Genomic DNA, 54,883 nt, shown 5'->3' on the forward strand with positions numbered 1-54,883 from the left:
AGAGCGAGGACCTCTCGTTCTACGGACCCGGGATGCTCGATCAGATCGCCGCCGAGCTCAACGCCCGTCCTCGCAAGACACTGAAGTGGCGCACCCCCGCGGAGGAACTCGACGCACTACTGTCGGGCGAGTCAGATCCACCTGTTGCGACGACAGGCTGAATCCACCCCGCGTGGGACCTGCAGAACGTCACGGACTATCCGGGGGCGCCGGGGGATGAGGGCCAGGGATCAGGCGCGGCGGACGGCGCGGAGGATCGCGTCGTGCCAGGTGACCTGCTCGCCGGAGCCGTCGCGGGCGGGCGCGGTGCGGGCGCGGGTCTCGGCGTGGACGTCCCATGCGGCTGGGTCGAGCGCCGGCACGAGCTGCTCGGCGGTGTGCGTGTAGCGGCCGGGGCCGCGGCCGGCGGGCATGTCCACCGGGTGGTGGCCGACGACCAGCAGCGTGCCGCCGGGGGCCACGGCCGCGGCCAGGCGTCGGGTCACGTCGAGCATGCCGCCGTCCGGGAGGTGCACGAAGAAGCTGGTGACCAGGTCCCACCGCTCCTCGCCGGCCTCGAAGGTGCGGACGTCGACGTCGCGCCAGTGGGTGCGCTCGGTGAGGCCGCGGGCCGCGGCGGCCTCGGCCGCGCGCGCCCGGCCGGTGGCCGAGAACTCGAACCCGGTGACGTCCCAGCCCTGCTGCGCCAGCCAGATCGCGTCGCCGCCCTCGCCGGAGCCGACGTCCAGCGCGCGGCCGGGCCTCAGGTGCTCGACCTCCTGCTGGAGGGCCGCGTTGACCCGCCCGCTCCACATGTGGTCTTCGCCGCCGTAGCGCTCGTCCCAGGCCGGCCGCTCGAAGATCTGCGCGCGGGTCGCCGCGACGGCCTTGTCGGCGTCCTCGGTGACCAGCTCCATGTTCACCTGGGCGCCCGCCCACGTGCCCTCGGCCATCGCCGTCACGACCTGCGCCTGCAGGTTGGTCACGTTGCCCGCCGCGTAGACGCCCGGCACGGAGGTGGCGCCGGTGGGCGTGGTCTCGACGCGGGTGCCGAAGACGTGGCCGCCCATCTCGAGGGGGACGACGGCGGCGCCCAGCTGCTCGAGCACCTCGCTGCGGGCGGCCATCGGGGCGCCGACCACCACGAAGTCGCAGGGCAGCACCTCGCCCCCGGTCGTGCGGACGCCGGTGACGCGGTCGCCCTCCACCACCACCTCGGCCGCGGTGCCGGCGACGGTCTCCACTCCGCGTGCGTCGAGCCGCTCGGCCTCGGGCCCGGCGATCTCGACGGCCGGGTCGAGCAGCACCGTCACCTCTGCGGACCACTGCCGCCACAGCAGGCCGGCGTGCCCGGCCATCGGGTTCGTGCCGAGCACGACCACGCGGCCGTCGCGCGCCTCGTAGCCGTGGCAGTAGGGGCAGTGCACGACGCCGCGGCCCCACTGCTCGGCCAGGCCGGGCAGGGCGGGCAGGTCGTCGACGAGGCCCGAGGTGACGAGCAGGCGCCGCGCCAGCACGGTGCGGGTGCCGCCGTCCGGGCTCTCGACGGTGACGGCGAAGCCGGTGCCCTCGTGGCTCCACGGGGTGGCGCCGGCGACCCGGCCCTGCTCCACGACGGCGCCGAAGCGGGTGACCTCCTCGCGGCCGAGCCGGGCGAGCTCGGCGGGCGGGGTGCCGTCGCGGGTGAGCAGGTTGTGCACCGCGCCGGCGGGCAGGTTGCGCTGCTCGCCGGCGTCCACGACCAGCACCGAGCGCCGGGCCCGGGCCACCGAGAGCGCGCCGGCCAGGCCCGCGGCGCCGCCGCCCACGACGAGGACGTCGACGTCCTCGGGACCCGCGGGCACCTCGACGGCCGGCACCTGCGGCTGGTGCCCGTGCCCGTGGCCGTGCTGGTGGCCGTGGCCGTGGTCCTCGTGCGGCTGGGGCTGGGACTGGGGGGACTGCTGCTCGCTCATGGCACGAGCGTGACCCGCCCCGGAGAGAAGCGCAAACATTCTTGCCGAAATAGCAATTCGGGGTGCACGATCGTGCCGTGGACGCTCCCGACGAGACCCGACAGACCCAGCAGGCGCTCGAGCAGGTCGGCCCCCGGCTGCGCCAGCTGCGCCTGGAGCGGGAGGCGACCCTGGCGGACCTGGCCGCCGAGACCGGCATCTCGGTCAGCACGCTGAGTCGGCTGGAGTCCGGCCAGCGCAAGCCGACCCTGGAGCTCCTGCTGCCGCTGGCGCGGGCCCACCGCGTGGCGCTGGACGAGCTCGTCGACGCGCCCGAGACCGGCGACCCGCGGGTGCGGCTGACCCCGCTCAAGCGCCACGGGCGCACCTACCTGCCGCTGACGCGGCGCCCCGGTGGCGTCCAGGCGTTCAAGATGGTGATGCCGCCGCGGCCCGGCGCGGAGCCCGACGAGCTGCGCACCCACGACGGCTACGAGTGGATGTACGTGCTGTCCGGGCGCGTGCGGCTCGTGCTCGGCACCCGGGACCTCGTGCTCGGCCCCGGTGAGGTGGTGGAGTTCGACACCCGCACGCCGCACTGGGTGGAGAACCCCGGCCCGCACCCCGCCGAGGTGCTCGCGCTGTACGGGCCGCAGGGCGAGCGGATGCACGTCCGCTCCTGAGCGGGCTCAGCCCTGGTAGGCGCGGACGACCGTGCCGGTCTCGTCGTGCTCGAGGTTCGCGCGGTCGGTGCGGTGGTCCATCGTCGCCATCGCGCCGGGGCCGAGCACGCGCACGCGCCAGCCGGCGTCGGTGGCGCGGCGCTCCGCCTCGTCCACGGGGAGGCCGACGAGGGTGGGGAGGATCGTGTCGTCGGGCGTCATGCGTCGAGCCTGCCACGTGCGGCTGTGAGTGGTCTGTGGCGCACCGGATGAGATATTCCTTGACGGGAATATGTCGCTGGTCCTAGCGTCGAGCCCGTGACCGCCGCCGCTCTCGCCGCCCCGACGTTCGCGGCGCTGGGCGAGCCCAGCCGCCTGCGGATCGTGGAGCTGCTGCGCGCCGGCCCGCGGGCCGTCGGCGACATCGCCGACGCGCTGGGCCTGCGCCAGCCGCAGGTCTCCAAGCACCTGCGGGTGCTGGGGGAGGCAGGCCTCGTGCGGGTCGAGCCCGTCGCCCGGCGGCGGGTCTACCGCCTCGAGCAGCAGCGGTTCGCCGAGATCGGCGACTGGCTGGAGTCCTTCGAGACCCTCTGGGAGACCCGTCTCGACGCGCTCGGCGCCCTGCTGGAGTCCGGCGCCGCCGACGCGCCGGCCCACCCCGTCCCGCCCACCCGTCCCACCCAGGAGTCCTGACGTGCCCGTGCTCAAGAAGCAGAAGACGTTCACCCTCGAGCGCACCTACGGCGCCGCGCCCGCCGCGGTCTGGCGGGCGTGGACCGAGCCCGACCTGCTCGCGCGGTGGTGGGGCCCGGAGAAGACCCTCGTGCCCGAGTGCCGCGTCGACTGCCGCGTCGGGGGCGAGATCGCGATCGTGATGGAGGCCGGACCGGGCATGGGCAAGTACGCCGGCACCCGCTGGCCGATGGTCGGCACCTTCACCGAGGTGGACGAGCCGCAGCGCCTCGTCTGGAGCGCCGAGTCGTGGACCGACGGCACTCGTGAGGACACCCTGATCGAGCACGTGAACACCGTGACGATGACCGAGCAGGACGGCGGCACGCACGTGCGGCTCGACGTGGTGATCTCCAGCATCGGGCCGAAGGCGCGGATGGCGGCATTCGGCATGAAGTGGGGCTACAAGTCCCAGCTCGGCCGGCTCGAGGGCGTGCTGGCCCCGGCCGCCGCGGGCTGACCCCTCGCTCGCTCTCTCGCCCCGACCGCTCGGCGCGCCGCGGGGCCCGTTCGGCGCACTTCTCGACGCATGTCGATGCAACGCTTGATCCGCGCTCGGAGCGGGACTTGCGTCGGAGGTGACCACTTCACCGAGCGGCCGACGCCCCGGACCCGGGTCGTCGGCAGAGGAGCTGAGACGCATGCGCGCAGCGCGCTACTACGACCGGGGCGACATCCGCATCGAGGAGGTCGACGAGCCCGCCGTCACGCCGGGCACCGTCGGCATCGACGTGGCCTGGTGCGGCATCTGCGGCACCGACCTGCACGAGTACACCGAGGGTCCGATCTTCGTGCCGCCGCACGGCCACCCGCACCCGATCAGCGGCGAGTCCGCCCCGGTCACGCTGGGCCACGAGATGTCCGGCGTCGTGTACGCGGTCGGCGGGGGCGTCAGCGACCTCGAGGTCGGGCAGCACGTCGTCGTGGAGCCCTACATCATCCGCGACGAGGTCGAGACCGGCCCCGCGTCGACCGACTACCACCTCTCCGACGACATGAACTTCATCGGCCTGGGCGGTGGCGGTGGTGGACTCGGCGAGAAGATCGTCGTCAAGCGCCGCTGGGTGCACCCCGTCAGCAACGACGTGCCGCTCGACCAGGCCGCGCTCATCGAGCCGCTCTCCGTCGGCTACCACGCCGCCCAGCGCTCCGGCGCGAAGGCCGGCGACGTCGCCCTCGTGGTCGGCGCCGGCCCGATCGGGCTGCTGACCTCCGCCGTCCTCACCGCCCTCGGCGTCGAGGTGATCGTCTCCGAGATGAGCCCGCTGCGCCGCCAGAAGGCCGCGGAGACCGGGGTCGCCAAGCACGTCCTCGACCCCGCCTCCCAGGACGTCGTCGCCGAGGTCCGGGCGCTGACCGGCGGCAAGGGCGCGGACGTCGGCTTCGAGTGCACCTCGGTGCAGGCGGCCGTCGACACCCTCGTCGACGCGCTGCGCCCGACCGGCGTGCTCACCGTCGTCTCGATCTGGGGCAGGCCCGCCCAGTTCGACATGCAGAAGATCGTGCTCAAGGAGCTCGACGTGCGCGGCACCATCGCCTACGTGAACTCCCACCCGGCCACCATCGAGCTGGTGGAGAGCGGCAAGATCGACCTGGCCCCCTTCATCACCGGGCGGATCGGCCTCGACGGCCTGGTCACTGAGGGCTTCGACACCTTGATCCACCGCAACGAGACCGCCGTGAAGATCCTCGTCTCCCCGTCGGGCCGGGGCCTCTGAGCCCGGTCGACGACGCAGGAACGCCGAAGGCCCCCACCGCACGCGGTGGGGGCCTTCGCTCGCGAGTCAGAGCCTCGCGGTGCTCGTGGGCAGGGGCGGGGTCGAACCGCCGACCTATCACTTTTCAGGCGATCGCTCGTACCAACTGAGCTACCTGCCCGAGCGGGGACGACTCTAACCCAGCCGTGCGGTCGCTCACGAATCGGGTGACGTCAGGACGACGGGGGCGCGGTGCTCGTGCGGACCACCAGCGAGGTGGGCAGCACCCGGTGCAGCGGCTCCCCGTCCGCGGGCTCCGGGACGACGGCCTCGCGGTGCGCCTCGATCGCGTCGACCAGCAGCCGCACCGCCAGGCTGCCCTTCTCGCTGATCGGCTGGGCCACGGTGGTGAGCCCGAGGGCCTCGGCGACCGGGCTGTCGTCGAACCCGACGACCGAGACGTCGCCGGGCACCGCCAGCCCGAGCGACTCCGCGGCTCGCACGGCCTGCCCGGCCATCGAGTCGGAGAAGCAGAGCAGCGCGGTGGGCCGGTCGGGCCGGTCGAGCATCTGGCGGGCGACCTCGAAGGTGCGCTCGTGCGGGGTGGCGGCCGACAGCCGCACCTCGACCGGCTCGAGACCGGCGGCGGCCAGCGCGTCCTGCCAGCCGAGCATCCGCTCGTGCGCCGGTGGGTTGTGGATCTCCTGGGCGCGAGCGGGGGACTCGGTCTCCTCGTGCAGCGGCGCGACCTGGAGGATGCTGACGCGTCGGTGCCCCAGGTCGAGCAGGTGCTGGGCCACGGCCCGGGCCCCGCTGCGGTCGTCGACGTTGATCGCCGGCACGTCGCTCAGCGTCAGCTGGTCGATCGTGACCAGCGGCAGGTCGCGCTTGCGCAGCCAGGCCACGTCCGCGGAGTCGGGCTCGCAGATGTAGACCAGCGCACCGTCCATGGGCACGTCGCGCGCCGGCACGACCTCCTCCCCGGCCAGCCCCGCGGGGATCAGCGTGAGCGCGAGGCCGCGCTCGGCCAGGGCGTCGCCGACCGCCACGAGCATGGCCATGCTGACGGCGTCGGCGGCGTTCTCGCCGAGCCAGCCGGTCATCAGCAGGCCGACGGTGCCGGTGCGGCCGCGGGCCAGGGCGCGGGCGGCGGGGTCGGGGCCCACGTAGCCCATCTCCTCGGCGGTGGCGAGGATCTTGGTGCGCAGCTCCGCGGAGAGCTTCTGGGGTCGGGAGAAGGCGTTCGAGACCGTCATGCGGCTGACGCCGACGGCGTCGGCGATCGACTGCAGGGTCACCTTGCCCACGCTGCTGTCCTCCTCGCCCCGGCCTGCCCGGGCCTCCAGCCTGCCACGCCGGGCTGGTGCGGGTGTGGAGCGCGGCACCGTTCACCGTAGACTCCTCCCCGCCTGGCCCCCATCGTCTAGCGGCCCAGGACCCCGCCCTTTCACGGCGGTAGCACGGGTTCGAATCCCGTTGGGGGTGCCACGTTCCTTGCGGGACGATGGGAGCCATCGTCCCGCGGGCGGGTGTCCGAGGACCCCGCCCTTTCACGGCGGTAGCACGGGTTCGAATCCCGTTGGGGGTGCTCCTGGCTCCGGTCAGGTCCGGTCGGTACGTCCGTGCAGGTCAGCGGCTCACAGTCGCGGGGGACGCCGACGAATTGGGAGCCGTGAGGACTCTGGGTTAGAGTTCTCACGCTTCACCGGCACGGCCGGGAGAGTCACCTGGCCCCGTAGCGCAGTTGGTTAGCGCGCCGCCCTGTCACGGCGGAGGCCGCGGGTTCGAGTCCCGTCGGGGTCGCCACACCACAGGCCCGGATCTCACCGAGATCCGGGCCTGCGTGCGTCCGGAGGCGGTTGCGCCCACCTGGCACGATGTCCGCGTGCCGATGGACCTCGACGCCGCCGCCTTCGACGCGCTGGTCGACGACGCGCTCGACGGCATCCCGGCCGAGATCGCGGCGCTGGTGGAGAACCTGGTCGTCCTCGTCGAGGACGAGCCGCCGGCCGACGAGCCGGACGACCTGCTCGGTCTCTACGACGGGGTCGCGCTCACCGAGCGGACGGACTTCGACGCCCCGCCGCGGCTGCCCGACCGGATCTTCCTGTTCCGCGGGCCCCTGCTGGACTTCTGCGACACCCCGGAGCAGCTCGCGGAGGAGGTGCGGATCACCGTCGTGCACGAGATCGCGCACCACTTCGGGATGCCGGAGTCCCGGCTGCACGAGCTCGGCTACGGCTGAGCCGGCGTGCGGGTGGCGAGCGGGTCGCGAGCGCTCAGGCCAGGGCCGTGCCCGCCACGAACCCCAGGCTGCACAGGGCCAGTGCCGGCACGAGCGTGACCAGCGCGTAGGTCGCGCCCCGCACGATGCCGGCGCCGTCGCGCGGGCTGGTCGGGTGGGAGTGGGTCTGCACCGCGAACGAGGAGTACGTCGAGAGCGCGCCGCAGAACCCGGTGCCGAGCAGGGCCGTGACCGTCCCCGAGAGGGCGAGACCGGTGAAGAGCCCGAGCAGCGTCGAGGCCACCAGGTTGGCCACGAGGGTGCCCCGGTGCAGCCCCGGGCGGTCGAAGACCTGGCCGAGCCAGTAGCGCAGCGGCGCGCCCGCGGCGGCGCCCAGCGCGACGAGCAGCACGTCCGGCATCACTCGTCCCCGCCCTCGGCCTCGACACGGGCCTGCTGCGCCCGGGTCGAGAGCCGGTCGGCCACCGCGACCGCGGCCACGGCCGCGAGCAGCGTCCCCACGACGTAGACCAGGCCGAGGAGCACCTGGCCGGAGGCCAGCAGCACGCGCGCCTGCTCCGAGGCGGTGGACAGGGTGGTGAAGCCACCGAGCACCCCGGTGCCGATCCCGGCCGTGAGAAGCGGCCGGCGCCGCACGGCGGCGACCGCCGGCAGCAGGCCGAGCCCGAACGCCCCGCCCACGTTGATCGCGAAGGTGGTGCCGGGGAAGCCGGCACCGTCCGGGGCGACCTCGCCCAGCCACCAGCGCAGCACCGCGCCCAGTGCTCCACCCACGGCGACGGCGAGCATCGCGGACGGACGGGGAGCACTCACCCGACGATCCTAGGAACCACGGACGACGGCGGGGTGCTCACCCCGCGACCTGGTCGCCCTCCAGCGTGGCTCTCGCCACGGAGCCGGGCAGCAGGGACGGCTCGGCACCGGAGCCTTGGGCGGCCATCTCGGCCAGCAGCCAGGACTGGAAGTCGCGCAGCCGCGCGTCCCGCGCGATCGTCAGCAGCCGCTGCTGGCGGCAGAAATCGTCGGCGAGGTCGAGAAGCGAGACCAGCCGACGCAGGTCGTCCACGGTGTCGACGCGGACGTCGACTGGAGGTCGAGCAGGCCGGCGTGCTGGTCGACCACGACCCGCTCGGGGTCGGTGAGGAGGGGGCGCAGCGTCTGGTCCAGGACGGCCAGCACCTGGTCCAGCTCGTGGATCGCGGGGTAGGTGTCGCCGTGGGCCAGGGACAGCAGTCGCACCTCGCGGCGCAGGGCGCCCTGCTGCACGCCGAGCGCGCGGAACAGGTCCGCGGGCAGGCCGCGCAGGTGCACGGGGCGGGTGGCGGCCTCCGGGTCGGTGACCGTGCCGGCGTCCACGCCCGTGACGACGCCCCGCGGACCTTCGTGGTCCGCGACCTCGGGGGCGGGCGAGAACCACACGACCTTGCCGCGGGAGTCCAGGTCGACGTCCGCGCCCCAGGCCTCCGAGCAGCGGGCGACGATGTCGAGGCCCCGGCCGAAGGTCGCCAGCAGGTCGGCCTCCACGACGTCGACGGACGGCTCGGTCGGGGCGGCCGGGGAGGTCTCGTGCGGCAGGATCGGCGGCTCCGGCGAGCCGTCGTGCACCTCGACGCGAGGGTGCTGGCGGGTGCCGCGGACCCGGACCGAGATCGGCTCGAGGGAGTGGAGGACGGCGTTGGTGACCAGCTCGCTGACCGCGAGCTCCGCGGTCTCCAGGAGGTCGTCGCGCTCGATGTCGCGCAGCGTCTGCACGATCCAGCGACGCGCCTCGGCGACCGCCTGCGGGCCGGGCATCAGCCGACGAGCGGGCCTGTTCAACGGCACGGGTGCTGCCTCCGACTGTTCCTCAGGCCGCGGTCCTGATCGCCGCGTGCCTCGTGACTCCATCCTCTGCTTGCCCTGCCGATGGGGAACACAAACCCCCCTCTAGACCTTTGTGAACTACGAGTGTCGCGCAACTCTGGTCGGGGGGTGGCCATTACCCGACGAAGGGACTCACCGCGACCCCGACGCGCAGCCGTGGCTGCGACCCGCGTCACATGCCCGGCCCTCCATGCCCGGGGGGTAGTGCCGAACGGCCCGGGGACGAGCGAAACTGGCATGGGGTAGACCTGCGAACCGGCCCGTCGAGGGCCAGATGTGAAGGAGCAAAGCCGATGACGTCTGAGCAGCAGGCGCAGAACAAGACCACCCGACCCCTGAACGACTCCGGCAAGCACCGGGTGGTCGTCATCGGTTCCGGCTTCGGCGGCCTCTTCGGCACCAAGGAGCTGAAGCGGGCCGACGTCGAGATCACGATGATCGCCAAGACCTCGCACCACCTGTTCCAGCCGCTGCTCTACCAGGTGGCGACCGGCATCCTCTCCGAGGGCGAGATCGCGCCCTCGACCCGCGAGATCCTCTCCGACCAGAAGAACGCGCGCGTGCTCCTGGGCGAGGTCACCCACATCGACGTGGAGAACCGCACCGTCACTTCCGAGGTCCTCGGCCGCAAGACCGTCACCCCGTACGACTCCCTCCTCGTCGCCGCCGGCGCGGGCCAGTCCTACTTCGGCAACGACCACTTCGCCGAGTACGCCCCCGGCATGAAGTCCATCGACGACGCCCTCGAGCTGCGCGGCCGGATCTTCGGCGCCTTCGAGATGGCCGAGATCGGCGCGAGCCGTGGCGAGAACGTCGACCACCTGCTGACCTTCGTGGTCGTCGGCGCCGGCCCGACCGGCGTGGAGATGGCCGGCCAGATCGCCGAGCTCGCACACCGCACCCTGAAGAAGGACTTCCGGGCGATCAACACCAAGACCGCCCGCGTCGTCCTGCTCGACGCCGCCCCGCAGGTGCTCCCGCCGTTCGGCGAGCAGCTCGGCGACAAGGCCAAGCGTGAGCTGGAGAAGCGTGGTGTCGAGGTCAAGCTCGGCGCCATGGTGACCGACGTCGACGAGCGCGGCGTGGAGATGAAGTACAAGGACGGCACCGTCGAGCGCATCGACTCCGTCGCCAAGATCTGGTCCGCCGGCGTCGCCGCCAGCCCGCTGGGCAAGATGCTCGGCGAGCAGACCGGCGCCGAGGTCGACCGCGCCGGCCGCATCTCCGTGAATCCCGACCTCACGCTGCCGGGCCACCCCGAGATCTTCGTGGTCGGCGACATGATGAGCCTGAACCGGCTGCCTGGCGTCGCCCAGGTCGCGATCCAGGGCGCGAAGTTCGCGGCCAAGGAGATCCAGGGCCGTCTCGAGGGCAAGCCGTCGCAGGGCTCGTTCCAGTACTTCGACAAGGGCTCGATGGCCACCATCAGCCGCTTCAGCGCCGTGGCGCTGATCGGCAAGCTGAAGCTCACCGGCTTCATCGCGTGGGCCATGTGGCTGGTCGTCCACCTCTTCTACATCACCGGCTTCAAGAACCGCGTCACCGCCGTGATGCACTGGTTCGTCTCCTTCCTCGGCCGCGGCCGCTCGGAGCGGACCACCACCGAGCAGCAGGTCTTCGGACGCTCCGCGCTGAAGCGGCTCGACCGCGGAGCGACGGACCTCATCTCCGACCCGGGCGTCTTCGACTCCCGGCGGGCCGAGCTGGAGAAGCAGGCCGCCGAGGAGGCCGCGCTGGCCGACGCCGGCCGTCGCGGTGCCGAGGTCAACGCCTCCTGACGCAGGCCCCCCTGCCGGCCCCCGCCGGCCCCGCACGCGACCGCCGTCCCTCCCCGGGTCGGCGGTCGCGGCGTTCCGGAGGGAGTCGGGCTCACTCCAGGCCGAGCGCCTGGCGCAGGGCCGGGAGCAGTGCGGCAGGGTCCTGTCCGGAGCGCAGGACGACGACGGTGCTGCCGTCGCCCGCCCCGCCACCTGTCCCGCCACCTGTCCCGCCACCCGCCCCGTCGGCCGGGCCGGCGACGAGCCCGGAGGCGACCGTGGCCATGGCCGCCGCGAAGTCCCGCCGGGCGCGTGCGTCCACCTCGGGGCCGGTCTCCTCGCTGCGCAGCCAGGCGCGCAGGATGTGGTTGTGCCCGGCCACCACGGCCCCCGCCAGCAGCTCCGCCCGTAGGTCGCTGCCGGCCTCCTCGCCGGTCCAGCCCCGCAGCGCGTCGCGGAAGACCCGCTGGTAGCGCACGGTGCTGGCGGCCTCGCGGTCGCGGAGCGAGGAGACCTGGCGGATGAGCCGGTACCGCGCCCGGGCGAGGTCGCCCTCGGCCAGGTAGTGCCCGAGCACCAGGCCCGTGGCCTCGGTGACGTCGGTGAGGGTGACCCGGTCCAGCGCCGCGTCCAGGCGCGCGTTCACGCGCGCCAGCACCTCGTCGTGGTCGGGGAAGACCACGTCCTCCTTGGTGCCGAACGCGCGGAAGAACGTCGTGCGGCCGACGCCGGCCGCGGCGGCGATCTCGCCGGTCGTCGTGGCCTCGAACCCCTGCTCCTCGAAGAGCCGGAACGCCGCGGCGCGCAGGCGGTCCCGGGCGGAGGCCGACGAGCTGGTCGACGAGCTGGTCGACGGGGCGGTGGAGGCGCTGGGGGAGGTCGTCTCGCTCACGGTTGCTGGTCCTCTCGGGTGCTGCCGGGCCGGGGGCGGGCCCACGATGATGATCCACGCTCGACCAGCGGACGCCGACGCCCGATATTCAGGTAGCCGAATCTCTTGGTGATACGCAGTTCCAGGAGTACGGTACTCCGTACCAAGGAAAGGGGAGTGACGTGGGACACGTCGAGAAGGTCGGGGTCGTCGGGTGCGGCCTCATGGGAGCGGGCATCGCCGAGGTGTCCGCCCGGTCGGGGCTGGAGGTGCTGGTCGTCGAGTCCTCCCGGGCTGCGGCGGACGCGGGCCTGTCCCGGTTGGAGACCTCCCTCAAGCGGGCGGAGACGCGCGGCAAGATCGAGTCGGCCGCCGACGTCCTGGGCCGGATCTCCGTCGCCACCGACCTCGAGGCCCTCGCCGACCGAGACCTGGTGGTCGAGGCGATCGTCGAGGACGAGACCGCGAAGGTCGACCTCTTCCGCACCCTCGACCGGGTCGTCGCCTCCGAGGACGCGATCCTCGCGTCGAACACCTCCTCGATCCCGATCATGAAGCTCGGCACCGTCACGGGTCGCCCCGAGCAGGTCATCGGCATCCACTTCTTCAACCCGGTCCCCGTGCTGGCGCTAGTCGAGCTGGTGCCCAGCCTGCTGACCGGCGACGACACCACCGCCCGGGCCCGGGCCTTCGCCGCCGACCAGCTCGGCAAGCACCCGATCCTCAGCCAGGACCGGGCCGGCTTCGTCGTCAACCAGCTGCTCGTGCCGTTCATCCTCTCGGCGATCCGGATGCTCGAGTCCGGCTTCGCCTCTGCGGAGGACATCGACCAGGGCCTCGTCCTCGGCGCCGCGCACCCCCAGGGGCCGCTGGCGCTCGCGGACCTCATCGGCCTGGACACCACCAAGGCCGTCGCGGAGTCGCTGTACGAGGAGTTCAAGGAGCCCCTGTACGCCCCGCCGCCGCTGCTGGCCCGGATGGTCGACGCCGGCCTCCTGGGCCGCAAGACCGGCCGGGGCTTCTACACCTACTGACCCACACGCACCAGGCCCGCCGCGCGGGCCAGGAGGAGACAGCACCACCATGTCCGACTTCCCCATGTACGGCCTCTCCGAGGAGCAGCAGGCGGTCCGCGAGGCCGTCCGCGAGCTGGCCGACGCGAAGATCGCGCCGCACGCCGCCGAGGTGGACGAGCAGGCGCGCTACCCGCACGAGGCGGCCGCGGCCCTCCAGGCGTCCGACTTCCACGCACCGCACGTGCCCGAGGAGTTCGGCGGCGCCGGCGCGGACGCGCTCTCCACCGTCATCGTGATCGAGGAGGTGGCGCGGGCCTGCGCCTCGTCCTCGCTGATCCCCGCGGTCAACAAGCTGGGCTCGCTGCCGCTGATGATCGCCGGCTCCGAGGAGCTCAAGAAGCACTACCTCGGCGCGCTCGCCCGCGGCGAGGGTGGCTTCTCCTACTGCCTCTCCGAGCCCGACGCCGGCTCCGACGCCGTGGCCATGAAGACCCGCGCGGTGCGCGACGGCGACCACTGGGTGCTCAACGGCACCAAGCGCTGGATCACCAACGCGGGTGAGTCCGAGTTCTACACGGTCATGGCCGTCACCGACCCCGACGCCCGCTCCAAGGGCATCTCCGCCTTCGTGGTGGAGAAGTCGGACGAGGGCGTCTCCTTCGGGGCGCCGGAGAAGAAGCTCGGCATCAAGGGCTCGCCCACTCGCGAGGTCTACCTCGACAACGTGCGCATCCCCGCCGACCGGATGATCGGCGCCGAGGGCACCGGCTTCGCCACCGCGATGAAGACGCTCGACCACACCCGCGTCACCATCGCCGCGCAGGCCGTCGGCATCGCCCAGGGCGCGCTGGACTACGCGCTCGGCTACGCCAAGGAGCGCCAGCAGTTCGGCAAGCCCATCGCCGACTTCCAGGGGCTGCAGTTCATGCTCGCCGACATGGGCATGAAGGTGGAGGCCGCCCGTCAGATGACCTACGCCGCCGCCGGACGCTCCGAGCGCGGTGACGCCGACCTGACGTTCTTCGGCGCGGCCGCCAAGGCGTTCGCCTCCGACACCGCCATGGCTGTCACCACCGACGCCGTCCAGGTGCTCGGCGGGTACGGCTTCACCCGCGACTACCCGGTCGAGCGGATGATGCGCGACGCGAAGATCACCCAGATCTACGAGGGCACCAACCAGGTGCAGCGCATCGTCATGGCCCGTCAGCTGCTCGCCGGCGTCCAGTCGGAGCTCTGAGCCCGGTCATGGCCGAGAAGATCCTGCTCGTCGACGGGGCACGCACGCCGGTCGGCTCGTTCGGCGGCGCGCTCAAGGACGTCCCCGCCCACGAGCTGGGGGCGGCCGCCGCCACCGCGGCGCTCGAGCGCTCCGGTGTGGCCCCGGAGGCCGTGCAGGAGGTCGTCATGGGCTGCATCGGCCAGGTCGGCCCGGACGCCTACAACGCCCGCCGGGTCGCGATCACGGCCGGGATGCCGAAGAGCACCCCGGCCTACACCGTCAACCGGCTCTGCGGCTCCGGGCTCCAGGCGCTGTGGTCGGCCGCGATGGAGATGCGGTGGAACGGCCTCGACCTCACCGTCGCCGGTGGCGACGAGTCGATGTCGCGGATGCCGTTCTACGACTTCGGCGCCCGCAACGGCTACCGGCTCGGCGACCGTGCGCTCGTCGACGGCACCGTGATGATGCTGACCGACCCGTTCGGCGGCATCCACATGGGCGTCACCGCCGAGAACGTGGCCGAGAAGTACGGCGTCAGCCGCGAGGAGCAGGACGCCTTCGCGCTGCTCTCCCAGCAGCGGGCCGCCGCCGACGCCGCGCAGGCCGCCTTCGCCGAGGAGATCGTGCCGGTCTCCTCGGGCGGACGCCGGCCCGTGAGCGTCGAGCGCGACGAGCACCCCAAGCCGGGCACCACCCTCGAGACGCTGGCCGGCCTGCGGCCCGCGTTCACGAAGGGCGGCTCGGTCACCGCCGGCAACGCCTCCGGCATCAACGACGGCGCTGCCGCCGTCGTCCTGGCTTCGGAGAGGGCCGTGTCCGAGCGCGGCCTGACCCCGATGGTGGAGCTGGTGGCCGTGGCCACCGGCGCCATGGAGCCCGAGCTCATGGGGTACGCCCCGGTGCTCGCGCTGCAGACCCTGTTCGAGAAGACGGGCACCAGCCCCTCGGACATCGGCACGATCGAGCTCAACGAGGCCTTCGCCTCCCAGGCGCTCGCGGTCATCCGCGACGCGAAGCTCGACCCCGAGCGGGTCAACCCCTACGGCGGAGCCATCGCGCTCGGTCACCCCGTGGGCGCCACCGGCGCGATCCTCTCCCTGAGGGCCGCGAAGGACATGGTGCGCCGCGATCTCGAGCTCGGCATCGTCACGATGTGCATCGGCGGCGGCCAGGCCCTGGCCGCCCTCTTCCGGAGGGTCTGAACATGACTGTCACCACCGTCCCCAGCGTTCCCACCACCCGCCTGCGGGCGCGGACGACGGCAGCGCCGGTGCGCCGCCCGTCGACCGGTGCCGCGGCGGCCCCCACCGCCCCGGCCGCCCCCGGTGCCGAGCGTCCGCGCCGGCTCCCGGCCTGGTTCGTCACCGGCCCGATGATCGAGTTCACCGTGCACGGCGACCCGGTCTCCTCCGGGCTCGTGCACGCCAAGAAGCTGGGCACCACCGTCACGGCCTGCGGCATGCCGGCCCTGACCTGGGAGAAGGCCTACGAGCGGGCCTTCCCGCTCCCCGGTGCCCCCGCCTGCCGCGCCTGCCACGACGTGGTCGCCGCCCAGCTCGAGCGTCAGCGCCGCGGCTTGCGCTGAGCGTCGTCCGCGAGCGGGGCTGACGGATACGACCCACCACATTCGTGGTTCCCGCATCGGGAAACCACGAATGTGGTGGGTCGTACCCCGGTTCCCGACGCCGGTCATCCCTGCCACCAGGGGTGACCGGCGTCTCGCGCCCGGAGTGGAATCGCGAAGCGGAGGAGTGGGTTCCGTTTAAGTGTAGGGCAGTCCTCCGCTTCACTCAGGAACCTCTCAAGGAGCACCCGTGACCCAGGCACCGGAGGCGGCACCGCCCGCCGCAGCGCCCGGCGCGGACCGCCGCTGGCTGATCCTGGCCGTGCTCGGCCTCGCCCAGCTGGTCGTCGTCCTCGACGCCACCATCGTCAACATCGCCCTCCCCGACGCCCAGACCGACCTGGGCTTCGACGACGCCGCCCGCCAGTGGATCGTCACCGGCTACTCGCTGGCGTTCGGCTCGCTGCTGCTGCTCGGCGGCCGGCTCACGGGCATCCTCGGCCGCCGCAACACGCTGATGATCGGCGCGATCGGCTTCGCGCTCGCCAGCGCCGTGGGTGGCGCGGCCCCGTCCTTCGAGGTGCTCGTCGCCGCCCGCGTCGCGCAGGGCGTCTTCGGTGCGCTGCTCGCCCCGTCGGTGCTGTCGCTGATGACGGTGACGTTCGCCGGCAGCAAGGACCGCGACAAGGCCTTCGCCGTCTTCGGCTCCATCGCCGGTGGTGGCGGTGGCATCGGCCTGCTGCTCGGTGGCGCGCTGACGTCCTGGGTCTCGTGGCGCTGGTGCATGTACGTCAACCTCGTGATGGTCGCGATCGTCGTCATCGGTGCGCTGGTCTTCATCCCGAAGCAGCCGCGCGACCCGGGTGGCAACCACCTCGACCTGCGCGGCGCGGTGCTCTCCGTGCTCGGCGTCTTCGCGCTCGTGCTCGGCTTCGCCCAGTCCGAGACCGACGGCTGGGCCTCGGTCACCTCGTGGGGCCCGCTGGCCGCCGGCGTCGTCCTGCTCGCGCTGTTCGTGTGGGCCGAGAACCGCAGCGAGCACCCGCTGCTGCCGATGCGCGTCCTGCTCGACCGCACCCGCGCCGCCTCCTACCTGACCGTGCTCCTCGCCGCGGTCTCGATGTTCGGCGTCTTCCTGTTCCTCACCTACTACCTGCAGTCGACGCTCGGGTGCTCGGCGATCCGCTCCGGCGTCGCGTTCCTGCCGATGATCGGCTCGATCCTCGTCACCGCCCCCGTCATCGGCAGCGTGCTGCGCCCCCGCGTCGGCCCGCGCCCGCTGGTACCGACCGGCGCCGTGATCGCCGCGATCGGCATGCTCTGGCTCAGCCGGATCGGCGTCGACACCTCGTATGCCACCCACGTCCTGCCGGGCCTGATCCTCTTCGGCGTCGGCATGGGCTTCGTGTTCTCGAACGCCATGAGCTCGGCCACGGACAACGTCCGGCGCGAGGACGCCGGCGTGGCCAGCGCCGTGGTCAACACCTCCCAGCAGGTCGGCGGCTCCATCGGCACCTCGCTGCTCTCCAGCGTGGCGGCCTCGGCGGCCACCGCCTACGCGGCCGACCACGGGGGTGCGGCGGACGTCGCGGCGGCCGCGGCCGTGCACAGCTACGGCGTCGCGTTCCTGTTCTCGGCCGGGTTCTTCCTGGTGGCCGCCGTGATCGCCGCCGTCCTCTACCCCTCGGGCAGGCCGGCCGGCGACCGCACGCCTGACGAGGTCGGACCGCACGGCGGCAAGCACGAGCGCGTGCCCGAGCACGTGGCCTGACCCGCGGTGCTCCTGAGTAGGGTCCCGGCATGGCTCTGAGGGCGGACGCGGCGGCGAACCGGGAGCGGCTCCTGGTGGCCGCGCGCGAGGTGTTCGCCGAGCGCGGCCTGGAGTCGACGATGACCGAGGTGGCCCGCCGGGCCGGCGTGGGGGTGGGGACCCTCTACCGGAGGTTCCCCACCCGCGCCGACCTGGTGCTCGCGGTGGCCGGCGAGCGACTCGTGGGGCTCCTGGCCACCGCCGAGGAGGCCCTCGCGCTCGAGGACGGCTGGGAGGGCTTCCTGCTGCTCCTGCGCACCATGGTGGACGCCTTCGGCGAGGACCGGGCGCTGCGCGAGCTGGTCATGCAGACCAAGGCCGACGGCCTGCCGGCGGAGCTCGCGGCGCAGGCGCGGGAGAGCGCCGACCGGCTCCGGGTGGCCTTCGCCGCCGTCGTCGACCGGGCCCACGCCGAGGGCGGGCTGAACCCGCGCTTCACCGCCGCCGACATGCCGGTGCTCGTCTCGGCGCTGCTGGCGGCCCGGGAGTTCGGTGCCGGCGTCCGCGACGACCTGGACCGGCGCCTGGTCGGCCTCATGGTCGAGGGGCTGCGCCCCGACGCGCCGGCGCACGGCAGCGCGGAGCGCTTCACGGAGGTGCCGCCGCTCGGTGAGGGCGACCTGCGGGCGTTGCTGCGGCGCCGGCACCTGGAGGCCTGAGCCTCAGCGGCCGAAGGACTCCTCCAGCCGGCCCAGCAGGTGCTCGAACCACGCCTGCGGGTCGAGCACGGCGTTGTTGAAGTGGCCGAACAGCTCCAGCGAGACGGCGCCGACCAGCGCCGACCAGGTGCCGAGCCCGTCGGCGGTCCGGCCCGGCAGCAGGGGTGGCTGCACCGCGTGCGACACCGGCGCCAGCGAGGCGGCCAGGTCGTCGTCGAGGGCCGGCGGGACGGCGGCGTCCGGCCGCGCCTGGGCGGCGGCGAGGGTCTCCAGGAACGGGGCGACGACGCGGGTGGCGGGGCCGACCGTGTCGGCCGGCGCGACGTACCCGGGCACGGGGCTGCCGTAGAGCAGGGCCCACCGGTGCGGCTGCGCGTGCGCCCAGTCGCGCAGCGCGCGGCCCAGCGCGCGGAACCTGCCGCTGACGTCGTCCTCGGCCAGCGGCTCCTGGCTGGCCTCGAGCGCGGCGGCGAGGTCCTCGTACCCCTCGACCAGCAGCAGCGTGAGCAGTGCGTCGCGGGATTCCACGTAGCGGTAGACGGCGCTGGAGGCCATGCCCAGGTCGCGCGCGACGGCCCGCAGCGACAGCGCGGCCGGGCCGACCTCGACCAGCTGGCGACCGGCGCTGGCGAGGATCTCGCGGGTCAGCTCGACCCGGGCGCGCTCACGGGCCGTGCGGGGCGCAGGGGTGGGCTCGGACATGGGCTCATCGTCCCGGACCAGAGCACTGGACGCAAACAAGAGCGGTGCTCTTGCTTTTGTCCGACCGGCGGCGCATGCTCGAGAAGTGAGAGCACTGCTCTCGACCATGAGCACTGATCTGGAGGAAGCGATGAGCACGTACGTGGTGGTGGGGGCCGGCCCGGTGGGTCGGGCGACGGCGAGGCTGCTGGCCGAGCGCGGCGACGAGGTGCTGCTGGCCAGCCGCAGCGGCCGGGGCGAGGACGTGCCGGGTGTGCGGCGGGTCGCCGTCGACGCCGCGGACGCCGACGCGCTGAGCGCCCTGGTGCAGGGGGCGACGGCGTTCTACAACTGCGTGAACCCCGGCGACTACACGCAGTGGGACGAGGCGTGGCCCCCGGTCGCGGCCGCGCTGCTGACCGCGGCCGAGCGCAGCGGCGCGCTGCTCGCGGTGACCGGCAACCTCTACCCCTACGGCCCGGTCGACGGGCCGATGCACGAGGGCCTGCCCGACCGGCCGAACGGGCACAAGTCCGCGCTGCGCGCCCGGATGAGCGCCGACGCGTTCGCCGCTCACGAGGCGGGCCGGGCCCGGGTCGTCGAGGTCCGGGCGTCCGACTACACCGGCGTCGGGGTCGGCGACAACGGCCACCTCACCCTCGCCGGCCGCATGGCGCTCGGTGGCCGCACCGCGTGGATGCTCGGCGACCCCGGGACCCGCCACTCCTGGACCGACGTCCGCGACGTCGCCCGCGCCCTCGTCGCCGTCACCGACCACCCCTCGACGTGGGGTCGGGTCTGGCACGCGCCCACCCACGAGGCGGTCTCCGGCCGGGACGCGGTGGCGGACCTGTGCCGCGCCGCCGGACTGCCCGTGAAGCCGGTGCGGGGCTTCCCGCCCGGCACCCTGGCGGTGGGTGGCCTGGTGGTGCCCCTGCTGCGCGAGCTGCGGGAGACGGCCTACCAGTTCCGCCGCGACTACGTGCTGGACAGCAGCGCGATCACCCGCGAGCTCGGCCTCGAGCCGACCCCGTGGGAGGAGTCGTGCCGGGCCACCGCTGCCTCGCTGCTCGGCACGCCGGAGCCGGCCCTGCGCTGACCTGCTCGACCACCGACGGTCGGCTCAGACGTAGCGCTCGAGGATCGTCGACTCCGCGAGCCGGGAGAGGCCCTCACGGACGCTGCGGGCCCGCAGCTCGCCCACGCCCTCGACGGCCTGGAGGTCGTCGATGCCGGCGGCGAGCAGCTTCTGCAGGCTGCCGAAGTGGTCGACCAGGCGGTCCACCACGGCGCCCGGCAGGCGCGGCACCTTGGCCAGCAGCCGGTACCCGCGCGGGGTCACGGCGCCGTCGAGGTGCTCCCCGTTGCCGAGACCGAGGATGCGGGCCGCGGCGGCGGGGTCGACCAGCTCGGTGCCCGAGAGGGCGGCCATGGCGGCCAGCGGGCCGTCGGGGGACTCCTCGCGACGGTCGGCGGGCAGGTAGTCGCGGACGATCAGCTCGCGCTCGGCGTCGACACCGGTCACCAGCTCCTCCAGCTGGAGGGTGAGCAGGCGGCCGTCGGTGCCCAGCTCGAGCACGTAGTCCTCGATCTCGCGGGCGATCCGGGTGACCATCTCGAGCCGTTGGGCCACGACGGCCACGTCGCGGACCGTGGCGAGGTCCTCGATCTCCAGCGCGGAGAGCGTGCTGGTCACCTCGTCCAGGCGCATCTTGTAGCGCTCGAGCGTGGCCAGGGCCTGGTTGGCGCGGGAGAGGATCTGCCCGGAGTCCTCCAGGACGTGCCGGGTCTCGCCCACGTAGGCGGCGATGATCTGCATCGACTGCGACACCGAGATCACCGGGTGCCCGGTCTGGCGCGCCACCCGGTCCGCGGTGCGGTGGCGGGTGCCGGTCTCGCTGGAGGGCAGTGTGTGGTCGGGCATGAGGTGCACGGCCGCGCGCAGGATGCGCGTGAGGTCGGCGTTCACGATGATCGCGCCGTCCATCTTGGCCAGCTCGCGCAGCCCGGTGGCGGTGAAGGGGACGTCGAGGGTGAACCCGCCGGTGGCGATGCCCTCGACGACGCGGTCGTGCCCCAGGACGACGAGCGCGCCGGTCCGACCGCGCAGGATGCGCTCGAGCCCGTCGCGCAGCGGGGTGCCCGGGGCGATCTTGGCGAGCGTGCTCCGCAGACGAAGCACGTCGTCCGAGCGTTCGGTGGTGGGCACGGTCCTCCTCGGAGGCGAGCATCAGCGGGGGGTGACCGCGGGGCGGGTGCCGCCCGGGGTCGATGAGGGAAGTGTACGGCGCGCCGCTGGACGGATCCTGGCAGGAACCTGCGCCCGGACGGCCCCGGACAACCGGTGGCCGGCAGGCGATCTGCTCAGGTCTCGCGCTGGAGGTTCAGTCCCACGAGGGCCAGGGCCTGGCGCACCGACGGCGCCTCCGCCACCGCCATGCCCTCGACCTCGCGTCGGCGTGGCCCCTTGCTCCCCGGCTCGGGCGGCACGATGGCCATCGAGAAGCCCAGGCGGGCCGCCTCGGCCAGCCGCTGGGGCAGGTCGCGGACCCGGCGCAGCTCCCCGGAGAGGCCGATCTCGCCGATCGCCACCAGCCCCGAGCCGGGGGTCTCCCCGCGCAGCGACGAGGTCAGTGCCAGCGCCACCGCCAGGTCGCTGGCCGGCTCGTGCAGCCGCGCGCCGCCGACCGTGGAGGCGAAGACGTCCTGCTTGTGCATCCGCATGCCGCAGTGCTTCTCCAGCACCGCCACCACCATCGCGACGCGGGCGGAGTCCAGCCCCGAGAACGTGCGCCGCGGCTTCTCCAGCGGGGAGTCGGAGACCAGCGCCTGCACCTCGGCCAGGAGCGGACGCCGCCCCTCCATCGTCACGGCCACGCAGGTGCCCGGCACCGGAGCGTGGTGCTGCTCCACGAACAGGCCGGTGGGGTCGGTGACCGCGAGGATGCCGGACTGGGCGAGCTCGAAGCAGCCCACCTCGTCCACCGGGCCGAAGCGGTTCTTCATCGCCCGCACCATGCGGAAGCGGGAGTTGCGGTCGCCCTCGAAGTGCAGCACCACGTCGACCAGGTGCTCCAGCACCCGCGGCCCCGCGATCGAGCCGTCCTTGGTGACGTGGCCGACCAGCACGGTGGTGATGTTGCGGGTCTTGGCGACCCGGATCAGGGCCGCGGCGACCTCCTTGACCTGCGTGACGCCGCCGGGCACCCCGTCGACGCCCGCGGCGCCGATCGTCTGCACGGAGTCGACGACGAGCAGCTCGGGCCGGGTCTCCTCGATGTGGGTCAGGAGCGCGCCGAGGTCGGTCTCGGCGGCCAGGAAGAGCTCGTCCTGCACGGAGCCCGTGCGGTCGGCGCGCAGGCGCACCTGGGAGGCCGACTCCTCGCCGGTCACGTAGAGGGTGCGGCGGCGGTACCGGGCCGTCTGGGCCGCGACCTCGAGCAGCAGCGTCGACTTGCCGACGCCGGGCTCGCCCGCCAGCAGGATCGCGGCGCCGGGCACCAGCCCGCCGCCGAGCACCCTGTCCAGCTCCGGCACGCCCGAGGACCGGAACGCGGACTCCTCGACGGAGACCTGGCCGATCGGCACCGCCGGCCTGGCGACGGGGGCCGCCTCGGTGCGCGGGGTGGGGGAGGTCGCGGCCTCGGCCACCGAGCCCCAGGCCTGGCACTCGCCGCAGCGCCCCACCCACTTCACCGTCTCCCAGCCGCACTCGGAGCAGCGGTAGGCCGGGCGGGAGCGGGAGGTGGAGCGAGCCATGCCGCACACGGTAGGGGTGGGCGCCGACAACGCCGTGCACGGCACGGCCACGCAGGAGGGGGGAGGGGGAGCAGGGGCCGCGGTCCGGGCGCTCCTGCGGCGCAGGTCACGCCGCGGACGCCGGTGCGCCGATATGCTCCCGCGACAGAGGAGTGACCCGGCGCACAGCAGCGCGGTCGCACAGCAGCGGGACGGCCCGGCAGGGTGGACCACCAGGGAGGGAGGCCGCGTGGCGCGCTCGGGCTCTCGGCCGTCGTCCGGACCGCCCACGCTGGCGGACGTCGCGGAGCGCGCGGGGGTCTCGCGGCAGACGGTCTCCAACGCGGTCAACAACCCCGACCTGCTGCGCGCCGACACCCTGGCGCGGGTGCAGACCGCCATCACCGAGCTCGGCTACCTGCCCAACCGCGCGGCGCGGAGCCTGCGCACCCGCACCTCCCACCTGATCGGGCTGCGCATCCAGCCCGCGCAGGAGGGCACGGCGAACGCCACGATGGACCGCTTCGTCCACTCGCTCGTGGAGACCTCCAAGGAGGCCGGGTACCACGTGCTGCTGTTCACCGGCGACCCCGCGGACCCGTTGGCCGGGTACGACGACCTGCTCCGCTCGACCGCGGTCGACGCCTTCGTCGTCACCGACACCTACCTCGGCAACCCGCAGGCCGGCTGGCTCGACCAGCGCCGCGCGCCCTTCGTCGCGTTCGGCCGCCCGTGGGAGGCCACCCACGGAGCGCACGCCTGGGTGGACGTCGACGGGGCCGCCGGGGTCGCGCTGGCCACCCAGCACCTCCTCGACAAGGGTCACACCCGGGTCGCGTGGATCGGCTGGCGCAAGGACTCGCCCATCGGCGAGGACCGGCGCTCCGGCTGGGTGCGCGCCATGCACGAGCGCGGCCTGCCCACCACCGGCCTGGCCTCCCGCGTCGAGGACACGGTGGTCTCCGGCCGCAGCGCCGCCGAGGTCCTCCTGGACGAGGCGGAGCCGACCGCGTTCGTGTGCGCCTCCGACACCCTCGCAGTGGGCGTGCTGCACGCCCTGCACGAGCGGGGCCTGCGCGCGGGGGACGACGTGGCGGTGGTCGGCTTCGACGACAGCCAGGTCGCCCAGGTCGTCCGCCCCGGCCTGTCCTCGGTGCGCCAGCCGCTGGAGCAGGTGGCGGTCGAGATCGTCGCGACGCTGGAGGGGCTGCTCTCCCACCCGCCCGTGCCGCAGGCGCACGGGGTGCTCCTGGAGCCGACGCTGGAGGTGCGGGACTCCTCCGGCCCGGTCCGGGGCTGAGGTCGGCGGTCGGGTGGTCTCGACGCGCGCTCGTCGCCGGGGCTCCTCGCTGCTCGACCACCGGGACGGCGCGACCACCCGGAGGTGACCACTCAGTACGTGCGGGAGAAGACGTTCACCGCGTAGTCCACGCTGAGCGTGCCGGTGGCCCGCTGCTCCGCCAGCGCCTCGTCCGCGACGGTGCCGGGCAGCTCGATGCGCACCACGGCCTCGAGGTCCTCCCAGGCGTCGAACTCCCACCGCACCATCACGGGCTCGCGGTGGAAGCCCTGGTCGGCCCAGAACCGCTCGACCACGTGGGCGGCGGAGAACTCGGGGTAGCCGCGGCGGAACCACGAGCCGAAGGTGGAGCGGGTGGGGTCGTTGTCGATGACGAACGCCGTGCCGCCGGGTCGCACGACCCGCGCCAGCTCGGCCAGCCCGGGCTCGCAGCCGGGGCCGAAGAAGTAGGCCCAGCGGGCGTGCACGACGTCGACGGAGGCGTCCGGCAGCCCGGTGGCCTGGGCGGTGCCCTCGAGGACGCGGACGGTGCGCAGCGCCCGCAGCCGCCGGGTGCGGCGGGCGGCGATGGCGCGCAGGTCGGGGTGCGGCTCGACGCCGGTGACGGTGCGCGCGGCGCGGGCGAACCGGGGCAGGTGGAACCCGCTGCCGCAGCCGAGGTCGAGGACGTCGGCGCCGGCCCAGTCGTGCACGGCCCGCATCGCGGCCTCGATCAGGCCCTCGGGGTCGACGGCCCGGTTCTCGATCTCGTAGACGTCGGTGTGGTGCCAGATGTTCGGGCTCGGCACCGCCCCGTCGGGGAGCCGCTCACGCAGCTCCTCGGGCACCCCGGTCCACAGCTGCTGGCCGGGGCCGGAGCCGTCCTGCCCGGTCAGAGGCGGACGAGGCCGTGCGGGGTCTGGACCTGCACGGCGACGATGCCGGGGGTGCCGTGCGGGGCGACCCACTCGACCTTGACGTCCTCGAGCGGCTTCTCGACGGGCTCGCCCATCCAGTCGCTCACGCGCTGCGGGTCGCCGGCGATCTCGAGGCACTCCAGCGAGAAGCGCTCGTCGGCGCCGACGGAGGGGTGCAGGTCGGGCTCGATCTCCCAGTGCACGAAGAACGGCAGCTGGGGGTCGGCGGCCGTGCTGGTCAGACCCATCTGCTTCCAGCGCAGCTCGATGCCGTCGGGACGGTGCCGGCTGCCCTGGTAGGCCTTGCGCCCCAGACGCTCCTCGATGGTCGGCAGGTCGGTGACGGCCACGGCCCAGCCGAGCCAGCCGCCGCCGAGGCTGGAGCGCGCGCGCACCGCCTGGCCGAACGAGGCCTTCTGCGAGGCCGGGTGGTCGAGGACCTCCACGACCTCCAGGTACGTGCGGCCGGCCAGCGGCAGCACCATGTTGCGGGTGCCGAAGCGCGGGTGGACGCCACCGTCGACGAAGTCGGCGCCCAGCAGGGTCCCGATCCGCTTCGCGGTGCCCTCGAGGCCGTCGGGTCCTGCGGCGTAGGAAAGGTGGTCCAGGCGCATGCCAGCATTGTGAGCACTGGCCCGGCCGCAGGTCACATCGGGGTCGCCATCTCTCGACGTCGAGATTCTTTACCCGTCGGCGGGCTTCATCGGCGTGCCGCGGTTGACATCCCGGCGGGGGGAGCGCCAAGCGCAGCGCCCGTGCGGTGCCTGCGCGGGATCAGGGCAGGGTCAGTGGTGGGTCAGTGCTGCGGGTCGGCCGGGTGCACCATGAGCGGCAGCCGCCGCCGCTCGTGCGCCTCGCAGTGCCGCACGAGCTCGTCGTAGGCACCCTGACCCATCAGCTCGACCAGCTCGGCGGCGTTGGACCGGTAGACGGGCTCGGAGCCCACGTGCGCCTCCGTGGCACCGGAGCAGTACCAGTCCAGGTCGTGCCCGCCGGGGCCCCAGCCGCGCCGGTCGTACTCCCCGATGCCGACCTCGGTGTAGGAGGTGCCGTCGGGTCGCTCGACCTCGCGGAAGGTGCGCCGCACGGGCAGCTGCCAGCAGACCTCGGGCTTGGTGGTCAGCGGCTCCGCCCCGTCCGCCAGGGCCAGGCCGTGCAGGGCGCACCCGGCGCCGGCGGCGAAGCCGGGGCGGTTCTGGAAGACGCAGGCGGTCTGGCCGTCCACCTCGACGGTGCGGGTGACCCGGGCGCCCTCGTCGTCGGTGACGACCCAGTCGTCCCGCGTCACCTTCCTCCGGCGCGGCCGCAGCTGCCAGGTGTCGGGGTCGAGCCGGTCGACGAACGCGGCCACGCGGTCCTCGTCCTCGGCGTCGGTGAAGTGCGCGCCCAGCGTGCAGCAGCCCATGTCCGGGCTGTCGGCGTTGATGCCCTGGCACCCCCGCCCGAAGATGCAGGTCCACGTCGACGTCAACCACGTCAGGTCGCAGCGCAGCACCTCGGAGGCGTCCTCGGGGTTGAGGAACTCCACCCAGGTGCGCGCGAAGTCCAGGTCCACCTCGGGCACGCGCCCCACCCTATGTGGCACCCCCTCGCCGTCGTGGCGAGTAGCCTCGGGCACATGCGCCTGGGCGTCCTCGACATCGGTTCCAACACCGGCCACCTGCTGGTGGTCGACGCGCACGGCGGCGCCCGCCCGCTGCCGGCGTACTCCTACAAGGAGCCGCTGCGGCTCGCCGAGCACCTCGTGCTGGAGGGCGACGACGCCGGCGCGGTCTCCGCCAAGGGGGTCAAGGCGCTGACGACGTTCGTCGCCGACGCCCTCGTGGTCGCCGAGGACAAGGGCTGCTCCGACATCCTCGCGTTCGCCACCTCCGCGGTGCGCGACGCCACCAACACCGACGCGGTGCTCGACCACGTCTTCGAGACCACGGGCGTGCGGATCGGCATCCTCTCCGGCGAGGACGAGGCGCGCCTGACGTTCCTCGCGGTGCGCCGCTGGTTCGGCTGGTCGGCCGGTCGGCTCGCCGTCTTCGACATCGGCGGCGGCTCGCTGGAGATCGCCGGCGGCGAGGACGAGGCGCCCGAGGTGGCCTGGTCGCTGCCGCTCGGCGCCGCCCGGCTGGCCCGTGAGCACCTCGACGGCGACGTGGACGAGGACGTGATCCGAGCGCTGCGCCGCCGCATCCGCGCCGACATCGCCGCCGACGCGGGCCACCTGCTGCGCGCCGGTGCGCCCGACCGCTCGGTCGCGACCTCGAAGACGTTCCGCTCCCTGGCCCGCATCTGCGGGGCCGCGCCCTACTCGGAGGGCTCGCTGGTCAAGCGGACCATCCCCAAGAAGACGCTGGCGGAGTGGATCCCCAAGCTGGCCGGCATGAGCACCGCCGAGCTGGCGAGCCTGCCGGGCGTCTCGGCCAGCCGCGCCCACCAGATCCTGCCCGGCGCGCTGGTCGCCGAGGCAGCCATGGACATCTTCGACCTCACCGAGCTCGAGGTCTGCCCGTGGGCACTGCGCGAGGGGATCATCCTCGAGCGGCTCGACCAGCTGCCCTTCCGCAGCCGCTGAGGCGGCGAGGAAAGCCACCCGCCCACCCCCGTCCAGGAAAGCGATCTCGTGCCCACCCGCATCGGACTGTCCACCTCCTCGGTCTACCCCGAGTCGACCGCGCACGGCTTCGCCTACGCCGCGCGGCTGGGGTACGACGCGGTGGAGGTGATGGTCGGCATCGACGCGCTCAGCCAGCAGACCTCGGCGGTCAAGCAGCTGAGCGAGCACCACGAGATCCCGATCTGCGCCGTGCACGCCCCGACCCTGCTGTTCACGCAGCGGGTCTGGGGGCTGGAGCCGTGGGGCAAGCTCCAGCGCTCCGCGGAGATGGCGCACGAGGTGGGCGCCGGCACCGTCGTCGTCCACCCGCCGTTCCGCTGGCAGAAGGAGTACGCCAGCGGGTTCGCGGAGGGGATCGCGGCGCTGGAGGCCTCGACCGGGCTGACGTTCGCGGTGGAGAACATGTACCCCTGGCGGGCCACCCAGAAGCGCGGCATGGAGATGTACCTGCCGCACTGGGACCCCACGCACCAGCCCTACGAGCACACCACGATCGACCTCTCGCACGCCTCGATCGCCCGCGACGACGTGGTGGACATGGCCACCGCCCAGGGCGCGCGCCTCAGCCACGTGCACCTCACCGACGGCACCGGCTCGGCCAAGGACGAGCACCTCGTGCCCGGGCGCGGGTCGATGCGCGCCGCCGAGTTCCTGCGGCACATCGCCACCACGGGGTTCACCGGCGACATCGTGCTGGAGATCAACACCCGCCGCTGCGACTCCCGCGAGGAGCGCGAGGCCGACCTCGCCGAGTCGCTGGCGTTCGCCCGCGAGCACTTCGTCCCTGCCGCCGAGCGCGCCGGCGGGTGAGAATGGCGCCATGAGCGCCGAGACCCCGGTCGTCACCGTCTCCGGGCTGGTGGTGCGCCGCGGGCGGCGCACGGTGCTCGACGGCCTCGACCTCACCATCGGCCCCGGCGTGACCGGCCTGCTCGGGCCGTCCGGGTGCGGCAAGTCCACGCTCATGCGGGCGCTCGTGGGCGTCCAGCGCACCCAGGGCGGTGCCGTCGACGTGCTCGGGCTGCCCGCCGGCAGCCGCGCCCTGCGCGAGCGGATCGGGTACGTGACGCAGGCGGCCTCGGTCTACGACGACCTCACCGTCACCGAGAACCTCCGCTTCTTCGCCCGGGTGCTCGGCCTCGGCCGTGCCGAGGTCGGTGCGGCGGTGGCGCGGGTGCTGGACGAGGTGGACCTGGCCGAGCACCGCGACGCGCTCGTGGGGCGGCTCTCGGGCGGGCAGCGCTCCCGGGTCAGCCTCGCCGTCGCCCTGCTGCGCCGGCCCGACCTCCTCGTCCTCGACGAGCCGACCGTCGGGCTGGACCCGGTGCTCCGCGTCGACCTGTGGGGCCTCTTCCACCGCCTCGCCGACGGCGGCACCGCCGTGCTCGTCTCCTCCCACGTCATGGACGAGGCCGAGCGCTGCGACCGGCTCCTGCTGATGCGCGAGGGGGCGGTGATCGCCGACGAGACCCCCGCGGCGATCAAGGACGCTGCGGGGGCCGCGACGGTCGAGGAGGCCTTCCTCAGCCTCGTGGGAGGTGCGCGATGAGCCGGTTCGTCTCGCTGCCGGTCACGCTGGCCGTGGCGCTGCGGGTGCTCGCGCAGCTGCGGCGCGACCGGCGCACCGTGGCCATGCTGCTGGTGCTGCCGACGGCGTTGATGTCGCTGCTGTGGTGGGTGTTCTCCGACGTGCCCGGCGACTCCTTCGACGGGGTCGGGCCGGCGCTGCTGGCGATCTTCCCGTTCACCGTGATGTTCCTGGTGACCAGCGTGACCACGCTGCGCGAGCGCTCCAGCGGCACCCTCGAGCGGCTGCTGGCGATGCCCATGGGACGCGGCGACTTCCTGCTCGGCTACGCGCTGGCCTTCGCACTGACGGCGCTCGCGCAGTCGGTGCTCGCGGTCGGGGTCTCCACCTGGCTGCTGGGGCTGGAGGTGCCCGGGCCGCTGTGGCAGCTCACGCTCGTGGCGGTGGTCGTGGCGGTGCTCGGCACCGCCCTCGGCCTGCTGGTCTCCGCCTTCGCCTCCACCGAGTTCCAGGCCGTGCAGTTCATGCCGGCCGTGGTCATCCCGCAGCTGCTGGTGTGCGGCCTCTTCGTGCCGCGCGAGGCGCTGCCCGGGGTGCTCGGCGCGATCTCCGACGTCCTGCCGCTCTCCTACGCGGTGGACGCGATGACGGCCCTGACGACCGCCGACGCGGTGGACGGGGCGTTCGGGGAGGCGCTCGCCGACCTCGCAGTCGTCGCGGGGTTCGCGGTGGGCGCGCTCGCGCTCGGCGCCGCGACGCTGCGCCGCCGCACGCCGTAACCTGGGTCACATGCCGCTGCTCCGCGCCCCGCTGCTGATGCTCGCCCGCAACGAGCGCGCGCGGGTCGCGCTCACCTCCATGCCGGCCACGGCGCAGCTGGTCAGCCGCTACGTGCCCGGCCCGTGGCTGGAGGACGCGCTGGACGCGGCCAGGGCCCTGGAGGCCGACGGCCTGACCGTCTCGCTGGACCACCTCGGCGAGGACGTCACCGACCCCGCCGACGCCGAGGAGGTCGTCGAGGCCTACCGGCAGCTGCTCGCCGGCCTGGTCGAGCGGAGGCTGACCCCCGGCGCCGAGGTCTCGCTCAAGCTCTCGGCGCTCGGCCAGGGCCTGCCCGACGGTCAGCGGACCAGCCTCGAGCACGCCCGCACCATCTGCCGGGCCGCCCGGAACGCCGGCACGGCCGTCACGCTCGACATGGAGGACCACACCACCACCGACGCGACGCTCCAGACGCTGCGCGAGCTGCGCAAGGACTTCCCCGAGACCGGCGTCGCCGTGCAGGCCCAGCTGCACCGCACCGAGGGCGACGTCCGCCTGCTCACCGGCGAGGGCTCGCGGGTGCGGCTGTGCAAGGGCGCGTACGCCGCGCCGGCGTCCGTGGCCTTCACCGACCCGCTCGACGTCTCCCGCTCCTTCGTGCGCTGCCTCAAGGTGCTGATGGCCGGCGCCGGCTACCCGATGATCGCCACCCACGACCCGCGCCTGCTCGGCGTCGCCCTCGCCCTGGCCGCGCGGCACGGCCGGGAGCCGGGCTCGTACGAGCTGCAGATGCTCTACGGCATCCGCGAGACCGAGCAGCGCCGCCTCGTCGCCGCCGGCGAGACCGTCCGCGTGTACCTGCCCTACGGCGCGCGCTGGTGGGGCTACCTGGTGCGCCGGCTCGCCGAGCGCCCCGCCAGCCTCCGGCTGCTGCTCACCAGCCTGGTGCGCCGCACCTGACTCGCTGCACCTGAGTCGCTGCCCGGCGCGTCCCAGCAGGTGACCCCGGGGTGGGGACGCCGGCGGGCAGCCGCGACAGTAGGACCATGAGCGAGCAGACCGCCGTCATCGGGGCCGGCGTGATGGGGGAGACCCTCATCTCCGGCCTGGTCCGATCCGGGCACGCCCCGTCCTCGCTGCTGGTGGGCGAGCGGCGGGCGGAGCGCGCCGCCGAGCTGGAGGAGCGCTACGGCGTCCGGGTCGTCGACAACCTGACCGCCGCGCGCGAGGCCCAGACCGTCGCGCTGGTGATCAAGCCGCAGGACATGGGTGCCGTGCTCGACGAGATCGCCCCCGCCCTGCGCCCCGGCCAGCTGCTGGTCAGCCTGGCGGCGGGCATCACCACCGCGTTCGTGGAGTCCCACGTGCCCGAGGGCGTGGCCGTCGTCCGCGTCATGCCCAACACCCCGGCGCTGGTCGACGAGGGCATGGCCGCCGTCTCCGAGGGCTCCAGCGTGACCGAGGAGCAGCTGGCCTACGCCGAGTCGCTGATGTCGTCGGTGGGCAAGGTGCTGCGCATCCCCGAGAAGCAGCAGGACGCCGTCACGGCCATCTCCGGCTCCGGCCCGGCCTACCTCTTCTACGTGGTCGAGTCGATGATCGAGGCCGGCGTGCACCTCGGCCTGCCGCGCGCGACCTCCACCGACCTGGTGGTGCAGACCCTCGTCGGCTCGGGCGCGATGCTGCGCGAGACCGGCACCCACCCCACCGTCCTGCGCGAGCAGGTCACGTCCCCGGCCGGCACCACCGCCGCCGCCCTGCGCGAGCTCGAGGTGCACGGCGTCCGGGCCGCGTTCCTGGCCGCCATGGAGGCCGCCCGCGACCGGTCCGCCGCCCTGGGCTCCTAGAACAGACCCAGCGCGGCGGTGGCGGCGTTGAGCACGGGCTCGGTCACGGAGCGAGCCCGCTCGGCCCCCGCCGCGTAGACGGTCGAGACGTGGGTGAGGTCGGCGGCGAGCTCGCGGTAGCGGCGCTGGACCGGCTCGAGCTCGGCGACCACCGCGTCGGCCACGGTGCGCTTGAGGTCGCCGTAGCCGCGGACGTCGGCGGGCGAGCCGCCGCACGCGGCCAGGATCTCCAGCAGGTTCGTGACGCCGGGCTTGGCCTCGCGGTCGGCGCGCACCGCGTCCGGGCCGGTCTCGGAGTCCGTCACGGCCCGGGAGAGCTTGCGCACGATCGTGTCGGGGTCGTCGAGCAGGAGGATCGTGCCCGCGTCGCTCGAGCCGGTCTTGCCCATCTTCGCGGTCGGGTCGTCGAGCGCCATGACGCGTGCCCCGACCGGGGGCGTGGCCAGCTCGGGCACGACGAAGACCTGCCCGTAGGTGCGGTTGAACCGCAGCGCCAGGTCGCGGGTCAGCTCCACGTGCTGGCGCTGGTCGTCGCCGACCGGCACCCGGCGTGGTGAGTAGAGCAGGATGTCGGCGGCCATCAGCACCGGGTAGGTGAACAGCGACGTGCGGGTCGAGTCGACGCCGCGTCCCTTCTCCTTGAACTGGATCATCCGGTTCAGCTCGCCGGTGGTGGCCACGCACTCCAGCAGGTAGGCGAGCTGGCGGTGGGCCGGCACCCGGGACTGCACGAACAGGGTCGAGCGGTCGAGGCCGACGGCGAGCAGCGAGACGGCCAGCTCCAGGCTGCGCTCGCGCAGCTCGGCGGGGTCGTGGCCCACCGTGAGCGCGTGCAGGTCCGCGACGCCGTAGAAGCACTCCGCCTCGTCCTGGCCCGCGGCCATGGGGCGCAGGGCGCCGAGGTAGTTGCCCAGGGTGAGGCGGCCCGTCGGCTTGAGCAGGGAGAGCTGGCGGTCGGCCAGGGTGGTGGCGGAGCCGGTGATGGAGGTGGTGGTCGTCATGGCGGTGTCCTCTCGTGACCCGCACGGTGCGGGCCGGGAGTCCCCGGACGACGAACGCACCGCGCGGAGGCGGTGCGTCTCGGTGGGTGTGCTGGGTACCGGGGGCCGCCTCAGGCGGTCCACCAGCACAGGGGTCGGGTGACGTGCAGCACGATCGCAATCTAGCAGCAGGTAGCGTGGCGCCGTGCCCGAGTGTCAGACGTCCGCGGTCGCCGTCTTCGACGACTCGCTCACCCGCTACAACTTCGGGCCCGGCCACCCCATGTCGCCGCTGCGGGTGGACCTGACGATGCGGCTGGCCGACGAGCTCGGCCTCTTCTCCGGCCCCGGCGCCCTGCAGCGCGTCGACGCACCGGTCGCCGACGACGACCTGGTGGGCACCGTCCACCTGGTGCGCCTGATGAACGCGGTGCGCGAGGCGGGCCACGGCGGCGCGGGCGACGAGCGGCTCGGCATCGGCACCGAGGACAACCCGATCTTCGACCGGATGCACGAGGCGGGCGCCCACGTCGTCGGCGCCACGGTCGAGGCGTGCCGCCAGGTCTGGCAGGGGGACGCCGGCCACGCGGCGAGCATCGCCGGCGGGCTGCACCACGCCATGCCCGACCGGATCAGCGGCTTCTGCGTCTACAACGACGTCGCGGTCGGCATCCAGTGGCTGCTCGACCACGGCGCCGAGCGCGTGGCCTACGTCGACGTCGACGCCCACCACGGGGACGGGGTGGAGCGGATCTTCTGGGACGACCCCCGCGTCCTCACCATCTCCCTGCACGAGACCGGTCAGGTGCTCTTCCCCGGCACGGGCTTCCCCGCCGACACCGGCGGGCGCCAGGCCGAGGGCTCGGCCGCCAACGTGGCACTCCCGCCCGGCACGGGGGACGCCGGCTGGCTGCGGGCCTTCCACGCGGTCGTGCCGCCGCTGCTGGAGGAGTTCCGCCCCGACGTCCTGGTCAGCCAGCACGGCTGCGACTCACACGTGGAGGACCCGCTGACCCACCTCTCGCTCTCGGTCGATGGCCAGCGCGCCGCGCACGCCGCCGTGCACCAGCTGGCGCACGACCACGCCGGCGGTCGCTGGGTGGCGGTCGGTGGTGGCGGGTACGAGCTGGTCGGGGTCGTCCCGCGGACGTGGACCCACCTGCTCTCCGAGGTCGCGGGTCGGCCCCTGCCGTCCGACCTGGACGTGCCGACGCGCTGGCTCGACCACGTCCAGCAGCGCCTGGGCCTGGACGGCCCGAAGCGGATGACGGACGGCGGCCGCACCGACTACCGGCCGTGGTCGGAGGGCTACGACCCCGAGCAGTGGCTCGACGCGGCCGTGCACGAGGCCCGGCTGGCGGTCTTCCCGCTGCACGGTCTCGACCCGATGCCCTGACGGCCGTACGCCCGATCGGGTATGGATTCAACTCGACACGCCGGTGTGGAGGCTAAGAATCTCGTCCAGCCTTCCCCATGCGTCACAACTGGCACTAGGCTCACTCATGGAACGAGCCCGCGTGCCCGATGGTGGGGAAGCCGTCGAGCGGGCCGAACAGAAAGCGGTGGCACATGGCTCCCAACCCGTCCGGGGACATCTCCGAGGCGAAGTTCCTGACCGTGGCCGAGGTCGCGCAGATGATGCGCGTCTCCAAGATGACCGTGTACCGGCTCGTGCACAACGGCGACCTGCCCGCCGTGCGCGTCGGCCGCTCGTTCCGGGTGCGCGAGGAGGACGCCTCCGAGTACCTGCGCAAGTCCTTCTACGACGCGGGCTGAGCCCGCCGGCGACGGCGTGGTGCCGCCCGGCGCCCGCCCCCGGCTGCGGATTCTGCTGCCGTGAGGCGGGCCGCTAGGCTGGTGCGGTCCTCCGTGCACCCGGAGCCACCCCGAGTCTGAAAGGTTCACCGTGGGTTCTGTCATCAAGAAGCGTCGCAAGCGCATGGCCAAGAAGAAGCACCGCAAGCTGCTGAAGAAGACGCGCGTCCAGCGTCGCAAGCTCGGCAAGTAAGCCCGAGCCCAGCAGCACGGTCGAGCAACGGGGGCTGCGCATGGGGCGTGTCGTTCTCGTCACCGGGGTCTCCAGAGACCTCGGTCGACGATTCGCGCGCTCGCTCGCGGCCGACCCCGAGGTCGACCGGGTCATCGGCGTCGACGTCGTCCCGCCCCGCGGGGACGTCGGCGCCGTGTCGTTCGTGCGGGTGGACATCCGCAACCCGGTGATCGCCAAGGTGATCGCCAAGGAGGACGTCGACACCGTCGTCCACATGAGCATCATCGCGACCCCCGGCAGCGCCGGGGGTCGGCACACGATGAAGGAGCTCAACGTCATCGGGACGATGCAGCTCCTCGCGGCCTGCCAGCGCGCCCGCACGGTGCGCCGGCTGGTCGTGAAGTCGACGACCACCGTCTACGGGGCCTCGCCGGCCGACCCGGCGATGTTCACCGAGGACATGCAGCCGCGTCGCGCCCCGCGCAGCGGCTACGCCAAGGACGTCGCCGAGATCGAGGGCTACGTCCGCGGCTTCGCCCGCCGTCGGCCCGACGTCGACGTGCTCACGCTGCGCTGCGCCAACGTGGTCGGCCCGCACGTGCAGAGCCCGATCACCTCCTACCTGCGGCTCCCGGTCGTGCCGACCGTGCTCGGCTACGACCCGCGGATGCAGCTCCTGCACGAGGACGACCTCTTCTCCGTCCTCCACCTCGCGGCACTGCGCGAGGGCGTCTCCGGCACCGTCAACGTCGCCGGCGAGGGCGTCGTCGTGCTCTCCCAGGCCCTGCGCCGCCTCGGCCGGCCCGCCGCCCCGATGCCCGGCACGGCCGTGGGACGTCTGGGCCAGGTGCTGCGCAAGGCGCACGTCGCCGACTTCTCCCCGGAGCAGCTGGCCTTCCTCACCTATGGTCGGGGCGTGGACACGACCCGGATGCGCGAGGTGCTCGGCTTCGAGCCCGCGTTCACCACCGAGCAGGCGCTCGCCGACTTCGGCTCCACCCTGCCGCCGGTCCTCGGCCCCGCCCGCGCCACCGCCCAGCAGGTCGCCGGCCAGGCGCTCGGCACGCTGGCCCGCCTCGTCCCGACCGGAGGTGCCCGTGGGTGACGCCGAGGTGATCCCGATCGGCACCCGCGGCCGCCCCGGCCGCGGCACCGGCAGCACGACCCCCTCGTCCGCCTCCCGCGGCCTCGCCGGCGGCGCTCGTCGCCCCGCCGCCCAGCGCAGCCCCGAACCGCCCGAGCAGCCCGAGGAGATCTCGGACGCCGCGGACGCGCAGGACACGGCGACCGACCCGGCCACGCACCCGGGGTGGACCGACGAGGACTCGATCGGTGGCGGCGCCGCCGGGCCCACGGCCGGCGCCTCGACCAGCTCGTCCACCACCTCCTCGACCACCACCTCGACCACCACGGCGGACCGGCACCCGCTGGGCAACGTCTCCCCGGCCGAGCTGATGAACGCGCTCACCGGCGCGGCCAAGGAGGTCTTCGGCCCCGAGTGGGAGGAGGAGCTGGCCCGGCTGCTCGCCTTCGTCCGCCGCCGTCTGACCGGCGACTACGCCGTCGACGAGTACGGCTTCGACCCCGAGGTCACCGAGCGCTTCTTCCTCACCGCGCTGCGGCCGGTCGCGCAGAAGTGGTTCCGCATCGAGGTCCGCGGGATCGAGAACATCCCCACCGACTCCGGCGCCCTCATCGTCTCCAACCACTCCGGCACGCTGCCGTGGGACGGGCTGATGACGATGGTGACGGTCCACGACCGCACCGGACGCTTCGTCCGCCCGCTCGGCGCCGACCTGGTCTTCCGCACCCCCGTCGTCGCGCAGCTGGCGCGGATGGGCGGCGCGACGCTCGCGTGCAGCGAGGACGCCGACCGGATGCTCGCCGGCGGCGAGCTCGTCGGCGTGTGGCCCGAGGGCTTCAAGGGGCTGGGCAAGCCCTACGCCGAGCGCTACAAGCTGCAGCGCTTCGGCCGGGGCGGCTTCGTCTCGGCCGCGCTGCGCACCCGCACCCCGATCGTGCCGCTCTCGGTCGTCGGGGCCGAGGAGATCTACCCGATGCTCTCCTCGATGCCGACGCTGGCGCGGGTGCTGGGCGTCCCGTACTTCCCGGTGACGCCGCTGTTCCCGTGGCTGGGTCCGCTCGGCATGGTGCCGCTGCCCAGCAAGTGGCTGATGGAGTTCGGCGAGCCGGTGCGCACCGACGAGCTGGAGGACGGCGCCGCGGACGACCCGATGCTGGTCTTCGACGTCACCGACCAGGTGCGGGAGTCGATCCAGCAGACGCTCTACCGGCTGCTGATGGAGCGGAAGTCCGTCTTCGGCTGAGCCGGAGGACGCACGGCAGGGGTGGGATGGTCCCAGCCCCGCCGGGGGTCACTGACCGAGCAGCGGGTCCGTCAGGTCCCCGACGCCGTCCCCGACGCCGTCCACCAGGTCACCCACGCCGGAGGTGACGTCGTCCACGACGTCGCCGGCCACCGACGAGACCGCCTCGGCGGGGTCCTCCACGACGTCCTCGACGGTGTCGCCGACCTGGCCGAGCACCTGGCCGTCGCCGACGCCGGTCGGCCCGGAGGTGGGCACCTGGACGTCGCCGGTCGTGCCCCCGCCACCCGAGCCGGAGCCCGAGCCGGAGGACCCGCTCGAGCCGGACGTGCCGCTGCCGCCGGAGCCGGCCGTGGAGCCCTGCTTGCCGCCGCCGGAGGAGCCCTGCTTGCTTCCGTTGCCCCCGCCGGAGCCGGACTTCGGGACGACCAGGGCACCCTCGACCAGGTCCTGGACCCCGCGGGTGGCCTCCTCGGTGGCGCTGGAGAGGAACAGCGGGACGTCGACCAGGCGGCCGCCGTCGCAGGACGGGCAGAGCTCGCTGGTGCGGGTGTCGAGGTCGGAGAGCACCTGGCCGGCGGCGACGAGCGCCGCGTCCGCCTGGCCGGGGAGCAGGTCGGCGAGGTCGGCGAGGGAGCCCATGCTCTCGACGGTCCAGGCCTGGAGCTGGCTGATGGTGGCCTCGTCGCCGTTGGCGGCGTAGTCCTCGAGCAGGAGGTCGGCGCCCTCCTGGGTCTGGGCGCGGAAGTCGGCCAGCACCTCGTCGGCGGTGGCGCCGTCGCCGCGGCCCTGGCGGGAGAGCTCGGTGAGCTCGGTGAGGCGGTCGGTGGCGCCGGCCAGCAGCACCTGGCCGCGGTCGGCCTCGCCGACGCTGAAGCCGGTGTGGATGTTCTCGATCGCCCGCTTGACCGGGTAGAGCGACTCGCCGGGCAGCGCGGACTGTGCGGCGACGGCCACGGACGTGGTCGCGCCGAGCACGGCGAGGCCTCCGACGGCCACGGCGAAGCGGCGTTCGCGGGTGCGGGTGCCTGAGCGGCCGGCGGTGCGGCGGCTGCCCACCTGGAGCGGGTCGTCCGCGGCCTCCTTGCCGGGCACCAGCTCGGTGGCGGCGGCGGCCATCAGGCGCTCGCGCAGGTCGGCGGCGACGTCGGGACGCTGTGGGGGAGCAGACATGGCGCGCAGGGCCGCGGCGACCTCGACCAGCTCGGCGAACCGGGGGTCGTCGACGCGGCGGCCGGCCAGGGCGGCCTCGACCTGGGCGTCGAACTCCTCGGCCCGACGCCGGGCGGCGAAGACGGGGCTCATGAGCGGTGTCCCTTCGTGGGAGCGGCGGGGTGCGACGGAGCGGACCCCGCGACCGGGTGCTCGCGACCCGGCACGCTGCTCAACGACGGTCGTGCACCCGGAGTTACGGCGCCCCGCAGGGTGACGTCCGTCATCTCGACCGACGCGGTGCAGGGGCTCATCGCAGGCCCTCCGGCATCAGCTTGGCGAGGTTGCGCACGCCCCGCAGCTGGAGCTGCTTGACGGCGCCGTCGCTGCGGCCCAGCACGGCCGCGACCTCGGCGATGCTCATCCCCTGGAGGAAGCGCATGACGATGCAGTCGCGCTGCTCGTCGGGCAGCTGCTTGAGGGCGCTCACCAGGACCTCGTGGGTCAGGCCCTCGATGGCCAGCCCCTCGGGCGTCTCCTCGTCGGCGTCGTCGTGCAGGCCCATGTCCTCGGTGGTCATCTCGAGGCGGGTGCGGCTGGCCTTGAAGTGGTCGGTGGCGAGGTTGCGCGCGATGGTCATCAGCCAGGCGCCGAAGTCGCGGCCCTGCCAGCGGAAGCCCTGCATGGAGCGCAGCGCCCGGAAGAAGGTCTCCGAGGTGAGGTCCTCGGCCAGCGGCACCGAGCGGGTGCGGTAGTAGAGGAAGCGGTAGACCGAGGCCTGGTAGTGGTCGTAGAGCAGGCCGAACGCCTCGGCGTCACCCTTGCGTGCCAGCTCGACCAGGGCGATGAGGCGCTCCCGGTCGGCGGCGGACTCCTCCGAGGACGTGGCCAGGCCGCTGTCGTCGCCGGGGCCGCCCGGGCCCGGCACCTCGGCCACCGCCGGGTCGGAGGAGAGCGCCTCGCTGAGCAGGCCGAGCGCGGCCAGCACCCGGTCGGCGTGCGCCCCCGGGGCGGGGCGGGCACCCGCCGGCACCGTGCACAGCACGGGCGCCGGCGCCGGCGGCAGGAGGTCGGCGCAGGCCGTGCGCAGGGCGCGCAGGCTCCGCACCACCTCCGCGGCGTACCCAGCCATCCGTACGTCCTCCCGGTCACTGCTCCCTCACAGAGCGTGACCGAGGGTACGTAAATCCCTGCGCTGCGGGAACGGTGCGAGCACAAACGTGACCGGCCGGTAGGTCCGTCGGTGGCCCGAAGGGACTAGTCCCGCGTGGTCCCCCTCGCCGGGACGAGGCTCAGCGCCGCCCCCGCAGGGCCCCCGCGGCCGCGGCCGCACCGGCGGCGGCACCCGCGGTGGCGCCGGCGGCCGCGCCCACCATGAGACCGGCCCGGGCGGCCTTGCGGGCGGTCCGGTAGTCGCGGACCCGCCAGCCGTGCGCCTTGGCGTGCACGCGGAGGCGCCGGTCGGGGTTCACCGCGCACGGGTCGCCGACCATCGTGAGCATGGGCAGGTCGTTGTGGGAGTCGGAGTAGGCCGAGCAGCGCTCGAGGTCCAGCCCCTCCCGCTCGGCCAGCGCCCGCACGGCCTCGGCCTTGGCGGGCCCGTGCAGCATGTCGCCGACGAGCCGGCCGGTGTAGACGCCGTCCTCGTGCTCGGCCACGGTGCCCATCGCGCCGGTCAGGCCGAGCCGCCGGGCGATGATCCGCGCGATCTCCACGGGCGCGGCGGTGACCAGCCAGACCCGTTGGCCGGCGTCCAGGTGCATCTGGGCCAGCGCCCGCGTGCCGGGCCAGATCCGGTGCGCCATCGCCTCGTCGAAGATCTCCTCGGAGAGCTCCTCCAGCTCGGCCACGGTGTGCCCGGCGATGAACTCCAGCGCCGAGTTGCGCGCGTCGGCGACGTGCTCGGGGTCCTCCACGCCGACGACCCGGAAGTACGCCTGCTTCCACGCCGCCGAGGCGATCTCGCGGGTGGAGAAGAACTCGCGCCGGTACAGGCCGCGGGCCAGGTGGAAGATGCTGGCGCCCTGCATGATCGTGTTGTCCACGTCGAAGAACGCGGCCGCGGTGGCGTCCTCGGTGCTCTCCAGCGCCCGCTCCACCTCGGCGGAGGCCGCGGCGGCCTCGCCCGCGAGCGTCGAGCGCGCACGCAGGTCCGGGAGGCGTCGCCGCTGCGAGGGTGCTGCCACCCGCTCACCATAGGGCTTCGCGGGCCCGCGCGGCATCGTCCGTCCGGCTCGACCGGACGTGTCCGCCGACGCGTCCCGGGCAGGGCGCCGGGGCGGGTGCCGGGGCGGCCGTCGGGCCGGTGTCGCAGCGGGGGCCGGCGCAGGTGGGGGAAGCGGGTGGGAGCCCCCTCGCACGCGTCCGGGCGCGTGGCACCATGGCCCCCATGCCCGCGAGCCCGGTCGCCGACCTCACCGACCTCCTCGCCTCCGCCGCGCGCGAGGTGCCCGAGCGCGTCGCCCTCGTCGAGTCCGGGGGCCGTCGCGTCACCTGGGCCGAGCTGGAGACCGAGACCAACCGGGTCGCCCGCGGCCTCGAGGCCGCCGGCCTGGTCGCCGGCCACCGGGTCGCCATCGCCTCGGCGAACCGGCTCGAGTTCGTCACCACCTACCTGGCCGTGCTGCGGCTCCAGGCCGTCGCGGTGCCGGTCAACCCGCGCAGCACGGCCGTCGAGGTCGAGCACGTGCTCGAGGACTCGGGCGCCCGCCTCGTCCTGGCCGACGAGGTGGCGGTGCGCGCGGTGCGCCGCGCGGTCGGCGTGATCGCGGAGCGCCGCGCGGAGGACGGCACGCTGCCGCGTCCGGGCGTGCGCAAGGCGCCGCGGGTGGTGCTCGTGGGCAGCACCCTGGCGCCCGGCGAGCGCTCCTACGACCACCTGCGCGCCACCGGCGGCAGACTCACCGCGCGCCAGGTGCCGGACCCGGAGAAGCTCGCGGTCCTGCTCTACACCTCCGGCGCCACGGGGCGGCCGCGGGCGGCGATGCTCTCCCACCGGGCGCTGCTGACCAACGTCGAGCAGCTGGCGCAGGTGGACCCGCCGCTGATCCACGGCGACGACGTCGTGCTCGGCGTGCTCCCGCTCTTCCACGTCTACGGCCTGGGCGCGGTGCTCGGGTCGGTGCTGCGGCACCGGGCCCGCCTCGTCCTGGTCACCGCCTACGACCCCGTCGACACCCTCGAGCTGATCGAGGACGAGGCGTGCAGCGTCGTGCCGATCGCGCCGGCCGTGCTGGCGCAGTGGCGCACCGAGGAGCACCTGCGCGAGCGGCTCGGGCCGGTGCGGCTGCTGCTCTCGGGCTCCGCGACGCTGGAGACCGAGGCGGTCGAGGAGATCACCAGCATCACCGGCGTCCCCGTGCACCAGGGCTACGGGCTCACCGAGGCCGCGCCCGTCGTCACCTCCACGCTGTGCTCCGCGCACGCCGCGCCCGGCTCGGTCGGCGCCGCGATCCCCGGGGTGGAGATCCGGCTGGAGGACGCCCTCGGCTCTGCCCCCGAGCCCGGCGACCCCGGCCAGGTGGTCATCCGCGGGCGCAACCTGTTCTCCGGCTACTGGCCCGACGGCGCCGACGGCCCGGACGCCGACGGCTGGTGGGCCACCGGCGACGTCGGCTTCCTGGACGAGGACGGCGACCTCTGGCTGGTCGACCGGGTGAAGGACCTCGTGGTCGTCTCCGGCTTCAACGTCTACCCGGTCGAGGTCGAGGAGGTGATCCTCGGCGTCGAGGGCGTCCGCTCGGCCGCCGTCGTGGGGGTCGCCGACGAGGCGACCGGCGAGGCCGTCGTCGCCTACGTCCTGGCCCCGCACCAGGACGCGGCGGGCGTGGTCGACCTCGAGGAGCGGGTGCGGCAGCGGTGCGCCGAGCGGCTGGCCCGCTTCAAGCGGCCCTCGCGCATCGAGGTGGTCGAGGTGCTGCCGATGACCGTGACCGGCAAGGTGCGCAAGGGCATCCTCCGCGCCGCGGCCCGGCGCCGCGACACGGAGCTGTTCTCGTGAGCGCGCCCCGCGTCACCGTCTACTCCCGCCCCGGCTGCCACCTGTGCGAGGTGGCGCACGAGACCGTCGCGGCGGTGTGCGCCGAGACCGGCGAGGAGTACGAGGTCGTGATGATCGACGACGACCCCGCGCTGGTCGAGCGGTTCACCGACGAGGTGCCGGTGACGTTCGTCGACGGCCGCCAGCACGACTTCTGGCGGGTGGACCCCGTCCGCCTGCGGGCCGCGCTCGCGCGCTGACCCACCCCGGCCCGTGGGCGGCCACCCCCCTGCGGACGCCCACGTCCGCCTGTGGTAGCCCGTCGGCTGAGACCGGGGCCACTCATTTTGTTCCTGCGTTCACGAACTCCTACAGTGATCGGGCCGTAGCGGCGACCGGGGGGTCAGCAGAGACCCTCCCAGCACGCGCGGCTGGCAGGGAGTGAGCACGTGTCGGAACGGACCCCCGCGGAGGCGAGCCGGGACATCCCGGAGGCCACCGTCGCGCGGCTGCCGCTCTACCTGCGTGCACTCACCGCCCTGGCCGACGCCGGCACCGCACGCTGCTCCTCCGAGGACCTCGCGGCCGCGGCGGGCGTGACCTCCTCCAAGCTGCGCAAGGACCTCTCCTACCTGGGCAGCTACGGCACCCGGGGCGTCGGCTACGAGGTGGAGTTCCTGCGCCACCAGATCGCCCGGGAGATCGGCCAGACCCAGGACCACCACGTGGTCATCGTGGGCATCGGCAACCTGGGCCAGGCGCTGGCCAGCTTCTCCGGCTTCCGCAGCCGCGGCTTCCGCGTCGTGGCGCTGCTGGACGCGGCCCCCGCGCGCCAGGGCGACGAGGTCGCCGGCCTGGTCGTGCGGCCCTTCGAGGACCTCGCCGCGGTGGTCGCCGAGCACCGCGTCACCATCGCCGTCGTCGCCACCCCGGCGCACGCGGCCCAGGACGTCGCCGACGCACTCGTCGCCGCCGGCGTCCGCAACATCCTGAACTTCGCGCCGACCGTGCTCTCCGTCCCCGACGACGTGGACGTGCGCAAGGTCGACCTCTCGATCGAGCTCCAGATCCTGGCCTACCACGAGCAGCGCAAGGCGTCGGCCGAGGTCGAGGAGCCGGACATGGAGAGGGGACTCGCTTGAGCGTCCTCGTCGTGGGGATCTCCCACAACACCGCACCCGTCTCGCTGCTGGAGCGGGTCACCGCCGCCGACGGCGACTCGCTGCACGAGCTGGTGAAGCAGGCCGCCGGGTGCGGCCACGTCACCGAGGCCGCCGTCATCTCGACGTGCAACCGGCTCGAGCTCTACGCCGACGTCGACCGGTTCCACGGCTCCGTGGAGGAGCTCAGCAGCCTGCTGGTCGGCCGCGCGGGGGAGCGGACCGAGGCGATCCTCCCGCACCTGTACGTGCACTACGACGACGGCGCCGTCTCCCACCTCTTCCAGGTGGCCGCCGGGCTGGACTCCATGGCCGTCGGCGAGGGCCAGATCCTCGGCCAGACCCGCGAGGCGCTGCGGCTGGGCCAGGAGCTCGGCACCGTCGGCCCCGCCCTGAACTCGCTGTTCCAGCAGGCGCTGCGGGTCGGCAAGCGCAGCCGCGCCGAGACCGACATCGACCGCGCCGCCCCCACGCTCGTCGGGGCCGCGCTGGAGCAGGCCGGGGCCGCGCTCCCCGCCGACGCCGCGGACGGGTCGGGCATGCTCGCCGGCGTCGCCACCGCCGTCCTCGGCGCCGGTGCGATGGCCGGCCTGGCCACCGCCACCGTCCACCGCGAGGGCGTGCGCGACCTGGTCGTCATCAACCGCACCCCGGCCCGCGCCGAGCGCCTCGCCGAGACCTACGGCGGGCGGCCCGCCCCGGTCGACGCGCTCGAGGCCGAGCTCGCCCGGGTCGACCTTCTGGTCACCTGCACCGGCTCCACCGGCGCGGTGGTCACCGCCGACATGCTCCGCCGGGCCCGCCCCGACGGCCGTCCGCTCACCGTGATCGACCTGGCGCTCCCGCACGACGTGGAGCCCACCGCCGGCGCCGTGCCGGGCGTGACGCTGGTGAACCTGGCGTCCCTGGCCGCCGAGGTGCACGGCTCGGACGCCGCCGCGGAGATCGCCGCCGTCCGCGAGATCGTCACCCAGGAGGTCGCGGCGTTCCTCACCGCGCGCCGCCAGGCGTCGGTCACGCCCACCGTCGTCGCCCTGCGCACCATGGCCACCTCGCTGGTGGAGGCCGAGATGGCCCGCCTCGAGGGCAAGCTGCCCGACCTCGACGAGCACACGCGCGGCGAGGTGCTGCACACCGTGCGCCGCGTCGTCGACAAGCTGCTGCACGAGCCGACCGTCCGCGTCCGCGAGCTGGCCAACACCGACGGGGCCGTCTCCTACGCCGCCGCGCTGGCCGACCTGTTCGCGCTCGACCCCGACTCGGTCACCGCCGTCACCCGCCCCGACGTGCCCGACGCGACCGTCAGCCGCACTGAGCACCGGGGGAGCCAGGCATGAGCGCCCCCGCCCTCCGCCTCGGGACCCGGCGCTCGCTGCTGGCCCGCACCCAGTCCGGCCACGTCGCCGACCTCGTCCGCGCGCGGCTCGGCCGCGAGGTCGAGCTGGTCGAGGTGACCACCGACGGCGACCGCAGCCAGGCGAGCAACACCAGCCTCGTGGGGTCGAGCTCCACCGGCGTCTTCGTCTCCGCGCTGCGCGACGCGCTGCTGGCCGACGAGGTCGACCTCGTCGTGCACTCCCTCAAGGACCTCCCCACCGCCCCGCACGCGGGCCTGGCGCTGGCGGCCGTGCCGACCCGCGAGGACTCCCGCGACGTGCTGGTGGCGCGCGACGGCCTCACGCTCGGCGAGCTGCCCGTCGGCAGCCGCCTGGGCACCGGCTCGCCGCGACGCGCCGCCCAGGTGGCCGCGCTCGGGCTGGGCCTGGAGATCGTCCCGATCCGGGGCAACATCGACACCCGGGTCGGCAAGGTGACCGCGGGCGAGCTCGACGCCGTCGTCCTGGCCCGCGCGGGCCTGGCCCGGATCGACCGCCTCGACCTGGTCACCGAGACCCTCGACCCGCTCCAGGTGCTCCCCGCGCCGGGGCAGGGCGCGCTCGCGGTCGAGTGCCGCGAGTCCGACACCGACCTCGTCGCCGCCCTGGGCGAGCACCTGGACGACGCGGGCACCCGCGCCGCCGTGCTCGCCGAGCGCGCGGTGCTGGCCACGCTCGAGGGCGGCTGCTCCGCCCCGATCGGGGCGCTCGGCGAGGTCGTCGAGGGCGAGGACGGGGACGAGCTCTGGGTGAGAGCAGTGGCGCTCTCGCCCGACGGGGCGCTGTCGGTGCGCAGCTCTGCCGCCGGCCGCCTCGACGACGCCGTGGGCGTCGGCACCCGGCTCGGCGAGGAGATGCTCGCCGACGGGGCAGGACAGCTGGGCCAGCCAGGTCCGGTCGACACGCAGACAGAACAGGGTGAAGAACGATGACGCGCACCAGCGAGTCCGCCACGCCTCACGGCTGGGTCTCGTTCGTCGGAAGCGGACCGGGTGACCCCGACCTGCTGACGGTCCGCGCCGTGGAGCTCCTCCGCGACTGCGAGGTCGTCGTCACCGAGGCGCCCGAGCAGGCCGAGATGGTCGCCCGGCTCCTGGGGACGCACCTCGACGAGGACGGCGAGGCCACGGGCCCGCTCGTCGTCGACGGGGGCTTCGGCGAGGACGGGCAGCCGCTCACGCACGCCGCCCGCGCCAAGGTCGTGCTCAAGCACGCCAAGAAGGGCCTCCGCGTCGTCCGCCTGCTCGGCGGCGACCCGTTCACGTACGCCTCCGGCCCCGAGGAGGCCCAGGCGGTCGCCAAGGCCGGCATCGGCTTCGAGATCGTCCCCGGCGTCTCCTCGGTCTCCGGCGTCCCGGCCTACGCGGGCATCCCGCTGACCACCCGCGACCACCGCGAGGTCACCGTCGTGACCTGCGACGGCACCGTGGACTGGTCCCGCTACGCCGACGACCGCACCCTCGTGCTGCTCTCCGGCGTCGGCCAGATCGGCGAGACCGCCAAGGCGCTCGTCGCCGCGGGCCGCCCGGCCTCCACCCCGGTGGCCGTCACCCGCGTCGGCACCACCACCGAGCAGGCCACCGTCTGCTCCACGCTGGCCGACGTCGCCGAGGACGTCCGCGCCGCCCGTGTGGCCCCGCCCGCGATCATCGTGATCGGCCAGGTCGTCGGCCTGCGCGACACGCTCTCCTGGTTCGAGACCAAGCCGCTGTTCGGCTGGCGCGTCCTGGTGCCCCGCACCAAGGAGCAGGCCGGCACCCTGGTCACCCGCCTGCGCGGCTACGGCGCGGTGCCCGAGGAGGTGCCCACCATCTCGGTGGAGCCGCCCCGCAACCCGCAGCAGATGGACAAGGCACTGCGTGGCCTCGTCGAGGGCCGCTACGAGTGGATCGCGTTCACCTCGGTCAACGCCGTGCGGGCCGTGCGCGAGAAGTTCGAGGAGTACGGCCTGGACGCCCGCTCCTTCTCCGGCCTCAAGATCGCCGCCGTCGGCCACAAGACCGCCGAGGCCATCGCCCAGTGGGGCCTGCGCGCCGACCTGGTGCCCGAGTCCGAGCAGTCCTCCGTGGGCCTGCTCGAGGACTGGCCCGAGTACGACGAGGACCTCGACCCGATCAACCGGGTCTTCCTGCCGCGCGCCGACATCGCCACCGAGACCCTGGCCGCCGGCCTCGTGGAGCTCGGCTGGGAGGTCGACGACGTCACCGCCTACCGCACCGTCCGGGCCGCCCCGCCGCCGGCGCCGACCCGCGAGGCGATCAAGACCGGCAAGTTCGACGCGGTCGTGTTCACCTCGTCCTCGACGGTGCGCAACCTGGTCGGTATCGCCGGCAAGCCGCACGCCTCGACGATCATCGCCTGCATCGGGCCCGCCACCGCCAAGACGGCGGAGGAGCACGGCCTGCGCGTGGACGTCATGGCGCCGAGCCCGAGCATCGAGGTGCTCACCGACGCGCTGGCCGACTTCGGCTCCGCCCGTCGTGCCTCGCTGGTCGAGCAGGGCCTGCCGGTCACCAAGCCGTCCGACCGCAAGCCGTCCGCGCGGCGCAAGGCCACGTCCTCCCGCTGACCCACCCGCCGAGTCGGCAGCAGCCTTCAGCAGAACCGTGAAAGGTGCTGCCGACTCGGCGGTGGGCACCCCGCCGGTCCGGTCCGCACGGGCAACCGCACGGGCCTCTCCGACGGGTCATCCCCGACCCCGAAGGAGCACTCCCCGATGACCGACCCCGACGGCTACGCCCTGCGGCCCGCCCCCGGTGCGACCGCACCCGTCGTCCGGCCCCGCCGCCTGCGCACCACCCCCGCGATGCGGGCGATGGTCCGTGAGCAGCAGGTCCGTGCCGGCCAGCTCATCCTGCCCGCGTTCGTCAGCGAGGCGCTGAGCGAGCCGAAGCCGATCTCCTCGATGCCCGGCGTCGTCCAGCACACGCAGGACACCCTCAAGCGTGCGGCCGCCGAGGCCGCCGAGGCCGGCATCGGCGGCATCATGCTGTTCGGCGTGCCCGCCGTCCGGGACGCGTGCGGCACCGCGGGCGTCGACCCCTCCGGCGTCCTCAACCTCGCGATCGAGAACGTCAAGGCCGAGGTCGGCGACGCGCTGACCGTGCAGGCCGACCTCTGCCTCGACGAGTTCACCGACCACGGCCACTGCGGCGTGCTGGCCGCCGACGGCTCGGTCGACAACGACGCCACGCTCGCGATCTACGCCGACATGGCCCGCGCGCAGGCCGCGGCCGGGGTCGACGTCATCGGCCCCAGCGGCATGATGGACGGCCAGGTCGCCGTCATCCGCGACGCGCTCGACACCGCCGGGCACACCGACGTCGCGATCCTCGCCTACGGCGCGAAGTACGCCTCGGCCTTCTTCGGGCCCTTCCGCGAGGCGGTCGACTCGGCCCTGCAGGGCGACCGCCGCACCTACCAGCAGGACCCGGCCAACGCCCGCGAGGGCGTGCGCGAGACCGTGCTCGAGGTCGAGCAGGGCGCCGACATGGTCATGGTGAAGCCGGCCCTGGCCTACCTCGACGTGATCCGCCGCGTCCGCGACACCGTCGGCGTCCCGGTCGCGGCCTACAACATCTCGGGTGAGTACGCGATGGTCGAGGCGGCCGCCGCGAACGGCTGGATCGACCGGCAGGACGCGGTGCTCGAGACCCTCACCTCGATCCACCGCGCCGGCGCCGACGTCATCCTGACCTACTGGGCCACCGAGGCCGCGGGCTGGCTGCGCTGAGGATCGTGCCGGGGATCAGGGGTTGAGCAGCCCCTGGATGCAGGCCTCCAGCTCGTTCGCGGCCGTCAGCGGGTTGTCGATGACGCCCTCGAGCGTGCACTGGGCCAGAGCCTCTGCGCGGGTGAGCGTCTCGTCGACCGGGTCGACGCCCGTGGAGGGCACGGCCGAGGCCACGTCCTCGACGACCTCGCCCACGGCCTCGCCGGCGCTGCTGGGCGCGGTGGTGTCGACCGGGGTGTCGTTGCCCGAGGAGCCGCCCGACCCGCCCTGGCCGCCCTGGCTCCCGCCCCCGCTCGGCGTCGGGGACGAGGAGGGCGCGGGCGCCGAGGGGGCGGAGGACGAGCCCGAGCCACCGGAGGACGAGGCGGGCTGAGTGCCCTTGCCGCCCTGGTCGCCGCCGCTGCCGGCGACCGGCTGCGGCTCGGGCAGCGCCTGGATCAGGTCGCCGCCACGCACCGAGGTGGGGACGGCGGAGTAGTCGCCGGCCGCGTAGGAGTCCATGATCTCCAACACCAGGTCGACGTACTCGTCGCTGTGGTTGTAGCGGTACACGGCCTCGCGCAGCCCGCTGGTGGTGCCGAGGTCGGTGTCGCCGGCGCACAGGTACACGCCGGCGGCCAGCGCCGCGTCGTCGATGTCCTGCGGGTCGCGGCGGTCGTCCCCGTCCGCGTCGACGCCCACCAGCGACCAGGTGGACGGGATGAACTGCATCGGCCCGACGGCCCGGTCGAGGCCGGTGTCGCCGTCGAGGCGTCCCTTGTCGGTGTCCTCGACGCGGGTGGTGCCGCCGGCGCCGGTCAGGCGCGGGCCGAGGATGCCCGGACGGGCCACGCCGTCGGCGTCCAGCACGTTGCCGCCGTAGCGGCCGTGGTCGGACTCGACGCGGCCGATGGCGCCCAGGAGCGTCCAGTCCAGGCGGCAGCCGGCGTCGGCCGCGCCCATGATGCTCTCGGCCCGCTGGTAGGCCACGAGGGCCGCGTCGGGGATCGCGGCGCTCGAGGTCGAGGCCGCGGTGGCACGGGCGCTGCGGCTGGCCAGCGCGGTGGAGCTGGAGCGCCGCGAGGAGACGGTGGCCGGGTCGCGCAGCACCGCGGAGGGCAGCGAGGTGCCGTCGGGCAGGACGCCCTCGGTGGCGGTCTCGGACTCCGGGGTCGTCTGCGCGGTCAGGGTCGGGCCGGCGTAGGTGGCCGGGTTGACCAGCGCGGCGGTGACCGCGGCGGAGACGATGCCCAGCGGCACCAGCGCGGTGACCCGCTGCCAGGTGGTGCGCTCGCCGGACGTGCGTCGTCGGCCGCCGGTCGGCGTGCCCTGCGTCATGGTGGTTCTCCCTCGTCCTGCTGGTGCCGGCCCGCGTCGTCGCGGGGAGCACGTGTGTCGCGGTGCCGGCCGGTCGGGCCGGGCACCGTCCTCTCCTACCCGTGCTGAGACCAACGACACATGCGGGTCGACGTTACGGGTCGGTAACCCGACCTCGCCTCGGCCGATCGGTCAGACCTGCCTGGCCCGCCCGGTGGTGGCCGGTCGCGGTCCCCGGGCGGGCCCGCGTCCTCAGAGCCCGCTCAGTGGTGTCTCACGAGGCTCTCAGCCCCCGTGGGCACCACCGGTGACGAGGCGTGGGAGCGATTCGCAGCGCTGGGCGGCGCCTTGCACAATGACGGGGTGTCCTCCACGCCGCAGACCCCTGCCCAGCCGGTGACGACCCTCGCGACCCAGGCCTCCGCCGACCTCTTCGAGCGGGCCCGCACGGTCACCCCCGGCGGCGTGAACTCGCCGGTGCGCGCGTTCAACGCGGTCGGCGGCACGCCCCGGTTCATCCGCTCGGCGAAGGGTGCCTGGCTCACCGACGTCGACGGCAACGACTACGTCGACCTCATCTGCTCCTGGGGCCCGATGCTGCTGGGCCACGCGCACCCCGAGGTCCAGGCCGCGGTCGCGGACGCCGTCGCCCGCGGCACGTCCTACGGCACGCCCACCGTGCCCGAGGTGGAGCTGGCCGAGGAGATGGTCGCCCGCACCCCGGTCGAGAAGATCCGCTTCGTCTCCTCCGGTACCGAGGCGACGATGAGCGCCATCCGCCTCGCGCGCGGCTTCACCGGCCGCGACGTGGTCGTGAAGTTCGCCGGCTGCTACCACGGTCACGTCGACGCGCTGCTGGCCAGCGCCGGGTCGGGCCTGGCCACGTTCGCCGTGCCGGGCACGCCGGGCGTGCCGGCGTCCTCGACCGAGCTGACCCTCGTGCTGCCCTACAACGACCGGCAGGCGGTGCTCGACGTCTTCGCCGAGCACGGCTCCCGGATCGCCTGCGTCATCACCGAGGCCGCCGCCGGCAACATGGGCGTCGTGCCCCCGGAGCCGGGCTTCAACCAGTTCCTCGCGCAGACCTGCCGCGAGAACGGCGCGCTGTTCGTCTCGGACGAGGTGATGACCGGCTTCCGCGCCTCCAAGGAGGGCCAGTGGGGCCTGGACGGCAAGGTCGAGGGCTGGGTGCCCGACCTCGTCACCTTCGGCAAGGTGATGGGCGGCGGGTTCCCCGCGGCCGCGTTCGGCGGCCGCGCCGACGTCATGGCCTCCCTCTCGCCCGAGGGGCCCGTCTACCAGGCCGGCACGCTGTCGGGTAACCCCGTCGCCACCACCGCCGGCCTCACCACCCTGCGCCTGGCCACCGACGAGGTCTACGCCCACATCGGCTCCGCGGCCGACGTCATCAAGACCGCCGCGTCCGAGGCGCTCACCGCAGCCGGGGTCACGCACACCGTGCAGTCCACCGGCACCATGTTCTCGGTGTTCTTCTGCGAGGGCCCGGTGAAGGACTTCGCGGACGCCTCGCGCACCGACTCGGCCGCGTACAAGGCCTTCTTCCACTCCATGCTCGACTCCGGCGTCTACCTGCCGCCGTCGGCCTACGAGGCGTGGTTCCTGTCCTCCGCCCACGACGACCGCGCCGTCCAGCACGTGCTCGACGCGCTGCCCGCCGCCGCGCGGGCCGCCGCGGCCGCCGGCCAGGACGCCTGAGCAGCACCGAGAGACAGAGGGGGAGAGCCATGGTGAGCACGACGGTCCACCTGCTGCGGCACGGCGAGGTGCACAACCCGCAGGGCATCCTCTACGGGCGCAGCCCGGGCTACCACCTCTCGCGCCTGGGCAACCGGATGGCCGAGCGGGTCGCCGAGCAGATCGGTCACCGCGACATCGTCCACGTGGCGGCGTCCCCCCTCGAGCGCGCGCAGGAGACCGCCGCGCCCCTGGCGCAGGCCCTCGACCTGCCGGTGGGCTCCGACCCGCGGCTCATCGAGTCCGAGAACGTCTTCCAGGGCGAGACCTTCACCCGCGGCGGGCTGCTGCGCTCGCCGAAGAAGTGGAAGCACCTGCGCAACCCGTTCGAGCCCTCCTGGGGCGAGCCGTACCGCGAGATCGCCACCCGGATGCTCGCCGCGGTCGAGGCCGCGCGCGTCGTCGCCGAGGGGCACGAGGCCGTGCTGGTCTCCCACCAGCTGCCGATCTGGACGACGCGACTGCACCTCGAGGGCAAGCGCTACGTGCACGACCCGCGCAAGCGCCAGTGCACCCTGTGCTCGGTCACCTCGCTCGTCTACGAGGGCCCGACCCTGACCCGGATCACCTACTCCGAGCCCGCCGGCGACCTCGTGCCCGCGCACGCCCGCAAGGCCGCGTTCAGCGCCGGTGGCGCCGACGAGGAGCCCCCCGCCGCGCCCGGGGTCGGACCCGACGCCGGACCTGACGACGAGGACGCCCGCTGATGCCCCACCCCCGCGGACGCCGGCAGCGCTCTGCGCTCCTGGCCCTGCTGCTCACCGGCGTGCTCCTGCTCAGCGCCTGCTCCGAGCTGGGCAGCACCGGCGACCTCGACTACGTCGCCGGTGACGGCCAGATCGTCGAGTACGACGCCGCCGACCGGCTCGAGCCCGTCGACCTCTCCGGCGAGACCGTCGACGGCGGCACCTGGGACATCGCCGACCACGAGGGCCAGGTCGTCGTGGTCAACGTGTGGTGGAGCCTGTGCGGCCCCTGCATCACCGAGATGCCGATGCTGACCGCGCTCGAGTCCGCCTACAGCGACCTCGGCGACGAGGTCACCTTCGTCGGCATCAACGTCCGCGACTCCTCCGTCGACCTGGCCGCCGCCTTCGAGCGCGACCGGGGCGTGGAGTACCCCTCCATCTACGACCCGGCGGGCAAGGCGCTGCTCTCGTTCCCCGGGCGCACGGCGCCCCGCTCCATGCCCACCACCCTGGTGCTCGACACCGAGGGTCGCGTCGCCTCGATCATCTCCGGCCCGGTGCCGTCCGCGATCACGCTGGCCTCCCTCGTCGAGACCGCGGGCGGCCCGGAGGCCTCCGAGGTGGACGTCACCAGCGCCGCCGAGGCCGAGGACGACGCCGAGGACGAGACTGCGGACGGCGCCACGGAGTCAGAGTCAGCGGACGGATCGGGGTCCGGCTCCGATGGGTGACTGGTTCGCGGCGACCACCTACTCGGGGTCGCTGGCGCTCGCGATCCCGGTGGCGGTCATCGCGGGCCTGGTCTCGTTCTTCTCCCCGTGCGTGCTGCCGCTGCTGCCGGGCTACCTCTCCTACGCCACCGGTCTCTCCGGGGCCGACCTGGCCAACGGTGAGGCGGACTCCCGGCGGGGCCGGATGCTCGCGGGCTCGCTCCTCTTCGTCCTGGGCTTCACGGTCTGGTTCGTCATCCTCGGCGCCCTCGTCGGCTCCCTGCGGACCTGGGTGCTGGTCAACAAGGACTACCTGGACATCGGCCTCGGCGTCCTCGTGATCGTGCTCGGCCTGGCGTTCATGGGCCTGCTCCGCGTCCCGTTCCTGCAGCGCGACCTGCGGGTGCACAAGGTGCCCGCCGTCGGTCTCGCGGCCGCCCCCGTGCTCGGGTTCCTCTTCGGCCTGGGCTGGGCGCCGTGCATCGGCCCGACGCTCGGCGTCATCCTGGGCCTCGGCTACGACCAGGGCACCGCGAGCCGCGGTGCGTTCCTGCTCGTCTTCTACTCCCTGGGGCTCGGCATCCCCTTCGTCGCGGCAGGTCTGGCCTGGGGCCGCATGACCCGCGCGATCGGCTGGATCCGCCGCCACCAGGTCTGGGTCACGCGGGCGGGCGGCGCGATGCTCGTGCTGGTCGGCGTGCTGATCCTCACCGGATGGTGGGACTGGGCCGTCACGTGGCTCCAGTCCCACGTCATCAGCGACTACGAGGTGAGCCTGTGAGCACGACCGAGGGCCGGATCTCCGACCTCGACCCCAGCGAGGACAGGGACGCCCCGGCCTCCTCCAGTGACGGCGGCGACGGCGGGCGTCGGCCCGGCGACCTGGGTGCCCGCGAGCTGGGCCGCTGGGCCTGGCGCCAGCTCACCTCGATGCGCACCGCGCTGATCCTGCTGCTCCTGCTGGCGCTGGCGGCGATCCCGGGCTCGATCATCCCCCAGGAGGACGTCGACTCCCTGGCGGCGAGCAACTGGAAGGACGCGCACGAGACCCTCGCGCCGATCTACGAGAAGCTCGGCCTCTTCGCGGTCTACGACTCCCCGTGGTTCGCCGCGATCTACGTGCTGCTGATGATCAGCCTCGTCGGCTGCATCCTGCCGCGCACGAAGGTCTACTGGCGCGGCCTGCGGGCCCAGCCGCCGCGGGCGCCGCGCCACCTCACCCGGCTGCCCGAGCACGCCTCCTTCGTCACCGACCGCTCGGCGGCCGACGTCCACGAGGCCGCCCGTGCCCTCCTGCGCTCGAAGCGGTACCGGGTGCGCGGCGAGGTCGAGGGCGAGTCGGGGGTCTCCGCCGAGCGCGGCTACCTGCGCGAGGCCGGCAACCTCGTCTTCCACCTGGCGATCCTGGTCGTGCTCGTCGGCTTCGCCATGGGCTCGCTGTTCGGCTACCAGGGCGCCGTCATCGTCATCAACGGCAAGGGCTTCTCCAACAACCTGACCCAGTACGACGACTTCAACCCGGGCACGTTCTTCTCCAGCGACGACATGGAGCCGTTCTCGTTCGACGTCGACGACTTCGACGTCGAGTGGATCATGGAGGGCCGCGGCGCCGGCCAGAGCCAGGGCTACTCCGCCTCCCTCACCTACTCCGAGTCGCCCACGTCCGAGGAGCAGACCTACGACCTGCGGGTCAACCACCCGCTCGACATCGGCGACACCGAGGTCTTCCTCGTGGGCCACGGGTACGCCCCGATCATCACCGTCACTGACGGCAACGGCGACGTCGCCTGGTCCGGGCCGACGATCTTCCTCCCGCAGGACGCCAGCCTGCTCTCCTTCGGCGTCGTCAAGGCCCGCACCGCCGAGCCCGAGGCGATCGGCCTCGAGGGGCTCTTCTACCCCACCTACGTGATGGCGGACGGCGACCCGATCAACGTCATGGGTGACGACCTCAACCCGACCCTGTCGATGCTCGCCTACGTCGGCGACCTGGGCCTGGAGGACGGGCAGTCGCAGTCGGTCTACGTGCTCGACAAGTCGAACGCCACCCAGCTCACCAAGGACGACGGCAGCCCGCTGCGTCTGGACATGCAGGTCGGTGACTCCATCGACCTGCCCGACGGCCTCGGCACCGTCACCTTCGACGGCGTCGAGCCGTGGGTGCGCGTGCAGATCAGCCAGACCCCCGGCAAGCTCATCGCGCTCGGCGGTGTCGTGCTCATGCTGATCGGCGTCATGGGCTCGCTGTTCATCCGCCCGCGCCGCGCCTGGGTGCGCGCCCGGGAGACGGACGACGGCACCGTCGTCGAGCTCGCGGTGCTCGACCGCTCCGGCGGCGGCGACGTCAGCCTGGTGCTGGCGGATATCG

The 54,883-nt window shown here is 73.9% G+C and carries 56 protein-coding genes, 4 tRNA genes and 1 pseudogene (1 of these 61 cut by a window edge); 41 read left to right on the forward strand and 20 right to left on the reverse strand.

Annotated features, from left to right (window positions below; translation table 11 throughout):
* A pseudogene (locus tag M8330_RS22835) lies at positions 1 to 161 on the forward strand (IS30 family transposase); the annotation flags it as partial.
* A 69-nt stretch (positions 162 to 230) separates the two neighbouring features.
* On the opposite strand, the gene M8330_RS15380 reads toward M8330_RS22835, so the two are convergent.
* Positions 231 to 1,934 carry an SAM-dependent methyltransferase gene (locus M8330_RS15380; protein WP_250828041.1) on the reverse strand — a complete coding sequence of 568 codons (1,704 nt, stop codon included), beginning with the start codon at positions 1,932 to 1,934 and terminating at the stop codon, positions 231 to 233.
* A gap of 77 nt (positions 1,935 to 2,011) precedes the next feature.
* On the opposite strand from M8330_RS15380, the gene M8330_RS15385 reads away from it, so the two are divergent.
* Positions 2,012 to 2,596: a helix-turn-helix domain-containing protein gene (locus tag M8330_RS15385; RefSeq protein WP_250051038.1), complete on the forward strand. Its 585-nt coding sequence runs from the start codon at positions 2,012 to 2,014 to the stop codon at positions 2,594 to 2,596.
* Between the two features lie 6 nt (positions 2,597 to 2,602).
* Here the strand turns inward: M8330_RS15385 and M8330_RS15390 are convergent, their stop codons facing one another.
* Positions 2,603 to 2,797 (reverse strand): I78 family peptidase inhibitor, encoded by a 195-nt coding sequence (locus M8330_RS15390; RefSeq protein ID WP_250828042.1) that lies wholly within the window; start codon positions 2,795 to 2,797, stop codon positions 2,603 to 2,605.
* 96 nt (positions 2,798 to 2,893) lie between these two features.
* Here M8330_RS15390 and M8330_RS15395 point away from each other — a divergent pair, with 96 nt between their 5' ends.
* The 3 genes from M8330_RS15395 to M8330_RS15405 all read left to right on the forward strand — a co-directional run bounded on the left by M8330_RS15395 (position 2,894) and on the right by M8330_RS15405 (position 5,025).
* Entirely contained in the window at positions 2,894 to 3,268 is a 375-nt protein-coding gene (locus M8330_RS15395) for an ArsR/SmtB family transcription factor (RefSeq protein WP_250828043.1), read from the forward strand.
* Position 3,269: 1 nt separating this feature from the next.
* Positions 3,270 to 3,767: an SRPBCC family protein gene (locus M8330_RS15400; RefSeq protein WP_250828044.1), complete on the forward strand. Its 498-nt coding sequence runs from the start codon at positions 3,270 to 3,272 to the stop codon at positions 3,765 to 3,767.
* A 181-nt stretch (positions 3,768 to 3,948) separates the two neighbouring features.
* Positions 3,949 to 5,025, forward strand: a complete 1,077-nt coding sequence (locus M8330_RS15405; RefSeq protein ID WP_250828045.1) for a 2,3-butanediol dehydrogenase — start codon at positions 3,949 to 3,951, stop codon at positions 5,023 to 5,025.
* Between the two features lie 86 nt (positions 5,026 to 5,111).
* On the opposite strand, the gene M8330_RS15410 is transcribed toward M8330_RS15405, so the two are convergent.
* A tRNA-Phe gene (locus tag M8330_RS15410) sits at positions 5,112 to 5,185 on the reverse strand.
* Between the two features lie 52 nt (positions 5,186 to 5,237).
* Complete coding sequence (locus M8330_RS15415) at positions 5,238 to 6,311, reverse strand: LacI family DNA-binding transcriptional regulator (RefSeq protein WP_250828046.1); 1,074 nt, start codon at positions 6,309 to 6,311, stop codon at positions 5,238 to 5,240.
* Between the two features lie 105 nt (positions 6,312 to 6,416).
* Between M8330_RS15415 and M8330_RS15420 the strand changes: the two genes are divergently transcribed.
* From M8330_RS15420 to M8330_RS15435, 4 genes are all read left to right on the forward strand, one after another.
* Positions 6,417 to 6,492, forward strand: a tRNA-Glu gene (locus M8330_RS15420).
* 19 nt (positions 6,493 to 6,511) lie between these two features.
* Positions 6,512 to 6,597: transfer RNA gene (locus tag M8330_RS15425), tRNA-Glu, on the forward strand.
* 136 nt (positions 6,598 to 6,733) lie between these two features.
* A tRNA-Asp gene (locus M8330_RS15430) sits at positions 6,734 to 6,810 on the forward strand.
* An 85-nt stretch (positions 6,811 to 6,895) separates the two neighbouring features.
* Positions 6,896 to 7,249, forward strand: a complete 354-nt coding sequence (locus M8330_RS15435) for a metallopeptidase family protein (RefSeq protein WP_250828113.1) — start codon at positions 6,896 to 6,898, stop codon at positions 7,247 to 7,249.
* Positions 7,250 to 7,283: 34 nt separating this feature from the next.
* On the opposite strand, the gene M8330_RS15440 is transcribed toward M8330_RS15435, so the two are convergent.
* The 4 genes from M8330_RS15440 to M8330_RS15455 are packed head-to-tail and all read right to left on the reverse strand — an operon-like array spanning position 7,284 to position 9,073.
* On the reverse strand, positions 7,284 to 7,649 hold the full coding sequence (locus M8330_RS15440; RefSeq protein WP_250051023.1) for a fluoride efflux transporter FluC: 366 nt from the start codon (positions 7,647 to 7,649) through the stop codon (positions 7,284 to 7,286).
* A complete protein-coding gene (locus M8330_RS15445; RefSeq protein ID WP_250051021.1) occupies positions 7,649 to 8,062 on the reverse strand; it encodes a fluoride efflux transporter FluC in 414 nt (137 codons plus the stop codon). Before M8330_RS15445 ends, M8330_RS15440 begins: the two co-directional genes overlap by 1 nt.
* 37 nt (positions 8,063 to 8,099) lie before the next feature.
* Entirely contained in the window at positions 8,100 to 8,315 is a 216-nt protein-coding gene (locus M8330_RS15450; protein ID WP_250828047.1) for a hypothetical protein, read from the reverse strand.
* Complete coding sequence (locus tag M8330_RS15455) at positions 8,243 to 9,073, reverse strand: ATP-binding protein (protein WP_250828048.1); 831 nt, start codon at positions 9,071 to 9,073, stop codon at positions 8,243 to 8,245. Before M8330_RS15455 ends, M8330_RS15450 begins: the two co-directional genes overlap by 73 nt.
* A gap of 332 nt (positions 9,074 to 9,405) precedes the next feature.
* Here M8330_RS15455 and M8330_RS15460 point away from each other — a divergent pair, with 332 nt between their 5' ends.
* Complete coding sequence (locus M8330_RS15460; RefSeq protein WP_250051017.1) at positions 9,406 to 10,890, forward strand: NAD(P)/FAD-dependent oxidoreductase; 1,485 nt, start codon at positions 9,406 to 9,408, stop codon at positions 10,888 to 10,890.
* Between the two features lie 91 nt (positions 10,891 to 10,981).
* Here the strand turns inward: M8330_RS15460 and M8330_RS15465 are convergent, their stop codons facing one another.
* Positions 10,982 to 11,761 (reverse strand): TetR/AcrR family transcriptional regulator, encoded by a 780-nt coding sequence (locus tag M8330_RS15465; RefSeq protein ID WP_250828049.1) that lies wholly within the window; start codon positions 11,759 to 11,761, stop codon positions 10,982 to 10,984.
* Positions 11,762 to 11,922: 161 nt separating this feature from the next.
* On the opposite strand from M8330_RS15465, the gene M8330_RS15470 reads away from it, so the two are divergent.
* From M8330_RS15470 to M8330_RS15495, 6 genes are all read left to right on the forward strand, one after another.
* Positions 11,923 to 12,774, forward strand: coding sequence for a 3-hydroxybutyryl-CoA dehydrogenase (locus M8330_RS15470; protein WP_308196293.1), 852 nt, complete (start codon positions 11,923 to 11,925; stop codon positions 12,772 to 12,774).
* Between the two features lie 49 nt (positions 12,775 to 12,823).
* Positions 12,824 to 13,993, forward strand: coding sequence for an acyl-CoA dehydrogenase family protein (locus M8330_RS15475; RefSeq protein ID WP_250051013.1), 1,170 nt, complete (start codon positions 12,824 to 12,826; stop codon positions 13,991 to 13,993).
* Between the two features lie 8 nt (positions 13,994 to 14,001).
* Complete coding sequence (locus M8330_RS15480) at positions 14,002 to 15,177, forward strand: thiolase family protein (RefSeq protein ID WP_250828050.1); 1,176 nt, start codon at positions 14,002 to 14,004, stop codon at positions 15,175 to 15,177.
* Positions 15,178 to 15,179: 2 nt separating this feature from the next.
* Positions 15,180 to 15,560, forward strand: a complete 381-nt coding sequence (locus tag M8330_RS15485) for a hypothetical protein (protein ID WP_250828051.1) — start codon at positions 15,180 to 15,182, stop codon at positions 15,558 to 15,560.
* Between the two features lie 229 nt (positions 15,561 to 15,789).
* Complete coding sequence (locus M8330_RS15490) at positions 15,790 to 17,310, forward strand: MFS transporter (RefSeq protein ID WP_250828052.1); 1,521 nt, start codon at positions 15,790 to 15,792, stop codon at positions 17,308 to 17,310.
* Between the two features lie 29 nt (positions 17,311 to 17,339).
* A complete protein-coding gene (locus M8330_RS15495; protein WP_250828053.1) occupies positions 17,340 to 18,008 on the forward strand; it encodes a TetR/AcrR family transcriptional regulator in 669 nt (222 codons plus the stop codon).
* 3 nt (positions 18,009 to 18,011) lie between these two features.
* On the opposite strand, the gene M8330_RS15500 is transcribed toward M8330_RS15495, so the two are convergent.
* Complete coding sequence (locus M8330_RS15500; protein WP_250828054.1) at positions 18,012 to 18,710, reverse strand: TetR/AcrR family transcriptional regulator; 699 nt, start codon at positions 18,708 to 18,710, stop codon at positions 18,012 to 18,014.
* Positions 18,711 to 18,840: 130 nt separating this feature from the next.
* Between M8330_RS15500 and M8330_RS15505 the strand changes: the two genes are divergently transcribed.
* A complete protein-coding gene (locus M8330_RS15505; RefSeq protein WP_250828055.1) occupies positions 18,841 to 19,788 on the forward strand; it encodes an NAD-dependent epimerase/dehydratase family protein in 948 nt (315 codons plus the stop codon).
* A 24-nt stretch (positions 19,789 to 19,812) separates the two neighbouring features.
* On the opposite strand, the gene disA is transcribed toward M8330_RS15505, so the two are convergent.
* Both disA and radA read right to left on the reverse strand, forming a co-directional pair.
* Positions 19,813 to 20,898 carry a DNA integrity scanning diadenylate cyclase DisA gene (disA, locus tag M8330_RS15510; RefSeq protein WP_250828056.1) on the reverse strand — a complete coding sequence of 362 codons (1,086 nt, stop codon included), beginning with the start codon at positions 20,896 to 20,898 and terminating at the stop codon, positions 19,813 to 19,815.
* A 155-nt stretch (positions 20,899 to 21,053) separates the two neighbouring features.
* Positions 21,054 to 22,448 (reverse strand): DNA repair protein RadA, encoded by a 1,395-nt coding sequence (gene radA, locus M8330_RS15515; protein ID WP_250050990.1) that lies wholly within the window; start codon positions 22,446 to 22,448, stop codon positions 21,054 to 21,056.
* A gap of 229 nt (positions 22,449 to 22,677) precedes the next feature.
* On the opposite strand from radA, the gene M8330_RS15520 reads away from it, so the two are divergent.
* Positions 22,678 to 23,727 (forward strand): LacI family DNA-binding transcriptional regulator, encoded by a 1,050-nt coding sequence (locus M8330_RS15520; RefSeq protein ID WP_250828057.1) that lies wholly within the window; start codon positions 22,678 to 22,680, stop codon positions 23,725 to 23,727.
* Between the two features lie 92 nt (positions 23,728 to 23,819).
* Here the strand turns inward: M8330_RS15520 and M8330_RS15525 are convergent, their stop codons facing one another.
* From M8330_RS15525 to M8330_RS15535, 3 genes are all read right to left on the reverse strand, one after another.
* Entirely contained in the window at positions 23,820 to 24,554 is a 735-nt protein-coding gene (locus M8330_RS15525) for a class I SAM-dependent methyltransferase (RefSeq protein ID WP_250828058.1), read from the reverse strand.
* A 44-nt stretch (positions 24,555 to 24,598) separates the two neighbouring features.
* Positions 24,599 to 25,237 carry a VOC family protein gene (locus M8330_RS15530; RefSeq protein WP_250050982.1) on the reverse strand — a complete coding sequence of 213 codons (639 nt, stop codon included), beginning with the start codon at positions 25,235 to 25,237 and terminating at the stop codon, positions 24,599 to 24,601.
* A gap of 182 nt (positions 25,238 to 25,419) precedes the next feature.
* Positions 25,420 to 26,187, reverse strand: a complete 768-nt coding sequence (locus M8330_RS15535; RefSeq protein ID WP_250828059.1) for a DUF3109 family protein — start codon at positions 26,185 to 26,187, stop codon at positions 25,420 to 25,422.
* Between the two features lie 54 nt (positions 26,188 to 26,241).
* Here M8330_RS15535 and M8330_RS15540 point away from each other — a divergent pair, with 54 nt between their 5' ends.
* The 6 genes from M8330_RS15540 (at position 26,242) to proC (ending at position 31,368) form a co-directional block, all read left to right on the forward strand.
* On the forward strand, positions 26,242 to 27,189 hold the full coding sequence (locus M8330_RS15540; protein ID WP_250828060.1) for a Ppx/GppA family phosphatase: 948 nt from the start codon (positions 26,242 to 26,244) through the stop codon (positions 27,187 to 27,189).
* A 48-nt stretch (positions 27,190 to 27,237) separates the two neighbouring features.
* On the forward strand, positions 27,238 to 28,041 hold the full coding sequence (locus M8330_RS15545) for a sugar phosphate isomerase/epimerase family protein (protein WP_250828061.1): 804 nt from the start codon (positions 27,238 to 27,240) through the stop codon (positions 28,039 to 28,041).
* Positions 28,042 to 28,051: 10 nt separating this feature from the next.
* Positions 28,052 to 28,780 (forward strand): ABC transporter ATP-binding protein, encoded by a 729-nt coding sequence (locus M8330_RS15550; RefSeq protein ID WP_250828062.1) that lies wholly within the window; start codon positions 28,052 to 28,054, stop codon positions 28,778 to 28,780.
* A complete protein-coding gene (locus M8330_RS15555) occupies positions 28,777 to 29,538 on the forward strand; it encodes an ABC transporter permease (protein WP_250828063.1) in 762 nt (253 codons plus the stop codon). Before M8330_RS15550 ends, M8330_RS15555 begins: the two co-directional genes overlap by 4 nt.
* A 10-nt stretch (positions 29,539 to 29,548) precedes the next feature.
* Complete coding sequence (locus M8330_RS15560; protein ID WP_250050964.1) at positions 29,549 to 30,481, forward strand: proline dehydrogenase family protein; 933 nt, start codon at positions 29,549 to 29,551, stop codon at positions 30,479 to 30,481.
* A gap of 86 nt (positions 30,482 to 30,567) precedes the next feature.
* Positions 30,568 to 31,368 (forward strand): pyrroline-5-carboxylate reductase, encoded by an 801-nt coding sequence (gene proC, locus M8330_RS15565; protein WP_250050962.1) that lies wholly within the window; start codon positions 30,568 to 30,570, stop codon positions 31,366 to 31,368.
* Here the strand turns inward: proC and trpS are convergent.
* The gene (gene trpS, locus M8330_RS15570; RefSeq protein ID WP_250828064.1) at positions 31,365 to 32,369 is read right to left on the reverse strand and encodes a tryptophan--tRNA ligase; all 1,005 of its coding nucleotides are present in this window, start codon (positions 32,367 to 32,369) and stop codon (positions 31,365 to 31,367) included. The genes proC and trpS overlap by 4 nt on opposite strands.
* A gap of 184 nt (positions 32,370 to 32,553) precedes the next feature.
* Here trpS and M8330_RS15575 point away from each other — a divergent pair, with 184 nt between their 5' ends.
* From M8330_RS15575 to M8330_RS15595, 5 genes are all read left to right on the forward strand, one after another.
* A complete protein-coding gene (locus M8330_RS15575; RefSeq protein WP_250828065.1) occupies positions 32,554 to 33,744 on the forward strand; it encodes an acetoin utilization protein AcuC in 1,191 nt (396 codons plus the stop codon).
* 173 nt (positions 33,745 to 33,917) lie between these two features.
* On the forward strand, positions 33,918 to 34,124 hold the full coding sequence (locus M8330_RS15580) for a helix-turn-helix domain-containing protein (RefSeq protein WP_250050956.1): 207 nt from the start codon (positions 33,918 to 33,920) through the stop codon (positions 34,122 to 34,124).
* A 130-nt stretch (positions 34,125 to 34,254) separates the two neighbouring features.
* Positions 34,255 to 34,356, forward strand: a complete 102-nt coding sequence (locus M8330_RS15585; RefSeq protein ID WP_008356322.1) for a 30S ribosomal protein bS22 — start codon at positions 34,255 to 34,257, stop codon at positions 34,354 to 34,356.
* Positions 34,357 to 34,396: 40 nt separating this feature from the next.
* The gene (locus tag M8330_RS15590; RefSeq protein WP_250050954.1) at positions 34,397 to 35,443 is read left to right on the forward strand and encodes an NAD-dependent epimerase/dehydratase family protein; all 1,047 of its coding nucleotides are present in this window, start codon (positions 34,397 to 34,399) and stop codon (positions 35,441 to 35,443) included.
* The gene (locus tag M8330_RS15595; RefSeq protein ID WP_250828066.1) at positions 35,436 to 36,665 is read left to right on the forward strand and encodes a lysophospholipid acyltransferase family protein; all 1,230 of its coding nucleotides are present in this window, start codon (positions 35,436 to 35,438) and stop codon (positions 36,663 to 36,665) included. The genes M8330_RS15590 and M8330_RS15595 overlap by 8 nt, the downstream gene beginning before the upstream one ends.
* A 48-nt stretch (positions 36,666 to 36,713) precedes the next feature.
* Here M8330_RS15595 and M8330_RS15600 read toward each other — a convergent pair whose 3' ends face one another.
* From M8330_RS15600 to M8330_RS15610, 3 genes are all read right to left on the reverse strand, one after another.
* Entirely contained in the window at positions 36,714 to 37,970 is a 1,257-nt protein-coding gene (locus M8330_RS15600; RefSeq protein ID WP_250828067.1) for a DUF5667 domain-containing protein, read from the reverse strand.
* A gap of 157 nt (positions 37,971 to 38,127) precedes the next feature.
* Positions 38,128 to 38,949 (reverse strand): sigma-70 family RNA polymerase sigma factor, encoded by an 822-nt coding sequence (locus M8330_RS15605; RefSeq protein WP_250828068.1) that lies wholly within the window; start codon positions 38,947 to 38,949, stop codon positions 38,128 to 38,130.
* A 160-nt stretch (positions 38,950 to 39,109) separates the two neighbouring features.
* On the reverse strand, positions 39,110 to 40,003 hold the full coding sequence (locus M8330_RS15610; RefSeq protein WP_250050944.1) for an HAD family hydrolase: 894 nt from the start codon (positions 40,001 to 40,003) through the stop codon (positions 39,110 to 39,112).
* A 203-nt stretch (positions 40,004 to 40,206) separates the two neighbouring features.
* Between M8330_RS15610 and M8330_RS15615 the strand changes: the two genes are divergently transcribed.
* From M8330_RS15615 to hemB, 7 genes are all read left to right on the forward strand, one after another.
* Positions 40,207 to 41,817, forward strand: a complete 1,611-nt coding sequence (locus tag M8330_RS15615) for a class I adenylate-forming enzyme family protein (RefSeq protein ID WP_250828069.1) — start codon at positions 40,207 to 40,209, stop codon at positions 41,815 to 41,817.
* Positions 41,814 to 42,056 carry a glutaredoxin family protein gene (locus M8330_RS15620; protein WP_250050941.1) on the forward strand — a complete coding sequence of 81 codons (243 nt, stop codon included), beginning with the start codon at positions 41,814 to 41,816 and terminating at the stop codon, positions 42,054 to 42,056. Before M8330_RS15615 ends, M8330_RS15620 begins: the two co-directional genes overlap by 4 nt.
* 189 nt (positions 42,057 to 42,245) lie before the next feature.
* Positions 42,246 to 42,938 carry a redox-sensing transcriptional repressor Rex gene (locus M8330_RS15625; RefSeq protein WP_250050939.1) on the forward strand — a complete coding sequence of 231 codons (693 nt, stop codon included), beginning with the start codon at positions 42,246 to 42,248 and terminating at the stop codon, positions 42,936 to 42,938.
* Positions 42,935 to 44,293 carry a glutamyl-tRNA reductase gene (locus M8330_RS15630; RefSeq protein ID WP_250828070.1) on the forward strand — a complete coding sequence of 453 codons (1,359 nt, stop codon included), beginning with the start codon at positions 42,935 to 42,937 and terminating at the stop codon, positions 44,291 to 44,293. The genes M8330_RS15625 and M8330_RS15630 overlap by 4 nt, the downstream gene beginning before the upstream one ends.
* Positions 44,290 to 45,264 (forward strand): hydroxymethylbilane synthase, encoded by a 975-nt coding sequence (gene hemC / locus M8330_RS15635; RefSeq protein WP_250828071.1) that lies wholly within the window; start codon positions 44,290 to 44,292, stop codon positions 45,262 to 45,264. The genes M8330_RS15630 and hemC overlap by 4 nt, the downstream gene beginning before the upstream one ends.
* Positions 45,261 to 46,901, forward strand: coding sequence for a bifunctional uroporphyrinogen-III C-methyltransferase/uroporphyrinogen-III synthase (locus tag M8330_RS15640; RefSeq protein WP_250050932.1), 1,641 nt, complete (start codon positions 45,261 to 45,263; stop codon positions 46,899 to 46,901). The genes hemC and M8330_RS15640 overlap by 4 nt, the downstream gene beginning before the upstream one ends.
* Before the next feature lie 147 nt (positions 46,902 to 47,048).
* A complete protein-coding gene (gene hemB, locus M8330_RS15645; protein ID WP_250828072.1) occupies positions 47,049 to 48,065 on the forward strand; it encodes a porphobilinogen synthase in 1,017 nt (338 codons plus the stop codon).
* Positions 48,066 to 48,080: 15 nt separating this feature from the next.
* On the opposite strand, the gene M8330_RS15650 is transcribed toward hemB, so the two are convergent.
* Positions 48,081 to 49,382: a lytic transglycosylase domain-containing protein gene (locus M8330_RS15650; RefSeq protein WP_250828073.1), complete on the reverse strand. Its 1,302-nt coding sequence runs from the start codon at positions 49,380 to 49,382 to the stop codon at positions 48,081 to 48,083.
* Between the two features lie 342 nt (positions 49,383 to 49,724).
* Here M8330_RS15650 and hemL point away from each other — a divergent pair, with 342 nt between their 5' ends.
* The 5 genes in view from hemL to resB are tightly spaced (at most 29 nt apart) and all read left to right on the forward strand, a layout consistent with a single transcriptional unit that may run on beyond the window.
* Positions 49,725 to 51,077, forward strand: coding sequence for a glutamate-1-semialdehyde 2,1-aminomutase (gene hemL, locus M8330_RS15655; protein ID WP_250828074.1), 1,353 nt, complete (start codon positions 49,725 to 49,727; stop codon positions 51,075 to 51,077).
* Positions 51,078 to 51,106: 29 nt separating this feature from the next.
* Positions 51,107 to 51,823 carry a histidine phosphatase family protein gene (locus M8330_RS15660; protein WP_250828075.1) on the forward strand — a complete coding sequence of 239 codons (717 nt, stop codon included), beginning with the start codon at positions 51,107 to 51,109 and terminating at the stop codon, positions 51,821 to 51,823.
* Positions 51,823 to 52,536, forward strand: coding sequence for a TlpA disulfide reductase family protein (locus M8330_RS15665; RefSeq protein ID WP_250828076.1), 714 nt, complete (start codon positions 51,823 to 51,825; stop codon positions 52,534 to 52,536). Before M8330_RS15660 ends, M8330_RS15665 begins: the two co-directional genes overlap by 1 nt.
* On the forward strand, positions 52,529 to 53,296 hold the full coding sequence (locus M8330_RS15670; protein ID WP_250828077.1) for a cytochrome c biogenesis CcdA family protein: 768 nt from the start codon (positions 52,529 to 52,531) through the stop codon (positions 53,294 to 53,296). Before M8330_RS15665 ends, M8330_RS15670 begins: the two co-directional genes overlap by 8 nt.
* A protein-coding gene (gene resB / locus M8330_RS15675) for a cytochrome c biogenesis protein ResB (protein WP_250828078.1) crosses the window boundary here: on the forward strand, positions 53,293 to 54,883 show its 5' portion. Its footprint extends 110 nt past the window's final position; 1,591 of the gene's 1,701 nt are visible here — the first part of the coding sequence; the start codon lies at positions 53,293 to 53,295; its stop codon lies beyond the right edge, outside the window. The genes M8330_RS15670 and resB overlap by 4 nt, the downstream gene beginning before the upstream one ends.

Source organism: Nocardioides bruguierae, from assembly GCF_023656415.1.
GTDB classification, from domain to species: domain Bacteria; phylum Actinomycetota; class Actinomycetes; order Propionibacteriales; family Nocardioidaceae; genus Nocardioides; species Nocardioides bruguierae.

Bases quoted from the DNA above. Each gene is read 5' to 3' on its own strand.
- radA (WP_250050990.1), bottom strand. From the start codon at position 22,448: ATGGCTCGCTCCACCTCCCGCTCCCGCCCGGCCTACCGCTGCTCCGAG.
- M8330_RS15550 (WP_250828062.1), top strand. From the start codon at position 28,052: ATGAGCGCCGAGACCCCGGTCGTCACCGTCTCCGGGCTGGTGGTGCGC.
- M8330_RS15670 (WP_250828077.1), top strand. From the start codon at position 52,529: ATGGGTGACTGGTTCGCGGCGACCACCTACTCGGGGTCGCTGGCGCTC.
- M8330_RS15665 (WP_250828076.1), top strand. From the start codon at position 51,823: ATGCCCCACCCCCGCGGACGCCGGCAGCGCTCTGCGCTCCTGGCCCTG.
- M8330_RS15650 (WP_250828073.1), bottom strand. From the start codon at position 49,382: ATGACGCAGGGCACGCCGACCGGCGGCCGACGACGCACGTCCGGCGAG.
- M8330_RS15480 (WP_250828050.1), top strand. From the start codon at position 14,002: ATGGCCGAGAAGATCCTGCTCGTCGACGGGGCACGCACGCCGGTCGGC.
- M8330_RS15615 (WP_250828069.1), top strand. From the start codon at position 40,207: ATGCCCGCGAGCCCGGTCGCCGACCTCACCGACCTCCTCGCCTCCGCC.
- M8330_RS15485 (WP_250828051.1), top strand. From the start codon at position 15,180: ATGACTGTCACCACCGTCCCCAGCGTTCCCACCACCCGCCTGCGGGCG.
- M8330_RS15405 (WP_250828045.1), top strand. From the start codon at position 3,949: ATGCGCGCAGCGCGCTACTACGACCGGGGCGACATCCGCATCGAGGAG.
- M8330_RS15505 (WP_250828055.1), top strand. From the start codon at position 18,841: ATGAGCACGTACGTGGTGGTGGGGGCCGGCCCGGTGGGTCGGGCGACG.
- proC (WP_250050962.1), top strand. From the start codon at position 30,568: ATGAGCGAGCAGACCGCCGTCATCGGGGCCGGCGTGATGGGGGAGACC.
- M8330_RS15435 (WP_250828113.1), top strand. From the start codon at position 6,896: ATGGACCTCGACGCCGCCGCCTTCGACGCGCTGGTCGACGACGCGCTC.
- M8330_RS15555 (WP_250828063.1), top strand. From the start codon at position 28,777: ATGAGCCGGTTCGTCTCGCTGCCGGTCACGCTGGCCGTGGCGCTGCGG.
- M8330_RS15530 (WP_250050982.1), bottom strand. From the start codon at position 25,237: ATGCGCCTGGACCACCTTTCCTACGCCGCAGGACCCGACGGCCTCGAG.
- trpS (WP_250828064.1), bottom strand. From the start codon at position 32,369: ATGACGACCACCACCTCCATCACCGGCTCCGCCACCACCCTGGCCGAC.
- M8330_RS15580 (WP_250050956.1), top strand. From the start codon at position 33,918: ATGGCTCCCAACCCGTCCGGGGACATCTCCGAGGCGAAGTTCCTGACC.
- hemC (WP_250828071.1), top strand. From the start codon at position 44,290: ATGAGCGCCCCCGCCCTCCGCCTCGGGACCCGGCGCTCGCTGCTGGCC.
- M8330_RS15600 (WP_250828067.1), bottom strand. From the start codon at position 37,970: ATGAGCCCCGTCTTCGCCGCCCGGCGTCGGGCCGAGGAGTTCGACGCC.
- M8330_RS15495 (WP_250828053.1), top strand. From the start codon at position 17,340: ATGGCTCTGAGGGCGGACGCGGCGGCGAACCGGGAGCGGCTCCTGGTG.
- M8330_RS15540 (WP_250828060.1), top strand. From the start codon at position 26,242: ATGCGCCTGGGCGTCCTCGACATCGGTTCCAACACCGGCCACCTGCTG.
- M8330_RS15660 (WP_250828075.1), top strand. From the start codon at position 51,107: ATGGTGAGCACGACGGTCCACCTGCTGCGGCACGGCGAGGTGCACAAC.
- M8330_RS15500 (WP_250828054.1), bottom strand. From the start codon at position 18,710: ATGTCCGAGCCCACCCCTGCGCCCCGCACGGCCCGTGAGCGCGCCCGG.
- M8330_RS15460 (WP_250051017.1), top strand. From the start codon at position 9,406: ATGACGTCTGAGCAGCAGGCGCAGAACAAGACCACCCGACCCCTGAAC.
- M8330_RS15380 (WP_250828041.1), bottom strand. From the start codon at position 1,934: ATGAGCGAGCAGCAGTCCCCCCAGTCCCAGCCCCAGCCGCACGAGGAC.
- M8330_RS15590 (WP_250050954.1), top strand. From the start codon at position 34,397: ATGGGGCGTGTCGTTCTCGTCACCGGGGTCTCCAGAGACCTCGGTCGA.
- M8330_RS15605 (WP_250828068.1), bottom strand. From the start codon at position 38,949: ATGGCTGGGTACGCCGCGGAGGTGGTGCGGAGCCTGCGCGCCCTGCGC.
- M8330_RS15640 (WP_250050932.1), top strand. From the start codon at position 45,261: ATGACGCGCACCAGCGAGTCCGCCACGCCTCACGGCTGGGTCTCGTTC.
- M8330_RS15390 (WP_250828042.1), bottom strand. From the start codon at position 2,797: ATGACGCCCGACGACACGATCCTCCCCACCCTCGTCGGCCTCCCCGTG.
- hemB (WP_250828072.1), top strand. From the start codon at position 47,049: ATGACCGACCCCGACGGCTACGCCCTGCGGCCCGCCCCCGGTGCGACC.
- M8330_RS15475 (WP_250051013.1), top strand. From the start codon at position 12,824: ATGTCCGACTTCCCCATGTACGGCCTCTCCGAGGAGCAGCAGGCGGTC.
- M8330_RS15440 (WP_250051023.1), bottom strand. From the start codon at position 7,649: ATGCCGGACGTGCTGCTCGTCGCGCTGGGCGCCGCCGCGGGCGCGCCG.
- M8330_RS15560 (WP_250050964.1), top strand. From the start codon at position 29,549: ATGCCGCTGCTCCGCGCCCCGCTGCTGATGCTCGCCCGCAACGAGCGC.